The organism is Methylosinus sp. RM1 (assembly GCF_011378635.1).
GTDB classification, from domain to species: Bacteria; Pseudomonadota; Alphaproteobacteria; order Rhizobiales; family Beijerinckiaceae; genus Methylosinus; species Methylosinus sporium.
In genome coordinates, this window is sequence record NZ_WOVC01000023.1 from 1 (window position 1) to 56,415 (window position 56,415).

The following is a 56,415-nucleotide window of genomic DNA, read 5'->3' on the forward strand; positions in this document are numbered from 1 at the left end:
AAGCCCAGGCGCACGAGCATCAAGCTCCGCAGAAAAATCGCCGGATGGAGAGACGATTATCTCGCCACAGCCTTGGGCGCTTCAGCCCGTTAACCCGGATTCGGAGCCCTGGCGCGAAGGGCGCGGTGGGAGCCATAGGCGACGACGCGACGCGGTCGTCTTCTCTGCGAGGGGAAACTTCCGGAGAAGTCTCAATGGCTTTCGTCGGGTGGGCCGGGGATCGGCAGAATCTCTATGCCGTCTTCTAGCAGCGCCTTGGCTTCTTCGAAGCTCGCGCGTCCGCGGATGGCGCGCATTTCGGCCTCGCCGTCCTGAATGCGTCGGGCTTCTTCCGGGAGGCGGTCGCCGACGTCTTCCGTCGAGGCGGCGATCTTTTGGCGTAGCTCCCGAATCATCGTCCGCAGCGCCGCATGGCGCTCGTCGTGCAAAGCCGGGACGCCGGTTCCCTCCTCGCGCGCGCGGGCGGAGCGGCGCGCTACATGCGGCGCCATGATCGCCTTGGCGACTTTGGTCGAATGGCAGAACGGGCAGCTCACCGCGCCTTGCGCAGCCTGCCGGTCATAGGCTTCGCTGTCACGAAACCAGCTTTCGAATTCATGGCCTTCCGAGCAGATCAGCCGGTAGAGGATCACGACGTCGGTTCGCCCGCGGCGAGCAGCGGATCGAGCTCGCCGGCGCCGTCCAGAGCGTAGAGATCGTCGCAGCCGCCGATCGGCCGGCCGTCGATGAAAATCTGCGGCACGGTGGTCCGCCCCTCGGCCAGCCGGCTCATCTCGGCGCGCTTTTGGGGGTCGCCGTCGACGGAAATCTCTTCGTAAGCGGCGCCTTTGACGTCGAGCAGCTGCTTGGCGGCGCGGCAATAGGGGCAGGTTCTCGTGGTATAGATGACGATCTGCGGCATGACGGTTCCGTGACCTCTCGCGCCCTTATAAGCGTTTCCGGCGCATTCTTACAACGGAAGGCCTTCGCTTTCAGCTCTGGCCGACGACGCGGGCGTAGACCAGCACGTCGACGCGCGTCGCGCGACCCCGCAGCAAGACGCGGGCCGCCGCATTCACAGTCGCGCCCGAGGTCAGCACATCGTCGATCAGCACGATATTGCGGCCTTCGATCAGGGGTTTTTGCTCCTCGCGCAGGCGGAAGGCGCCCTGCATATTCGCGGCCCGCTGGTTGCGCGTCAGCCCCACTTGCGGCGGGGTCGGCTTCACGCGCTCGAGCGCCAGCGCCTCGACCGGAACGGCGCTCTCCCGCGCGATCACATGGGCGAGCGCGGCGGATTGATTGAAGCGCCGCGACAGCAGCCGCATTCGGTGGAGCGGGACGGGGACCAGCAGATCGGCGTCCGCCAGAAGCTCTGCGCCGGCGCGCGCCATCCAGCGGCCGAGCGGCTCGGCGAGCTCCAGCCGGTCGTAATATTTCAGCCGATGGGCGAGGCTGCGGGCGCGGTCGCTGTCATAGCGCACGACCGCGCGCGCCCGCGCAAAGGCCGGCGGATCGGCGGCGGCCTCCAGCGAGATCATGCCGGGGCCGAAATCGCGCTCGAAAGGCGTGCCCAAGCGCTCGCAATAGGGCTGCTCGATGAAGCCCATCTCGCCCCAGCAGCGCGGGCAGAGCGCGCCATGGCTCGCCACGGCTCTACGGCAGACGAGGCAGACGGGCGGATAGACGACGTCGAGAAGGCGCGCGCCTATGCTGCCGATGAGGCCCGCGGCGCGCCCGAGCATGGCTCAGACCTCGACCTGACCGCCGAGCTCGACGACGCGGCCGGAGGGGATTTGGAAGAATTCCGTCGCCGGCAGCGCATTGCGGTGCATGAATTGGAAGATGTGGATGCGCAGCCGACGCCAGCGCGAGTGGCCGAGCGGCGTCACCGTGAGCCGGCCGACGAAGAAGGAGGTGGTCATCATATTGAAGGTCAGCGGGCTCGAGATCGATTCCAACATCAATGCGCAGGGGATGTTCGGCTGCTCCATGAAGCCGTAATTCAGCGTCATCGCATAGAAATGATCATCGAGCGTCGTGGTGTCGACGCGCTGCGCGGGGTTCACGCGCGGCGTGTTGGCGGTCGTCACATGCAGCAGCACGATATGCTCGTGCAGAACCTTATTGTGCTTGAGATTATGCAGCAGCGCGACCGGCACGACATCGGTGCGGCTGGTCAGATAGACGGCGACGCCATCGACGCGCGGCTTGCCGTGGAACCTCGCGACGAAATCGGCGAGCGGAAACGTGTCGCGTTCGAGCGCCTTGCGCATCGCCTCGAAGCCCTCGCTCCAGCAGTTCATCAGGAAGAAGAGAATGGCGGCGACGACGAGCGGGATCCAGCCGCCCTCGAAGAATTTGATGAGATTGGCGGCGACGAAGGCGACGTCCACGACGAGAAACACGCCGCCGACCAAAAGGGCCAGCGGCAGGCTCCAGCGCCAGATGGAGCGCATGGCGATGAACATCAGCGCGGTCGTCAGCAGCATGGTCAACGAGACCGCGATGCCGAAGGCGGCGGCGAGGTTTTCCGAGGAGCGAAACGTGATGGTCAGAACGAGTGTCAGCGCCATCAGCGTCCAATTGACGAAGCCGACATAGATCTGGCCATAGCTCTGCGCCGATGTCTGCGTGATGGCGAGGCGCGGCGACAGGCCGAGCTGGATCGCCTGCCGCGCCATGGAGAAAGCGCCGGTGACGATGGCTTGGCTCGCGATGACGGTGGCGAGCGTCGCCAGCGCGACCAACGGCAATTGCAGCGGGGCGGGGCAGAGATCGAAGAAAGGATTCTCCGTCACGGAGCCCTCGACGAGCAGCGCCGTCTGGCCGGCGTAGACGAGGACGAGCGACGGCAGCACCAGCCCGTACCAGGCGAGGCGAATGGGGCGCCGCCCGAAATGGCCCATATCCGCATAGAGCGCCTCGGCGCCGGTGGCGCAGAGAAACACGGCGCCGAGCAGCAGAAATCCCTCGAAGCCGTGGGTGAAGAGATAATGCAGCCCGACGCGTGGATCGACGGCGGCCAGAACGCTCGGATGCGCGATCACGCCGCGCGCGCCGAGGATCGCTATGGAGACGAACCATAGCGCCATCACCGGGCCGGAGAGACGTGAGATGCGCTCCGTGCCCTGCGGCTGCAAGGCGAACAGGCCGATGAGAACGAGGACTGAGAGCGGAACCACATAGGGCGCGAGAGCGGGCAGGGGCGCTTTGAGCCCTTCGAGCGCGCTCAGCACCGAGATCGCCGGCGTGATCGCGCCATCGCCGAACAGCAGAGCCGCGCCCAGCATTCCGATCGCGATGATCGCCGGATGGCGCCCGTGCTTCATGCCGAGCAGCGACATCAGCGCGAGTATGCCGCCTTCGCCGTCATTGTCGGCGCGCATGATGACGGCGACATATTTGACCGAGGTGACGATGATCAAGGTCCAGACGATCAGCGACAACATGCCGAGCGCCGTCTCGGCGTTCACATGCCCGCCGGACCAGTCCATCGCGGTCTTGATCGTGTAGAGCGGGCTGGTGCCGATGTCGCCGAAGACGACGCCGAGGGCGCCGAGCGTCAGGGCCTTCACGCCGTTCTTATCGGCGTGCGCAGACGAATTCGCCATAAAAACTTGCCTCACGCCTCTTCGGCGGCCAGATTTTCGTCTTCGAACAGGCCGGTCGGCAGTCCGTCTATGCTGCGCTGGTTCTTCTCGCGGCGATAGGCGTCGAGCGCGTCCTCGCCCTTGGCTACGGCCCAGCGGTCGAGCCCGTCGCGCTCGCCGACATAGTCGTAGCGAGGCACGGCGAAGCCGCATGAGGTTTGCACCGATTCGACGTCGAGCAGGATCATCTGCCGTGCGCCCGGCGGCTCCGCTCCGTCGAAAGACGAGCGCAGCAGATGCGCATAGGCTTCGCCGCCGCGCGTGAGCGCCTGTCCACGGCCATAGAGCCGCAGGATCAGCGGCGCGCCGTCGAGGGCGCAGAACATGAAGGTGAGACGTCCATCGGCGCGCAGATGCGCGGCCGTCTCATTGCCGCTGCCGGTGCGGTCGATATAGACGGCGGTCCGCTCGTCGATGAGGCGCAGCATGTCGGCGCTCTTGGGCGAGACATTCACGCGCGCGTCGGCCGCGGCGGAGGCGACGAAGAACAGCTTCTGCTTCTCGATGAAGTCGCGATGCTGCGCCTCGATCGATGCGAAGAATTTGCTCATGACTCGCGATTCCAGCGTCCGCCCCGCGTCAGCCTAGCAGGCCGGCGTTTTTGGGGGCAAGCGGATTATCCTGCAGCGCGGCGGCGTCGGGCGCATCCGGCGCGGGAATTCCCGCGACGGCGGCGTAGAGCTTCTCGATGAAAGACGGATCGATATCCTTGACGATGAAGACGAGCCGCGTGCGCCGATCGGCGTCCGGCCAGGAGGCGAGGCGATGCGGCGGATGGAACACATGCTGCACGCCATGCACGGCCACGGGCCGCTCGCGATCGTCGGCGAGGCCGACGATGCCCTTCACGCGCAAGAGATGCGGACCATGCGCTTGTCGCAAGATCTCGACGAACATGTCGAAAGCCTGCGGGCTGAGCGGCGCGTCGCTGGCGACGCAGAAGGCGCGAATATGCGCGTCGTGGCGATTCACGTCCTGATGCGCGTGGCCGTGGTGGTGGTCATGATCGTGATGATGGTGATGCGCCTCATGCGCCGCCGCGACCGCCTCGTCGTTCAGCCATTTGGCGACCTGCGGAATCTTGCCGGAAGCGTCATAGAGCCCGCAATCGAGCAGCGCGGCGGGGTTCGCCTCTCCTGTCGCGGCGATGAGCCGGCGCGCCGCCGGATTGAGCCGCGCCAGGCGAGTGTCGAGCGCCTCGAGCCGGGCGGCGCCCTCGGGGAGGTCGGTCTTGGTGATGACCAGGCGATCGGCGACGGCGGCCTGCTTCACCGCCTCCTCATGCGCGTCCAGCGTCGCGGCGCCATTCACGGCGTCGACCAGCGTGACCACGCCGTCCAGCCGATAGCGCAGCGCGAGATAGGGATGCGACATGATGGTGTGGAGAATGGGCGCCGGATCGGCGAGCCCGGTCGTCTCCAGCATGACGCGGCGGAAAGGGCGAATGCGTCCATTGTCGAGCTTGCGCAGCGCATCCTCGAGCGCGGCGACGAGATCGCCGCGGATCGAGCAGCAGATGCAGCCGGAACTCATGACGATCATGTCGCCTTCGACATTCTCGACCAGCAGATGATCTATGCCGACCTCGCCGAACTCATTGATGAGCACGAGCGTGTCGGTCAGTTCCGGCGAGGCGAGCAGGCGATTGAGCAGCGAGGTTTTGCCGGCGCCGAGAAAGCCGGTGAGGATGGTCAGCGGAATGGGCGGCGGCGGACGACGCGGCTCTGTCATTGTCATTGCGGCTTATTGCTCATTGTCTCGGCGCTGCGGCGCGTGGTCGCCGATCGCGTGCTTGTCATTCTTGGCGGAGGCGTTTTTGGCGGGTTTCGCCGGGGGCGTCTTCGCCGGGGCCTTCGCCGAAGCCTTGGCGGCTTCCGGCGGCTTGGCGGCGGCGACAGTCTTGCCCTGCTTCGGCTTGGCAGCCTTGGCCGGCTTCTCCGTCTTTTCGGGCGCAGGCGTAGAGCCCGCTTCCTGCGGCGGCTTCTTGGCCTTGGCGGTTTTTTCCTTGGCCGGCGCATGGGCGGCTTTGGCCGCCGGCTTGCGGCTGTGGCGCATGGAGAGAGCGTCCGGCGCCGGGCGGCTTATGGGCGAGGCGGCGGCGGCCGGCGGCTCATGCGCATAGGCGGTGACGGTCGAGGGCGAGCCGACCGGCGAGCCGGGATCGCGCACGCCGGCGACGGGGCCCTCATAGCCGGGCGCGCGGCCGAGATACACGGGCGTCGGCTCGAAGCGCGCGCGGGGCAGGGCGGCGATGGTCTTTACATTGACCTGATCGGTCGCGCCGTTCTCGCGCGGAATGGCGACGGTCATATCCTCGACCTCCGCCATATATTCCGCATTGGCCTTGCCGCGATGGCGGCAGACGCTGTCGCGCATGTCCGGCGCCTGGCCGACGCCGAAGGTCGGCAGGGATGTCACCGAACCCGAGGGCGAGCCGGTCATGAAGGCGCGGTCCAGCAGCGAGGCGGCCTTGGCCGTGCGCGCCGCGGCGCTCGGCGCGCCCAGCACCACGGTGATGAGCTTCTGCCCGCCATGGGTGGCGCTGGCCACCAGATTATAGCCGGCGGGGCAGGTGAAGCCGGTCTTCATCCCATCCGCGCCCGGATAGCGGCCGAGCAGGCCATTGTGGGTCGGATGGATTTGCCGGCCGAGCTGCATCGCGCCAATGTTGAAAAAGCCCGCGGATTCGGGAAATTCCGTCAGCAGCGCGCGGCCGAGAATGGCGAGATCGCGCGCCGACGTCACCTGCCGTTCGTCGGGCAGGCCGTTGGGATTGGCCCAATAGGATTCTCGCATCCCGAGCTTGGCCGAGGCGCGGTTCATCTCCTCGGCGAACGCCTCCACCGAGCCGGAGACGCCCTCCGCTATAGTGACCGCTATGTCATTGGCCGATTTGACCATCAGCATGACCAGCGCATTGCGCAGCGTCACTTCCGAGCCGACCGGAAAGCCCATTTTGGACGGCGCCATGGAGAGCGCGCGGGGCGAGACGATCATCGGCGTATCATATTGAATGCGCCCGGAGCGCACCGCGTCGAGCGCCACATAGACGGTCATCAGCTTGGTCAGCGAGGCGGGATACCAGCTTTGCGTCGCCTGCTCCTGCGCCAGAACCTGACCGCTGGAGACGTCGATGACGACAGAAGGGGCCGCCGTCGCCGAAGACGCCGCGACGAGGGCGGCGGCGACGGAGAGGGTCCGTAGGGTCGGTTTCGCGCTCATGTTCATCCGATCGGCCTCGGCCACGGCCATTTGTGGCCCAGCGTTCGATTCGAGACATAGTCTCGATCCAAGGACGGCCCGAATATGGGCCGAATGTGGCGTAAACGCGCTCTGCGCCGTTTCGGGACGCCGAAAAGCGCCGTTATGGACAACGGTTAGTACGCCCGGACGATCAAATTTCGTTCCAACTTCCGGTCGGAGAGGCTTTCGTTCGAGGTTTCGTCGTCCGCCGAGATGCCGATCGAAGCGGTCAATGGAATTTGAAAGTCTGCTCGAGGTCGCGACAGCCGCTGTCCATGTCGTCGGGCGGCGGCGGCAGCTTCAGCGAGGTGATCATGCCGGCCGCGACCAGCGTTCGGGCGTTATTGTCGGAGTTCGCGAAAGTGGCCCTGGTGACATGGCCTCTGAAATCGACATGGAATTTGACGGTGACTATCCCGCGTCCCAGATCGAGCTTCGGCGCGCGTTCGCGGAGCTGCCGTGTGACGGTCTGTATCCAGGCCTTGTTCTCGGGGATCGCCATGCAGGCGGCCAGCGTCGGCCGCTCCGAGGGACCGAAAAGAAATTGCGCGAAGGCCGACTGCGAAGCGGCGACGAGAACGAAGACGATCACTGCTCGAACCATGATGCGAGGCCTCCTGTCCGCCGCGCTCAATGATAATAGAAGCTCTGCGAGAAGCAGTGGCGCTTGCCTCCGGCGGCCGCATGGGCCGAGGCGGGCGGCGGCGACAATTTGAGCGACGATATCGTGCTCAAGGCGAGGAGCGCCCGCTCGTTGTCGACGGCTTTCACGACATTCATATCAGCCACGCGGCCGGCCGAGTCGACGCAGAAATGGACGACCACAGTCCCGCGCCCGAGCCAGAGGCCCGAGCTATGGTCCCGAATCTGCCGGGCGATCGAGCGCTTCCATTGGTCATATTCCGCCGAGGCGGCGTCCTGCGCTGGGTCTCCGGTTCCGCCGAGCGCGTCGAAGATCGATTGGGCCGCCGCCGGCTGGGCGAGCATGAGCAGAAAGGCCAAAAAAACCGCCGCCGCTTTCATAGTATCTGTCCTCGAACGAAAGATAACGCTGGAAAATGCGCCGCCCGCGCGTCGAAGCCTCATGAATATCGGAACGCGTCGCGCCGTCAATATCATGTGGACGCGTCGCGGCTCGCTTTCCCGTCTAGCGTTTCGGCCTTTCCGTTCGGCGCCGAGAGCGCCGTGCGGCGGGGCGACGCGATCGAGCGCGGTGATCGACAGAAAGCCGCCGATCCAGGCGCAGAGCGCGGCGAACAGGACATAGGCCCAGTTGGACGTGTAGCTGACGACCGCGAAAGCGGAGAGCAGATACCAGACGCTGCTCCAGCTCGCGGCGGCGACGGCCGGCGCGCGGAGACCGCGGCGCTGAAGAATATATAGTCGGCGTCGGTCACGGCGGTCTACAGGGCGACGCCTGCGGCGATGGCGGGATCGAAAGGCGGGATGTCCATGTCGGGGGCCTCCGGTCGATGTCGTGCCCGCCCGTGACGAAAGATGGCGCGACGAGCCGTCGAGTGCGAGGAGGCGCGGCTGCGACGGTGGGCGCGCGCTGCGCTTCGCTACGGTCAATAGAAGACGAAGGTGATGGAGAGCCAACAGCAGCCAGCGCCTGCTGATCGGGGAGGCCGATATCCGATCACGCAGTGCGGACGATAAACTGAGGACGGAGCGATGACCCGCGATGTTTGATCTCGTCCTCACGAGTTGGAGGGGCCGGAAATGACGTGTGCGACGTCCGGTCGATCGGAGTTCCGGAATTAGCGGCAAAATTCCTATGTCAACAGCGGCAAGCGCGGTGACGAGCATCAAATTATTGCTGCTCACCGGGCGCTCGGCGCGATCAGCCCGTCGAAGCCGAGGAGAAACAGTTTTGTGGCGGGGGCCGAGAAATCGCAATTCGCATCACGGCAGGCTTTGATTCTCGCGCATATGATGATAGAACCGATCAGTTTCCCAATCGCGCGCTCTCCGTCGCCGAATTTTTCGGAGGGCTCCTCGATCGGGCCAAGTTTAAGGAATGGTGTCGTTGATGAGCACTTTGCCTGAGAACACTTATAGCCTTCAAGTTGCTCGCACGCTACATTCGATCGACGCCTCTCGGTGGTTGAACCCGGGAGACCGCGCTTTTTGGTTAGAATGGAATCATATTTACGAGCAGCCCCGGTCGTGCACATCCATGCTCCATTGGTTGGAAAAGGTCCGATGGCCGGAACTCATCCGGCCCGGTTCGACGGTCATAGACATCGGAGCTCATTCCGGCGACACGGCCATGCCGATGGGCCTCTTCAGCTACGACAGAGCAAATGCGCGCAAGGGCAGGGTCATCGCTGTCGAACCGAATCCAGATCTGCGTGATCTCTTGAATATTTGTCTGACCCTCAATTCCCACGTCGCGGAATTTTCTTTCTGCCCCTACGCGATCACGGCTAGCGACGTCGATGTCGTCGAGATCTCGGATCACGGCAATGCGAATTGCAACGGCGGCATCTCGGGAGGATATTCCGACGAATTGACCAATCGCCTGAAAGGTTCAGCGCAAGTCACATACAAGACGCGCGGAGTGTCTATCCCGTCGCTTCTACGCGAAAATTGCGTGACTCCTTCGGACGTCACCTTCGTCAAGGTCGATTGCGAGGGATACGACAAGGAAATCATTCGGGGGGCGAAAGACTTCTTCTTGGCCGTCAAACCCGCCTTGTTCATCGAGTGGTTTGGATGGTTTTCGCCCGAAGACGACGACGATATGTTCAGAGCGATCGACGAGATCGGATATGCGCCGTTCCATCCTGAAACCCTCGCGCCATTGGACAGAGGCGGGGAGCGACTTTCGGATATAACTTGCCTGCCCAAGAAATAGCGGTGTGATGGTCCCGCGCGTGCACTCGTACATCCCCGTCCCATCGACGGACGTCTCGGAAGCCGACAGACGCGAGCGCTTCATGTGACGTCCGGGCGGGCCGGCGGCCGTTCGCCCGCGCTAATAAGCGCGAGCGATCAAAATCTCCTCCACCGCCGGCCGGCCGGTGAACACGCAAACGCCCTTCGGCGCGCTCTGCTCCAGCGGAATATTGCGCAGCGTCAGCTTCAGCGCCTTCAGCCGCGTCTCCACCTCCTCGAGCTCGGGGCCGGTCGGCCGCGCCCAGGGCGCGCGCACCCAGCCTTTGAAGGCCGCGGCCTCGTCGTCCTCCGCCGCCTTGCCGAAATAATCGGCGATCTCGGCGAAGCTCGTCAGATCGGAGCGAATATTCGCCTTGAGCCGCGCCTTGGCCTCGGCGAACAGCGCTGCCTGGATTTCCGCCAGCAGGGCAGGGACCGCGCCCAGGAATTCCGCGCGGGGCGTCGCCGTCGAGACGATCTTGTCGCCCTCGCGCAGCCGGTCGCGGCGGATCAGCGTCACCACATCATTGGCAGCGTCGCGCGGGCCGATCTCGAGAATGATCGGCGCGCCGCGGCGCACCCAATCCCAGCGCTTATTGGCGGCGCGCGCCGGCTTCTTGTCGACGATCGCGCGCAAAGGCGCGCCCAGCGCGAAGAGCCCGTCCAGCTCGGCTTTCAGCCGGTCGCAGAAGGCCAGAACCTCGGCGTCCTCGGGCTTCTCGCGCAGCATGGGCACGATCACCACTTGGCGCGGGGCGATGGCGGGCGGCAGGCGCAGCCCGTCATCGTCGCCATGGGTCATGATGACGCCGCCGATGAGTCGCGTCGAGACGCCCCAGCTCGTCGTATGGCAATACTCTAGCTCGCCGCTCGCGCTCTGGAAGCGGATATTCTGCGCATGGGCGAAATTGGTTCCGAGATAATGCGACGTGCCGGCCTGCAGCGCCTTGCCGTCCTGCATCATGGCCTCGATCGAATAAGTGTTCACGGCGCCCGGAAAACGCTCATTCTCCGGCTTCTCGCCGGCGATCACCGGAACGGCGAGCACATCCTCGACGATCTGGCGATAGACCTCGAGCATCTTGCGCGTCTCCTCCCGCGCGTCCGCCTCGTCGGCATGGGCGGTGTGGCCCTCCTGCCAGAGGAATTCGCTGGTGCGCAAAAAGAGCCGCGTGCGCATCTCCCAGCGCACGACATTGGCCCATTGATTGATGAGCACGGGCAGGTCGCGATGCGAGGAGACCCAGCGGCGGAAGGCGTCGCCGATGATCGTCTCCGAGGTCGGCCGCACGATCAGCGGCTCCTCGAGCTTGGAGTCGGGATCGACGACGAGCTTGCCGTCGACGGCCTTCAGCCGGTGATGGGTGACGACCGCCATCTCCTTGGCGAAGCCTTCGACATGGCTCGCCTCCTGAGCGATGAAGCTCATGGGGATGAACAGCGGAAAATAGCAATTGTCGTGGCCGGTCTCTTTGATGCGCCGGTCGAGCGCCCCCTGGATCAGCTCCCAGACGCCATAGCCCCAGGGCTTGACGATCATGCAGCCGCGCACGGGGCTCGTCTCGGCCATATCGGCCTCGGCGACGACGGCCTGATACCATTGCGCGAAATTCTCTTCTCTCGTGACCGACAGAGCGCGTTTCATCTTTGCCTTCGGGATGTGATTCTGGGCTGACGGGAGAGATAGCTCGAGCCAGCCGCCATGGCGAGTGACGCCGGCGACGCCGGCGAGGCGCCGCGCGGTCGGCGTAATCACGCTCGGTCGGCGTCGGGCCAGAAATCGGCGGCGATCGCTCGGTCGAAAGGCCAGGGACACGTCGGAGGGAAGGCGTCGTCGCCGAGGCCGGTTTCCCTTTGCGCGACGATCGCGGCAAGCTCGTAGCCTTCGGCCATGGCGACGTCGAGCAACGCCTTCAGGCTCGGATTGTCTTCGAGGTGGCGTCGGATGCGCAGTCGCTGTTCTCGAATGCTCAAGCGCCAGCTGTTGCCGCGCAAGGCCGGCTGGAATCGCCACTTCAGCAGACGCGCCAGTAAAACGGACAGACGGCTGACGAGTTCTCTCTTCTCGCTGCGGCCCATGCTGTCGATCTCCTCGGCGATGTTCTCCAGGTCGGCGGCCGAGAGCCGGCCCGCGCGCAGCAAGGCCGCCTGTTCTTTCGCCCAGGCGTAGAAATCGGTCTCGTAGAGTGGGCTATGGGGCATTCCGCGCCCTCCATTCGCTGCGCCGTCAGGATATCCGAAATCCCCCATTCGTGCGAGGCATTCGCCGAGCTGGGCCATTATGTATATAATTCCTGCCAGCGTCCCATAAGGTCCCGCGAGGGCGCGAGAGGGAGCGCGAGCGCAACTTGATCGACAAGCTGGAATTCTTCATCACCGTCGCCAAAGAGCGCAGCTTTTCCCGCGCCGCCGAGCTGTGCGGCGTCACGCAGCCGACGCTCTCGGCCGGGATCAAGCAGCTCGAGGACAGTCTCGGCGTCCTGCTCGTCAATCGCTCCTCGCGCTTCCACAGCCTCACCGCCGAGGGCGAGCGCGTGCTGGAGTGGGCCAAACGCATCGTCGCCGACGCGCGGGCGATGCGCCAGGAGGTCCGCACGCTGAAGGAGGGGCTCGGCGGCCAGCTCAAGATCGCCGCCATTCCCACGGCGCTGACCATGGTGCCGGCGCTGACGACGCCCTTCCGCGAAAAGCACCCCAATGTGCGCTTCACCATTCTGACCAGCTCTTCGACCGAGATCTTGTCCATGCTGGACAATCTCGAGATCGACGCCGGCCTCACCTATCTCGACAACGAGCCCTTGGGCCGCGTGCGCACAGTGCCGCTGTTCTCCGAGCGCTACCGGCTGCTGACCGCCGCCGACAATCCGCTCGGCAATCGCGACAAGGTGAGCTGGGCCGAGGTCGGCCGCATCCCGCTCTGCCTGCTGACGCCCGACATGCAGAATCGCCGCATCGTCGAGCGGCTGATTCGCGACGCCGGCGGCGAGCCCGAGCCCGCGCTCGAATCGAATTCGGTCATCGTGCTCTTCGCCCATGTGAAGACCGGACGCTGGGCGACCATCCTACCCGAAAAGCTGGTCGACTCGCTGCGCGTCACCGCCCCTTTGCGCTCTATTCCCATCGTCGAGCCCGAGGCGGTCCATGAGATCGGATTGGTCGTCCCGCACCGCGAGCCGACCATTCCGCAGGTCGCCGCACTGGTCGCAGAGGCGAAGAAGCTCGCGCGGAATCCGATAGTTGGCGATCTATAGGATTCGCCTATCGTGTAACTGTTCCAGATTATTGATCCCGCCGGCTTTTTGCGGCACTGTTAGGGCAATTACCTAAAATGGGCGGCTGTCGCTCACAAAGGTCCGCTCTTCAAGAACGGGCCGGCTCGATAAGAACGGGGAAGAAATGTCTGGCGCTGTTCCGTGGAACGAGGCGCGGGCGCAGGAGATCATCGACGCCCATCTCGGGCTCGAAGGTCCTGCCCTGCCTATCTTGCATGCTATCCAGGAAGAATTCGGCTATGTGCCAGAGGCCGTCGTGCCGCAGATGGCGCAATCGCTGAACATCTCCCGGGCCGAGATGCATGGCGTCGTCACTTTCTATCACGACTTCCGCCACGCGCCGGCCGGCCGCCACGTGCTGAAGTTGTGCCGCGCCGAGTCCTGTCAGTCCATGGGATCGGAGAAGATCGCCAAGGACTTTCTCGAGCGTATCAAGCTCGAATGGGGCGGGACCGCCAATGACGGCTCGCTGACGGTCGAGGCGGTCTATTGCCTCGGCCTTTGCGCCCACAGCCCCGGCGCTCTCTACGACGGCGAGCCGATCGGCCGCGTCGATGCGGAGATTCTGGACGAGCTGGCGTCGGAGGCGCAAAAATCATGACCAAGATTTATGTGCCCCGCGACATGGCCGCGCTCGCGGTGGGCGCTAAGCGCGTCCTCGCCGCCATAGAGAAAGAGGCCGCCGCGCGCGGCGAAACCATCCAGATCATCCGCAACGGCTCGCGCGGCCTGCTCTGGCTCGAGCCTCTGGTCGAGGTCGAGACGCCGGAAGGCCGCATCGGCTACGGCAATGTGAAGCCCTCGGACGTTCCCTCGCTGTTCGACTCCGGATTCCTGAAAGGCGGCGCGCATCCGCTCTCCATCGGCAAGGTCGATGAGCATCCCTATTGGGCCAAGCAGACGCGCGTGACTTTCGAGCGCGTCGGAATCATCGATCCGGTGAATCTCGACGATTACGTCGCCCATGGCGGCGGGCAGGGCCTCGCCAAGGCCTTCGAGATCGGGCCGGCCAAGGTCATAGAGGAAGTCACCAAGTCCGGCCTGCGCGGCCGCGGCGGCGCGGGCTTCCCGGCCGGCATCAAATGGAAGACGGTCGCCGACGCTCCGGCCGACCGCCGCTATGTCGTCACCAACGCCGACGAGGGCGATTCGGGCACTTTCGCCGATCGCATGGTGATGGAGGGCGATCCCTTCGTCCTCATCGAGGGCATGACGATCTGCGGCTACGCCATCGGCGCGAGCAAGGGCTTCATTTATCTCCGCGCGGAATATCCGCAATGCGCCGAGGTGCTGACCGAGGCGCTCGAGGCCGCGCGTAAGGCTGGCTGGCTCGGCGAGAATGTGCGCGGCTCCGGCTTCGCCTTCGACATAGAGCTGCGCATCGGCGCCGGCGCCTATGTCTGCGGTGAGGAGACCTCGCTGCTGGAGAGCCTAGAGGGCCATCGCGGCATCGTGCGCGCCAAGCCGCCGCTGCCGGCGCATGTCGGCTTCATGGGCCGTCCGACCGTCGTCAACAATGTGCTGACGCTCGCCACCGCCCCGGCCATTCTGGCCAAGGGCGGCGAATATTACGCCTCCTTCGGCGTCGGCCGCTCGCGCGGCACCATGCCGCTGCAGATCGCCGGCAATGTGAAGTTCGGCGGCCTCTATGAGACGCCCTTCGGTCTGACTTTGGGCGAGATCGTCAACGACATCGGCGGCGGCACGCTGACCGGCCGCCCGGTGCGCGCCGTGCAATGCGGCGGCCCGCTCGGCGCCTATGTGCCCCCGTCGCTGTTCGACACGCCCTTTGATTATGAGGCGTTCCAGAAGCACGACAGCCTCATCGGCCATGGCGGCCTCGTCGTGTTCGACGACACCGTGGACATGGCGCAAATGGCGCGCTTCGGCATGGAGTTCTGCGCGATCGAGAGCTGCGGCAAGTGCACGCCCTGCCGCATCGGCTCCACCCGCGGCGTCGAGACGATCGACAAGATCGTCGAAGGCGTCGATGTGGAGGCGAATATCGAGCTGCTGTCCGACCTCTGCAACACGATGAAATTCGGTTCCCTCTGCGCGCTCGGAGGTTTCGCCCCTTATCCGGTCGAGAGCGCCCTTCGTCATTACCCGGAAGATTTCCGCAAAGCGACGCTTCCCGCCGCCGCCGAGTGAGGAGCAAAGCCATGAGCCTCGTCAAAGAAATCGATTACGGCACGCCCGCATCGAAGTCGGAGAAAGAAGTCACTCTGACGATCGACGGCGTATCGGTCACCGTGCCGGAAGGCACGTCCATCATGCGCGCCGCCATGGAGCTGGGGACGGAAATCCCCAAGCTCTGCGCCACCGACAGCCTGAAGGCCTTCGGCTCCTGCCGTCTCTGCGTCGTCGAGATCGACGGCCGCTTCGGCACGCCCGCCTCCTGCACCACGCCGGTGCTGCCGGGCATGAGCGTGCACACGCAGACGCCGCGCCTCAAGGCGATCCGCCGCGGCGTGATGGAGCTCTATATCTCCGACCATCCGCTCGATTGTCTGACTTGCGCCGCCAATGGCGATTGCGAGCTGCAGACGATGGCGGGCGCCGTGGGCCTGCGCGACGTGCGCTACGGCTATGACGGCTCCAACCATGTGTTCGCCCGCAGCCGCGTCGACGGCAAGGCGAATTTCGATTGGATGCCGAAGGACGAGTCCAATCCCTATTTCACCTATGACCCGTCGAAATGCATCGTCTGCAATCGTTGCGTTCGCGCCTGCGAGGAGACTCAAGGCACTTTCGCGCTGACGATCGACGGCCGCGGCTTCGACAGCCGCGTCTCGCCCGGCATGGCCGAGGCGTTCATGGATTCCGAATGCGTCTCCTGCGGCGCCTGCGTGCAGGCCTGCCCGACCGCGACCTTGACCGAGAAATCGGTGATCGCCGTCGGCCAGCCGGAGCATTCGGAAGTCACCACCTGCGCTTATTGCGGCGTCGGCTGCACCTTCAAGGCGGAAATGCGCGGCGAGGAGATCGTCCGCATGGTTCCCTGGAAGGACGGCAAGGCCAATCACGGCCATAGCTGCATCAAGGGCCGCTTCGCTTATGGCTATGCGCTGCACAAGGAGCGCGTCACCTCGCCGATGATCCGCGACAAGGCGACCGATCCCTGGCGCGTCGTGTCCTGGGACGAGGCCATCGCCTTCGCGGCGGATCGTTTCAAGTCGATCATCGAGAAGCATGGCAAGCGTTCTGTCGGCGTGATCACCTCCTCGCGTTGCACCAATGAGGAGACCTATCTCGTCCAGAAGCTGACCCGCGCCGGCTTCGGCAACAACAACACCGACACTTGCGCGCGCGTCTGCCATTCGCCGACGGGCTATGGCCTCAATCAGGCTTTCGGCACCTCGGCGGGCACGCAGGACTTCGACTCGGTCGACGATTCCGACGTCATTCTGGTGATCGGCGCCAATCCGACCGACGCGCATCCTGTGTTCGGCTCGCGCATGAAGAAGCGCCTGCGCGATGGCGCCAAGCTCATCGTCGTCGATCCGCGCCGCATCGATCTGGTGCGCTCGCCCCACATCTCGGCCGATCATCATCTGGCGCTGAAGCCCGGCACCAATGTCGCGGTCGTCACCGCTCTGGCGCATGTGATCGTCAAGGAAGGCCTCGTCAATGAAGCCTTCGTGCGCGAGCGTTGCGATTGGGACGAGTTCCAGGATTGGGCGGCTTTCGTCTCCGACGATCGCAACAGCCCGGAAGAGGTCGAGAAGCTCTCGGGCGTCCCGGCGGAAGAGATTCGCGCCGCGGCGCGCCTCTACGCCACCGGCGGCCGCGCGGCCATCTATTATGGCCTCGGCGTCACCGAGCACAGCCAGGGCTCGACCACCGTCATGGCCATCGCCAATCTCGCAATGGCGACCGGCAATCTCGGCCGCCGCGGCGTCGGCGTGAACCCGCTGCGTGGACAGAACAATGTGCAGGGCTCCTGCGACATGGGCTCTTTCCCGCATGAGCTGCCCGGCTATCGCCACGTCTCCAACGACGATGTGCGTCACAGCTTCGAGCAGGCCTGGGGCGTCGAACTCGACAATGAGCCGGGCTTGCGCATTCCCAATATGTTCGACGCGGCGATCGCCGGCGAGTTCATGGGCCTCTATTGCCAGGGCGAGGACATTCTGCAGTCCGACCCGGACACCAAGCATGTCTCGGCGGCTCTGTCGGCGATGGAATGCGTCATCGTGCAGGATCTCTTCCTGAACGAGACCGCGCATTACGCCCATGTCTTCCTGCCGGGCGCGAGCTTCCTCGAGAAGGACGGCACTTTCACCAACGCCGAGCGCCGCATCCAGCGCATCCGCAAGGTGATGAGCCCGAAGAACGGCTATGGCGATTGGGAGATCACCCAAATGCTCGCCAAGGCCTTCGGCCTCGACTGGAACTATTCGCATCCGAGCGAGATCATGGATGAGATCGCGCGGCTGACGCCGACCTTCAAGAATGTCTCCTATGAGAAGCTCGAGAAGGACGGCTCGGTTCAGTGGCCATGCAATGACGCCGCGCCGGAAGGCATGCCGATCATGCACATCAGCGGCTTCACGCGCGGCAAGGGCAAGTTCGTCATCACCGAATATGTTCCCACCGACGAGAAGACCGGGCCGCGCTTCCCGCTGCTGCTGACGACGGGCCGCATCCTGTCTCAGTACAATGTCGGCGCGCAGACCCGCCGCACCGAGAACAGCCGTTGGCACGAGGAGGACGTGCTCGAGATCCATCCGCATGACGCCGAGCTGCGCGGCGTGCGCGATGGGGATTGGGTGCGCATCGCGAGCCGCGCCGGCGAGATCACGCTGCACGCCAAGGTCACGGATCGCGTGGCGCCGGGCGTCGTCTACACCACCTTCCATCACCCGCTCTCGCAGGCGAATGTCGTGACCACCGATAATTCGGATTGGGCCACCAATTGCCCCGAATATAAGGTGACGGCGGTGCAGATCTCGCCCTCCAACGGTCCGACCGAGTGGCAGGAGCAATATCGCGAGCTTTCCGAGAACGCCCGTCGCATCGCGACGGCCGCGGAGTAGAGCAGAGCGGTATCGATGGGCGCGATTCCTTCTCCCACTTGTGGGAGAAGGTGGCCCGGCGTAGCCGGGTCGGATGAGGGTGTCTCATCGCGCGCCATCGATTGAATAGGGGCCGGTTTCGAGGACGATGGCCTATCGCACGGTCCCTCATCCGACCCCGCTTTGCGGGGCCACCTTCTCCCGCAAGCGGGAGAAGGAGCGCGTGCTGGAGACACATCGAGGATGAACGAGGACCTCCCCGCCGCCGGCATTCGCGTTCCGTGCATCGCGCGGCGCAATGATGCTCTGTCGGACAGCTCCCGCATCATCCCGGAAGAAACCCCCATCGCCTTCACCTATGGCGGCTCCACGCACGCGGTGATGATGGCGACGCCGGCCGATCTCGAGGATTTCTCGATCGGCTTCGCGCTCACCGAAGGCCTCATCGATTCGATCGACGAGGCCGGCGATTTCGAGATCGTCGCCTCTGAGGCCGGCATAGAGCTGCGCAGCTGGCTCGCCGGCGGACGGCAGGAAGTTTATGCCGCGCGCAAGCGCTCCATGGCCGGACCGACCGGCTGCGGCCTCTGCGGCATAGAGAGCCTCGAGCAGGCCAGCCGACCGCTGCCGGTTCTCGCCAATACGCTGCGCGTCTCGTCGACGGCGCTCATCGCCGCCATGGATCGTCTGCCCGGCGCGCAAACGCTCAACCGCGAGACGCGCGCCGTCCACGCCGCCGCCTTCTGGGCGCCGGAGTCGGATGCGCTGATCGTCCGCGAGGATGTCGGCCGCCACAATGCGCTGGACAAGCTCGCCGGCGCGCTGGCGCGTCAGCGGCTTCCAGCAGCGCAGGGCGTCGTGCTGATGACGAGCCGCATTTCCGTCGAGCTCGTTCAAAAGGCCGCCCGCATCGGCGCGCCTATTATCGCCGCAGTCTCCGCGCCGACGGCTCTGGCCGTGCGCACGGCGGAGAAATGTGGCATGACCTTGGTGGCGGTCGTGCGCGGCCGCGACTTCGAAATCTTCACCCACCCCGAACGCATTCTGGAACAGGTCTCTACCCATGTCGCATAATTCGGCTGACCGGCTCGTCAAAATGGCCAATCAGATCGGCAAATTCTTCGCTGCGCAGAGGCATTCCGACGCGGTGGCCGGCACGGCCGAGCATTTGAAGAAATTCTGGGACCCGCGTATGCGCGCCGGCATCATCGATCATGTCGCCCATGGCGGCGCGGGCCTCGACGAGGTGCCGCTGCAGGCGGTACAGAAGCTCGCTACGAAATAGCGCCGAGCGGCAGCCTTGTCGCGTCTGCTCGGCGACAAGCGCCTCGATTCAGGCGCCGACATCTTCCGTTGTTCCGCGCCAGGCGACGGCCTCGAGCTGCTGCATGTTTGTCTGACAGCGCCGAACGATCAGCCGAACGAGATAGAGCCCGAATTGCGGGTTCTGGAAATAGAGCTGCTCGAATTCTTCGTAAGTGATCGATAGCAGCCGACAATCGTCGCGGGCGCGCGCGGTGGCCGTGCGCAGGCCTTGCGTCGTGAATAGCGCCATTTCCCCGAACAATGTTCCTGGGGGCAGGACGATCCCCATCTCCGAGAGCTCGACCTCGCCTTCGATCAGCATATAGGCGCGGTCGGCCTCCTCGCCTTTGCGAAACAAAAGCGCGCCGGCCTTCACGCTGCATGGATGCATGAACGGCTTCAGCCATTCGACCTTCAGCTCGCCATCCGCCGCGCGCTTCACGCTGGCCACCAGCTTGCGCATCTCGCGCAGCCGCGTGAGGTCGAGCGGAAACAGAATGAGGTGGCGCGCCAGCACGGCCATATTGCCGCTCGCTGCGCCCACCACGACGCCGAGAAAATTCGCGATGGTGGATGCGATCCGCAAGCGGATCATCGTCTTCGAATAGGCCGAAGCGATCGCGGCCAGCGTTTGCATCCATGCGGCCGCGATCACCAGATACAGAATATGATCGCTCACGTAAGTCTCCAGGCGGGCGGAGCTCTCGCGGAGCGGCTCGACGCCTCTTCGGCGTCACAGATAGCTTATTTCTCGCGCTGACGTCAGCAGCTTCGGCGCGACAGGCTCAGCGCGCGAGCCGCTGCAGCACGTCCTTGGTGGCGAAGCCGTCCGCCGGCTGCATACCTTCGCTCAGCTGAAAGGCGTGCACGGCGTTGCGGCTGGTGCGGCCGAGCTTGCCGTCGATGGCGCCGCGATAGAAGCCGCGCGCGGCGAGCAGGCGTTGCAGTTCCTTGCAGTCGGCGGTGGAGAGGGCCGCGATCTTCTTCGGCCAGGGGGCGACGGGCGCGCGCCGCCCGGCGATTCGGTCGGCGAGCAGGCCGATCGACAGCGCATAGGCGTCGGATGTGTTGTATTTGCGAATCACCTCGAAATTATCGGTGATGAGAAAGGCCGGCCCCGCCGCGCCGGCCGGCAGATAGAGGCTCGCCGGGCCGCTCGCCGGCAGCGCTTCGCCATTCGCCGCGGCGAGGCCGAGCGCGCGCCATTGCGCGAAGTCGAGATCGAAGTCGGCATAGTCGAAATTTTTGGGCAGGACGACCTCGAGGCCCCAAGGCAGGCGCGGGTCCCAGCCGGAGAATTTCAGGAAATTGGCGATGGAGGCCAGCGAATCGAGCCGGTTCGTCCAAATGTCGGGCGCGGCGCCGCCCGCATAGCTCGTCGCATATTTCAGATAGGCGCTGGGCAGAAATTGCGGCTGTCCCATGGCGCCGGCCCAAGAGCCGCGCAGCCGCGTGCGGGTGACGTCGCCCCGCTGCAGCATGACGAGCGCCGCGACGAATTCGTCCGCGAAGATCGCGCCCCTATGGCCGGCGAAGGCCAGCGTCGCCAGCACGCGCAGCGTGTCGGCGCCGCCGGTCGCGGAACCGAAATTGCTTTCGACCCCGAGTATGGCGAGAGCGATCTCGGAAGGAACGCCGCTGCGCTCCTCGATCGTCGCCAGCGGCGCGGAGAGCTCGCCCGAGAGCGCGCGTCCCCGTTGGACACGCGCCGCGCTCACGGCGCCGGCGACATAGGAGGGGATGGAAATAGTGAACTCGGTTTGAGCCTGTGGGCGCCGCAGCAATCCAGGCTCCACGGTCAGGCCCGCGACCGCGGAATCGAAAGTCTCGCGCGAGACCCCTGCGTCCTGCGCCGCTGGCCATAATCGCTGCAGGAAATGCGCGAGATCTGAATCGCCGGCGCTTTCCTGCGCGGCGGCGAAGGAACTGAAAATAGCCGTCAGGACAAAGAGTAGGAAAACGGCTGGCAATGTTCTGAACACGTCGCGGCGACTGGCGCGAGCGTGGCCGAAAGTTTGTCGCAGAATTGCCCACGAGCTTGGCCATTCTTTGGAATCTTTACACTTTTGGCCATTTTGTTTGACACTTCGCTGCGCTGCGTTTTCAATCGGCATGTCTCGACTTCCACTAGGAGCCGCGAGCAGGACAGGATCTGAGGCGAAACGGAAATGACGCATCACCCCATGATTACGAATTTTCGTGCGCCGATCCAACTCGGAAAAAAGGCGGTTCCCGCCAAGGAGGAGCATGAGCTGAAGGCCAAGCTGCGGGCGGCGGGCCTTCGTCCCACCTCGCAGCGCATCTCGCTCAGCAAGCTGCTCTATGGCAATGGCGACCGCCATGTGAGCGCCGAAGCGCTCCACGCCGAAGCGCGCGAGGCCGGGCTGCAAATGTCGCTCTCGACCGTCTACAACACGCTCAACCAATTCGCCGACGTCGGCCTGCTGCGGGAGATCGCCGTGCAGGGACCGCGCACCTATTTCCACACACGCACCGCGCCGCATCATCATTTCATGGATGAGGTCAGCAAGCGCATGTTCGACGTGGTGGACGGCTCCATCGAATTCGCCAAGCTGCCTGCTCCGCCCGAGGGCATGGAGATCGTCGGCTGCGACGTCATCATCCGGCTGCGGCCGAAGCGGAAGGCGTAGCTTTCGAGGCTTGGTTAGCGCCCCTCCCTCACCCTCGCGGGAAAGGGTCGGGGAGGGGCCTTTTCCGATCAGCCGAGCAGCTTGGCGATCTCCGCCCTCAGCCCGTCGGCTATGTCCGGGCGCGTCAGGCCGAAGGCGAGATTGGCGGCGAGGAAGCCGAGCTTCGATCCCGTGTCATAGGTCTTGCCGTCGAAGCGCACGCCGTGGAAGGCCTGTGAGCCGCTGAGCGCCACCATGCCGTCGGTGAGCTGAATCTCGCCGCCCGCGCCCTTCTCGCCTTTCGCCAGAATATCGAAAATCTCCGGCTGCAGAATATAGCGCCCCGAGATCATCAGATTGCTCGGCGCGGTTCCGCGCGGCGGCTTCTCCACCATTCCGGTGATCTCGAAAGCGGCGCCGAAATCCTTTCCCACGGAGACGATGCCATATTGATGCGTCTCCTCCGGCGGCACTTCCTCCACCGCGATCACGTTGCCGCCATGGGCCTCATAGGCCTCCACCGCCTGGGCGAGGCAGCGGCTCTGCTTGGGGCCATTGCCGAGCGTCACCATATCGGGCAGCAGCACGGCGAAGGGCTCGTCGCCGACGATCTCGCGCGCGCACCAGACGGCGTGGCCGAGGCCGAGCGGCGCCTGCTGGCGGGTGAAGCTCGTCGCGCCGGCGGCCGGCAGATCGGCGACCAGCGCGTCATATTCCTTGACCTTGCCGCGCCTTTTGAGCGTGTCCTCGAGCTCGTAGGCGATGTCGAAATGATCCTCGATGACGCCCTTGTTGCGTCCGGTCACGAAAATGAAATGTTCGATCCCGGCCTCGCGCGCCTCGTCCACCACATGCTGGAGCACGGGGCGATCGACGACGGTCAGCATTTCCTTCGGCACCGCTTTGGTCGCCGGGAGAAAGCGCGTGCCGAGGCCGGCCACGGGAAAAACAGCCTTGCGAATACGTTTGCTCATGATTAGTCCATTTCGAGCGAGTGTGACCCGAGCGCGAGAGCGCGACGCCCGAGCAGGGTTTCGAAAAGGCGCTAGCGCTTTTCCGAGAATATCCCGCAATGGCGAAAGACCAACGCCTAGTCCGAGCCGGGCCAGGATTCGTCCTTAACCATTGCCCGTTAATTTCCCGTGAGGACGTCTTCAGCAGGAAGGGCGCGGAATGACCATTCTCGTGACCGGCGGCGCCGGCTATATTGGAAGCCATATGACGCTCGAGCTGCTCGACGCCGGCGAGAAGGTCGTCGTGCTCGACGATCTCTCCACGGGGTTTCGCTGGGCGGTTCCGCAAGAGGTTCCGCTCATCGTGGGCGATTTCGGCGACGCGGCGCTGCTGCGCGATATTTTCGCGCGGCACGATATTCAGTCGATCATTCATTTCGCGGCCAAGATCGTGGTCCCCGAGTCCGTCGCCGATCCTCTCGGCTATTATTCGAACAATACGGCAAAAGCGCGGGCTCTGCTGGAGGCGGCGGTGGAGGCCGGCGTGAGGCGTTTCATCTTCTCCTCGACCGCGGCCGTCTATGGCGATCCCGAGCATAATCCGGTGACGGAGAACGAGAGCCTGAAGCCGGTCTCGCCCTATGGCCGCTCCAAGCTGATGGTCGAGTGGATGCTCGAGGATGTCTCGCGCGCGCATGATCTCTCCTATGTAGCGCTGCGCTACTTCAATGTCGCCGGCGCCGATCCTCGAGGCCGCTCCGGCCAATCGACGCCCAAGGCGACGCATCTCATCAAGGTGGCGGTGCAGGCGGCGCTGGGGTTGCGGCCGGGGATGCAGGTTTTCGGGACCGATTATCCGACGCCCGACGGCACCTGCCTGCGCGACTACATTCACGTCACCGATCTCGCCCGCGCCCATCTCGACGCGCTGCGTCATTTGCGTGGGGGCGGCGAGAGCCTCGTCTGCAATTGCGGCTATGCGCACGGCTTCTCGGTGCTCGAGGTGATCGAAACGGTGAAGCGCGTCTCCGGCGTCGATTTCCCGGTCGAATTCGCGGGCCGGCGGCCGGGTGATCCGGCCGCCATCGTCGCCGCCAATGATCGCATCCGCTCGCGCCTCGGCTGGACGCCGCGTCACGACGATCTCGAGACGATCGTGCGCCAGGCGTTGGATTGGGAGCGCAAGCTCGCCGCGCGTAACGAAAGTGGAGCATAGCATATATATTATAGAAATACTCCGACGCTCTTCGGATATGGGAAGAAAACGCCCGATTTTACAAGTATTTCTGTGCAATCTAGCCTCTAGACAGTGGATGTTGGTAAGTTTTGCGTAAGGCGGCGCGCGGACAGTCGCGCACGTCCGCTCTCCTTCCAGGATACGCAGAATGTCCATATCGAGTCTGGCCTCCAGCGCTGTTCAAACCGCCTATCATCATCATTCCCGTCCCACGAAAGACGTCGACGACACGACAGCGGCGGCCGCCGCGAGCGCTTCGGCGACGACCAGCTCCACCTCCACGACGCAGACCAACGCCGTCGATTCCAGCTCGGCGATCGATTTCCGCAGCCCGAGCTCCGGCCAGCTCGCCTCGCTGCTCTTCGCCAGCGATTCCAGCTCGACCAGCTCCAGCGACGATTCCACTTCGTCCTCTGATTCGAGTTTCGCCTCGACAGTCGCCAGTCTGCTGAAGGCGGTCGACTCCGGCGATACAGAGGCGGCCAAGACCGCCGCGTCGAGTCTTCAGAGCCTGTTGCAGCAATCGTCGTCGACCTCGGATTCGTCGAGCTCGTCATCATCCTCGTCGGACGGCCAATCCGGCTTCCTCTCCGATCTGCAGACTTTGGTCTCGGCGGTGCAGTCGGGCGACACGACGACCGCGCAATCGACGGCCAAGACGATCGAGAGTCATTTGAAAGCGCCTCCGCCTCCGCCCCCGCCGTCTTCTTCCGACAGCTCGGATTCGACCGCTTCCTCCTTCGTCTCCGATCTGGCGACGCTGCTGAACGCAGTGCAATCGGGCGATACGACGACGCAGAAGAGTTCCGCCACGAGCCTCGAGAGCGATCTCGCTTCGCTCCTGTCCTCGTCCTCGACGGATTCCTCGTCATCGTCCTCGACGACGACCGATTCTTCCTCTTCTTCTTCGACGATCGTCGACGATCTGAAGACGCTGATCACCGCCGCCAAGAGCGGCGACGCCAGCGCCGCGCAATCGAGCGTCGAGGCGTTGCTGAAGGATCTCGTCGCTCAGCAGGGCTCTCGGTCCTCGAGCGCTTCGCAAAACGCGTAAAAGAGCAGGGGCGGCCTCACCAGACCACTTTGAGGCCGCCTCGTCCCGCATAGGATTGCGTGCGTCCGCCATATTCCCCTTCGAAGGAGGCGAAGAGCGCGACCGAGGCGTTCACATCGAGGCGCAGCCCGCCTTTCACCTGCAGGTAATTCTCGTCAGGACGCGCGCCGGCGATGGTGAAAGCCGCCGAGGGCGCCGAGGCGAAGGATGCGAGAAGCGCGCGCGTCGGCTCGAATTCATGCACATAGGCGAGCGAGAGATCGGGCGTCAGCCGCCAGCCATTGTCGAGCGCGAAGCTGCGCTTGAAGCGTGCGCCGAAATAGAGGGGCAGCGAGTCCGTCTCGCGAGCGGCGAAGGCGAGAGCGCCGAGGCCCGCAAAGCCGGGGAAAGCCGCCGTCGTCTCGGTGAATCCATCCGTCCAAATATGCGCCGTCTCGACAGCCGCGAAGGGCGTCGCGCGCAGGCCGAACAGATCGACGTCGCGCCCGATCTCGACGCGCGCGCGCAACACGCGGCTCCCGAAATTCGCATTCGCCGTCTCGCCCGTCCCGAGGCCGAAGACCGAGCGGCGGGAGTAATTGTCGAAATCGGAGAAGGCGAGCGAGGCGGAGATATAATTGGGATCGAAGGTGAAGACGCCATAGCCGCCGATATGCCAGCCATGCGTGTCCACATGGGTCGAGCGCAGATCGGTCGAGGCGCCGCCGGCGCTATAGCCGCCTGCGAAGCCGAGCAGAAGATTGGGAAGCACGGCCGCATCGAGGCCGATCGCGCCGCCGCCGAGGCTCGTGCGCTGCGTCGCCGAGCCTTGCGCAGCGTCGCCGCCGAAGCGCGCGCTCTGGCCGAATCCGGAAATCCACAGGCGCCAGAGCCGCGCCGGCTCTTGCGTCGGACGCATGGCGATCGGACCCTTTTTCGATTCCAGCGACGCATAGCCGAGGGCGGGCGTCGTCGCGGAAAAAACGGAGAATCCATTGGCGTCGCGCGTCTCGCCCGAGCGCCAGAACTGTCCGGCGTCTGCGAGCGCCCCGCCGAAAAGTCGGTTCGATTCGAGGCCGACGTTCAGCGCGCCGGTGACGCCTTCGCCGGAGAGTCCGTCGAAGGCCGCGCGCGCGCCAGCCGCCGATTTGCCGACGATGGACAGGAAGAGGGGACTCGCCGTCGGTGTCGTGTCGAGCGCCGCGGCGACGGCGCGCTGATTGCGATTGGTCGCGACGCTCTGGAAGAACACGCCATTGCGCGAGAGCGTCAGAAAGGCGTTGTTGGCGTTATAGGAGAGCGTGGGCGTCAAAAAGGCGAGGTCGGTGGAAACAGAAGCAAAGGAGCCGCTGACGCCGCCCGTCGCCTGCACGATCGAATAGGTCGTGGCGGGGGCGTAATTGCCGGAGGCGGCGCTCACTTGCACGGAGCCGGCGAGCGTCGCCGTTCCGCCGACGACGATCTTATCCGCCGCGCCGGCGGCGTTGGCGTCGATCTGATAGACCGAGCCCGAACGGAAAGTTGCGTCGCCGGTGATGGAGAGCGTGGAGATCGCGCCGGCGCCCGAGCCCGGCGAGACGACGCCGGAAAGATCGAGCGCGCCCAGCGCGCCGGAGCCCGACAGGCGCCCGCCCGCGGCGACGGTGACGAGATTGCCGATCGCGCCGGCGGCGACGAGCTCCGCGCTGCTGGCGACAGTGACGCCGCTCGAATAGCTCTGCGTTCCGGTGAGCGTCCACACGCCGTCGTCGACGCTCAGCGTTTCGAAATTGATCGCGCCGGCGAAAGTCCCCGTTCCCGAGAGCGAGATGCGGTCGTTTCCGGCGCCGCCGTCCACCGTGCCGTTGATGACGGAGCCGGTGCGAATATTCAGCGTGTCGTCTCCGGAGCCGAAGACGATCGCCTGTCCGCCGCCGCCGGTAATGGTTCCGGAATTGGTGAGCGTATTGTTCAGCGTGCTGTTGATATAGACGCCGTAGCGCGTCGTGCCTTCGATCGTTCCGGCGTTGGTGATCGTCACCGCGCCGAAGGCCGGCCCTTCCGAGCTATTGTCGACGAGAATGCCATCCGCCTGACCGATGATCGTCGCGCCGGCCTTATTGTCGATGACGCCGCCGCCGATGGCGACGCCCTGGCTGGTGTTGGTCTTTCCATCGGAGCCGACGCCCTTCGCGCCCGTCCCTTCGATCGTGCCGTAATTGGTGATGTTGCCGATATAGTCGATATCGACGCCATCGCCGTCGCCATTGGCGACGCCGGCTATGCTGTCGATGCGGCCGGAGATGAGGCCGTAATTGATCACGGTTCCGCCGACGTCGGAGCCGAAGCCCGAGCCGTTGCGGCCGATGATCTGCCCGCCGGCGTAATTGGTGATGGTGATGGAGGAACTGGTCGTATTCGCCGTGGAATCATAGCTGATGTTGATTCCGTGGCGCCCGCCCGAGATGATTCCGCCAGCGTAATTATTGACCGTTCCGCCCGTGCTGGTCTGGAAGTCGATTCCATCCGCGCCGGTGTTGGTCAGGAAATTGTTGGAGATGATCTGGCCGTAATTATTGATCGTGGCGTTGTTGCCGGGGCGAATGCCGTCGGCGTCAGCGGTCTGCAGCACGCCGGTCGAAAAATTATTGATGGTGATCGACGCCGTGCCGGCGACGACATTGCCGAAGTCGATCGCCTGGCCATTGTTCGAGCCCGTGCCCGTCGCCTGGATCAGCCCGTAATTATTGACGGTGATGGTCCCGGATTTGACGGCGGTTCCGATCTGCAGCGCGTCATTCTGCGACTGGATCGTCGCGCCCGCCTCATTGGTCAGCGTGAAGCTCATCGCGGTTCCGCTGTTGAAGCGAATCGCGCGCGTTCCTGTCCCGGTCGATTCGATCGTGCCGAAATTATCGATGAGCACGCCGGTGGAGGCGGACGTCTGATTGAGCGTCGGATTGGAGGAGGAGGTGAGCTTTCCGCCGGCGCCGATGGTGATCTTGTCGGTCCCGCCGAAGGTCATCTGGCCGGAGACGGTCGTTCCGGCGGGAACGGTCAAATCGGCGGCGATAGCCGGCGCGGCGGCCAGGGAGAGGGATGCTGCGAGCGCGAGCGACGCGGTCGAAACGGACGAGGCGACGAGATTGGCTCCGGCCAGGATGAGACTGTCGAACGCTTTTTGAGTCGAACTGATCGTCCCAGCGGGGCTGATCGAATAAGGGAGGAGGGTCTGCACGGCGGCCGACGGGAGGGAGCCGGCGGGGTCGACGAGCGACAGGGCAAGGGCCGGATCGGGCAAAGGATCGAGATTGCCAGCATAGACCAAATTCTGGACAGAGCCGACCGTAATCGCGCCGGCCGGGAGGATTTGGGCGCCGGCGATGGTCAGGGTGGCGCCCGTGGGGACGGGACCGGCCGGCAAAGAAACAATCCCGCCGCTGCTCGCGATCGTAGCGGCGCCGAAGGAGGCGTTCCGGCCCGCTACGAGTACGGCCGGCAGGCTCAACTCTGTGGCGACTGCCGAGGCGTCGGACAGGGAGAGAGAGGCGAGGAGCGCGAGCGGGCTGACGTGCGAGAGAAGAGGCGACATAGCGGTTCCGTTCCAGCTGGATCGGAACCCCTAATGGCGGCGGCGCATGACGCTTTGACGACAGCGCCGCAATGTCGCCCTTTTCTGTTCACCCCGTGTTGCGCAGGCCGGCGGCGACGCCATTGATGGACATCAATATCCCCTGGCGAATGTCGTCGCCGGTCTGGCCGCCGCGCCAGCGGCGGATGAGCTCCACCTGCAGATAGTTGAGCGGCGCGATGTAGGGGAAGCGATGATGCAGCGAGCGCGCCAGAGCCGGATTGTCGGCGAGGCGCTCGCTCGATCCGGTGAGATCGGCGAGCGCGGCGTTGGCTCTGCTCCACTCCGCTTCTATCTCCCCATAGATGCGGTCGGCGAGCGCGTGATCCTGCACCAGGCCCGCATAGTGACGCGCGATCGAGAGATCGGTTTTCGACAGGATCATGTCGATGTTCGACAGAAGCGTGCGGAAGAAGGGCCATTCGCGATACATGCGCTTCAGCAGCTCGAGCTTGGTCCCGTCATCGCCCTCGCGGAAGCGCGCGATCGCCGAGCCGAAGCCGTACCAGCCGGGCAGGGCGAGGCGTGCCTGACCCCAGGAGAAGCTCCACGGAATGGCGCGCAAATCCTCGATTCTGCGCGACGGCTTGCGCGAGGCCGGCCGCGAGCCGATGTTGAGCGAGGCGATCTCGGAGATCGGCGTCGAGGCGAAGAAATAATCGACGAAGTCGGGCGTCTCGTAGACGAGGCCGCGATAGGCGTCCATGCCCCATTGCGCCAGCTGTTCCGCCACATCGAGGAATTCCGGCGGCGGCGCCTTGCTGTGCGAGAGCAGCGTCGCCTCGAGGGTCGCGGCGACGAGCAGCTCGAGATTGATGCGGCCGATCTGCGGATTGGCGTATTTCGCAGCGATCACCTCGCCTTGCTCGGTGAGGCGGATTTGCCCGTTCACCGTGCCCGGCGGCTGCGCGAGAATGGCGTCATAGCTCGGACCGCCGCCGCGCCCCACCGTGCCGCCGCGCCCATGGAAGAGGCGCATGGCGATGGACGGCCGGCCCGAGAAGAAATCCGCGAGCGCGGTGGAGGCGCGATAGAGCTCCCAAATGCTGGCGAGAATGCCGCCGTCCTTGTTGCTGTCGGAATAGCCCAGCATGATGTCCTGCTGCGCGCCGGAATTGGTGACGAGCTTGACGATTCCGGGCAGCGCATAGAATTCGCGCATGATGACGGCGGCGTTGCGCAGATCGCCGATCGTCTCGAACAAAGGCACGATGATGAGATCGGCGGCGACGATATTGGCGTCGCGCGGATCGAGCGTGCCGCGCATCATGCCGCATTCCTTCTGCAGCAGCAGCACCTCGAGCAGATCGCTCACCGTCTCCGTATGGCTGACGATGTAATGTCGGATCGACTCGTGACCATAGGTCTTGCGCATCTCCGCCGCGCGCTCGAAGATCGCCAGCTCGCTCGCCACATCTTCCGAATAGGCGGCGTCGACCAGCCGCACCGGCCGCGGATCGCCGAGCAGCTTCAGCAATAGGGCGCGCTTCTCCTCTTCCGTGAGGGCGGCGTAGTCGGGCGCGACGCGCGCCTCGCGCAGCAGAGCGGCGATGGTCTCCTCGTGACGGTCGGAACTCTGGCGCAGATCGACCGTGGCGAGATGAAAGCCGAAGACTTCCGCCGCGCGGATCAGCGGCTCGAGCCGCTGCGTCGCGATCACTTCGCTGTGATGGCAGCGCAGGGAATCGTCGACGATTTCGAGATCGGCGAGAAAGGCGCGCGCATTGGGGTAGGGGTTGGCCGGCGCGACGGCATGGCGTTGCGCCTCCTGGCCCGTCAGCTCCTCGAGCGTCGCGGCGAGGCGGGCGTAGACGCCGATCAGCGCGCGGCGATAGGGCTCGTCGTCGCGATGCGGATTATCGTCGCCGGAACGCGCGGCGAGCGCTTCCAACGCCTGGCTGCAACCGGCGTAGCGGCGCGAGATGGAGAGCTCTGCGCCGAGCTCATGCACCTCGCTGAGATAGAAGCGCAGCGTCGTCTCGCTCTGCATTCGCAGCGCATTGGCGAGCGAGTCGGCGCGCACATTGGGATTGCCGTCGCGATCGCCGCCGACCCAAGTGCCCATGCGCAGAAATGGCGGAATGCGCAAGCCGCCGAGACGCTCTTCGATGTCGGCGTAGAGCAGCGGAATCTGGCGCAGGAAGGTGCTGCGATAATAGCTCAGCGTGTTGGCGATCTCGTCGCGCACGGTGAGCCGCGCCTGCCGCAAGAGCTCCGTCTGCCACAGCTGCGAGACGCGGGCGCGCAATTGCAGCTCATTATGGGCGAGTTCCGCTTTGCTGCGCGCGTGCTGGCGCGCCTGCAGCAGGGCGGAGATCGCGTGCTCGGCGTCGAGCAGGCTTTTTCGCCGCACCTCGGTCGGATGCGCGGTGAGGACGGGCGAGACCCAGCCATTGGAGAGCACTTGCGCCACTTTGCCCGGGCCGATGGACGCCTTGCGCAAATGGGCGAAAGTATTGGCGAGGCTCGGCGCGCCGGAGGCCTCGTCGCCCTGCAGCGGATGCAGATCCTCGGCGATATTGGCGAGATGCGAGAAATAGCTGAAGGCGCGGATGACGGTGACCGCCTCGCTCGCCGAGAGCGAGCGCAGCAGCGCCTCGAGCTTGTGATCGGCCTCCATATCGCCATTGCGGCTGACGGCCACGGAGAGGCGGCGGATAGTCTCGATACGCTCGAAGGCGGCGACGCCCTCCTGCTCGCGCACAGTATCGCCGAGCAGGCGGCCGAGGAGGCGAATATCGGCGAGCAAGGACTGATCGTCGAGAATGGCGGAGGAGCTGGAATTGGCGGCGTCTGTTTCGACTTGCATATGGGGCGTCGATCCTCGAGCGGGGGCGCCGTCGGGCGCGGTAGGTGAGGGCAGCTATAGCAGATTTTGGCGAAATTACGATGCGAGGCGGGGGAGGCGAGCCGTCGGCGCCCGCTGCGGCCCTCCCGCGTCCCCTCCCTTGTCCCCTCCTCCGGTCCGACTTATAGACCTCGCTGCGGCCGTAACCCTACGAGTTCGACAATGGAACACGCGTCCTCGATTCTGATTCCCGCCGCCGTCGGCGCGCTCGTCGGCGCGGCCTTCGTGTTCTTCGCGCGCTGGTCGGAGCGTTATCCGCAGGCGGGCTCGCGCCGCGCGCTGGCTTATGGGCTCATCGCCACCGCCGCGCTCTATGTCGGCCTCGCTTTCGCCTCGGACAATCCCAAGGCCTGGTTCGGCATAGAAATGACCGGCTTCGCCATTTTCGGCTCTTTCGCTCTGCTCGGCCTCGTCGGCTCGCCCTGGTGGCTCGCCGTGGGCTTCGCGCTGCATCCGTTCTGGCATTTGCAGTTCCATTATCTCGGCACGGGCTCGGAGTTCACGCCGGCGTGGTTCACGCTCGGGCTCACCGGTTTCGATCTGGCCGTCGCCGCTTATGTCGTCTATGCCATTCTGCGCGGAGCCGATCCGCAGCTCCAGCGCAGGCGGCCCTCCGCGGCCCTCGGCGAGAGCCTGGACGAACCGGGGCGCCCGCTCACGCGCAACGAACGCCGCATCGCCAAAAAATCGCGCTGAAACGCAACGCCGCAGAGAGGCCCGCTCGATGAACGCTCCCGCCGATTTCACTCTCCGTCACGACTGGACGCTGGAGGAGATCGTCGCCATCCACGACACGCCTCTGCTCGAGCTGATCGCGCGGGCGAGCGTGCTGCACGTCCGCTTCTTCGATCCCAATGACGTGCAGAAGGCGGCGCTGCTCAGCATCAAGACCGGCGGCTGCCCGGAGAATTGCTCTTATTGCTCGCAATCGGCGCATCACCGCGAGGTCAAGCTCGACCGCGTCGAGCTGCTGCGGGTGGACGAGGTTCTGGACGCGGCCAAGCGCGCGCGGGAGGCCGGAGCGGATCGCTTCTGCATGGGCGCGGCCTGGCGCCAGGCGCCCAAGGGCGAGCGTTTCGAATCCGTGCTGGACATGGTGCGCGGCGTGCGCGCGCTCGGTATGGAGGCCTGCGTCACGCTCGGAATGCTCGATGACGGCCAAGCCGAGCGCCTCGTGGAGGCGGGCCTCACCGCCTATAACCACAATCTCGACACGGGGCCGGAGTTCTACGGCGAGATCGTCACCACGCGCACTTACGAGGATCGTCTGCAGACGCTCGCCGCCGTGCGCCGGGCCGGCATAGAAATGTGTTGCGGCGGCATTATCGGCATGGGCGAGAGCGTGCGCGACCGCGCCCATATGCTGCAGGTGCTGGCCTCCTTCGATCCGCATCCCGAGAGCGTGCCGATCAATGCGCTGGCCGCGATCGAGGGCACGCCGCTCGAGGGCCGCCCGCCGGTCGATTCGCTGGAGCTGGTGCGCATGATCGCGACGACGCGCATCCTCATGCCGAAGTCGCGCGTGCGCCTGTCGGCCGGCCGCTCCGGCCTCTCGCGCGAGGCGCAGATATTGTGCCTCGTCGCCGGGGCCAATTCTATTTTCTATGGCGAGAAGCTGCTCACGGCCGGCAATCCCGGCCTCGACGCCGACGCCGCGCTCTTTTCGGCGCTCTCCGCGCAAGGGCAGGGGGGCTGCGCGGCGAAGCAATAGGCGCCGCTGGCGCAAGAACGAGCGGGGAGAAGCAGATGCATGGGCAGGACCGCTTTCTCCTCGCCGGCGTGATGGGCTGGCCGATCTCGCATTCGCGCTCGCCCAAAATCCACAATTACTGGCTCGCGCGCTACGGCCTCGCCGGCGCGTATGTCCCGCTCGCCATAGAGCCGGGACGTCTCGAGGCGGCGCTGCGCGCGCTGCCGTCGTTGAATTTTTCGGGCTGCAATCTCACCATCCCCCATAAGGAAGCAGCGCTTTCCGTCGTCGACTCTCTGGACGCCGGTGCCGAGCGAATCGGCGCGGTGAACTGCGTCGTGGTGGAAGAGGACGGAACGCTCGTCGGCCGCAATTACGATGGTTTCGGCTTCACCGCATCGCTGCGCGCGGCGGCGCCCATGTGGCGGGCGGACGCCGGGCCGGCGGTCGTCATCGGCGCGGGCGGGGCGGCGCGGGCCGTCATCGCCGGGCTCATCGACGCCGGCGCCGCGGAGGTGCGGCTGTTCAACCGCACGCTCGAGCGGGCGCAGAAGATCGCCGCAGATTTCGGCGCGCCGGTTTCGGCGTTCCGCTGGGAGGAGCGCGCCGAGGGCCTCACCGGCGCCGGACTCCTGGTCAATACGACGAATCAGGGCATGGTCGGCGAGCCGCCGCTCGATCTGACTTTGTATCGCCTGCCCGCGGCGGCGCTCGTCTCCGATATCGTCTATGCGCCTTTGGAGACGCCGCTGCTGGCCGCGGCCCGAGCGCGCGGCAACGTCGCCGTGGATGGGCTCGGAATGCTGATCCATCAGGCGCGGCCGGCCTTCCGCGACTGGTTCGGCGTCATGCCCGAGGCGACGCCGGAACTGCGCGCGCTGATCGAGGCCACGCTCTAGAGCGTTTCCAGCCGAAGTGGACGCCGGTTCGGCGTTGGAAACGCGTCAAAACAAAAGACTCCAGGGGCCTGCGCCAGATGAATTGACGTGAGAACCGAGCCTTTAGGCTCGCTTTTCGCAACCCTTCGACTCCGGCTTCGCATTCGGCCGAGCGCTGTCGCCTCACGCAACAAAAGCGGAGACGGCGAAGCGAAAGGGCGACCAGCGGCTCGACAGCTCGACGAATTCATTGGCGCGCTTCACGAAGGTCGAATAGCGCTCGCTGGCGAAACGCGATTGCGCCTCCAGCGCGTCGCCGACCGTTCGGGCCTGGCCGAGCGCGAGCGCCAGATCGAAGACGGCGGCGGCGTTCTCATTGACGAGGTCGATCGTCTTCAGCGGCCAGAGACTCGGATCGAGCGCGATCGCTTCGGGTTTCGGCGCAGGGGTCTCGATCGTCGTGGCGATCACTGCGAGGGCGATCGGCGCTTCGGCGATGGGCTCGGAGACGATCTCCAGCGCCGGCTCGGATGTTTCGATGACGGGCTCGGCCGTCGTCACGCCCAATTCGACAGGCTCCAACGCGGCAGTGACGGTCTCTATCTCCACGGCCTCCAGCGCCGCGGCGACGGCCTCGATCTCAGCGGCCGGGGCGGAGGAGGCGGGCGGCGGCGCCTCGGGCTCGTCGTCGTCCAGCGCGTCTTTCAGAGTGATCGGCGGCTCCTTCGGCGGCGCCGGGCGTTTGGAAGAACCTCTCGTATGGGTGGCCATCGCTTCGGGCTCCTGGTTTCTGGTGTCGCGCGCGCCCGAATCGTCTTCGGCTCGGTCGCCTTACTCACCCGCCAACGCACGCCATATCGTCTCGTCGAAGCGCCGCGCGTCAGCGGCGCGGCGCCGTCGCAATCTCACTGTGCCGGCTCACTTGCCGGTCGTCGCCTTTTGCAACGCGGCGCCGAGCTCCTTGGCCTGACTCTGAATGGTCTCGACCTGGCTCTTCACATATTCCGCCTGCAGCTGGAGAACCTCCTGCGGGTCCTTGGCGCGGAGCAGTTTCTGGGCGAGGTCGAAAGCGGCGTTCACATTGGCTTCGGCGTAGCCGAGCGCCTTGGCGCTCACATCCTTGGCCCCGACCTGGAAGGTGGCGGTCGTCGTCTCGACGGAGCCGATCGCCTTATGCGCGGCTCCGGCGAATCCCTCGAACGCCTTGCGCGCCTGCTCGACGCTCTTCTCGGCGAAGTCGCGGACCTCGTTCGGTATCTGATAGATCGGATCGTTCACGAATGCTTCCTTCTGGTCGGGTCGGCCCGAGGCCGCCCGTCGGCCGAAGAAGGGGCGCCGGCCGACCGCCTGCGGCCGTTCTCGCGCATCGCGACAGGAACGGTACCGCCGATTCGAATATGGCTCAACTCATGCTGCATTGCAACATATTTATGGCCTCGAGGCGGCGCATCCGTTCATGATGAATCGTCGAAGCTTGTTAAAATGTCCGACGCCGCATAGACCAAGCCGCGCCGAACCTTTAAGTTTCTTTTAACCGATCCTTCACCTTCGATCGGCCGCGACGCGCGTTCCGCGCCGCTTTGTTCCGCGCCGTTCCGGCGCTTGTCGCGTCCGAAGAGGCGCTGTCGATATGAGCGAGCACGACAGGCTGGGGATCGAGAGCGAGGCGGTCGCCGCGCGGATCAGCGCCGATCCGGCCTTCGCCGCGCTCGAAGCGTCCGGGGCGCCGATCATCGCGGCCGCCGGCGCGCCGCTTTCGGTCGTCTACGCCAATGAATCCGCCATCGCGATATTCGGCGGGGATATCGCCGCGCTGAGCGAACGTCTGTTCGGCGGCGAGGAGCCCGGCGCGCGCCGGCTCCGCGAGCTCGCCGGAGCGCAGAGCCATGCGGCGGCTCCGCGGCTCGAGCGGCTGCGCTTTTCTTTCGGTCCGATCGCGCAGACGGCGACCGTGTTGTGCCGTGTCCTCGCCGGCGACGATGGATCGCCTCTTTTCCTCGTCGCAATGCTCGGAATGCGCGCCGCGGGGCAAGAGAGCGCGGCTCCCGGCGTCGCCGCGGAAGCTGCCGCCTCTTCCGCGCCGGAGCCGGCCGCCGCGCCGGAGCCCGAGGCTCCGCAACCGGCGCGTGTGGCGCGGCCGGAGCGCTTTCTCTGGCGTTCCGACGCCGATGGCCGGATTCTCGACGTCACTTCCGCCCTCGCCGAAATCGTCGGGCGGGAGAATGGTGCCATCGCCGGTCGCCGGTTTCTCGATCTGGCCAGCGGGCTGCGGCTCGCCCCGGACGGCCGTCTCGCCGAGGCCTTCGCCTCGCATCGCTCCTGGAGCGGGGTCGAGCTCGACTGGCCGCTCGACGATCATTCGGCGCGCGTGCCGGTGACATTGGGCGCTCTGCCCGTCTTCGACGACGGGCGCTGTTTCGGCGGCTATCAGGGCTATGGCGTGCTGCATGTCGACAGGCTGCGCAAAGAGCCGGATCGGGAGCCGGAGAAAGAATCGCCGCCGGCCGCGCTCGAGCCGCCGACCCTGGCGGTGGTCCAGGCCGAGCCGGCGCAGATCGCCGGCGGCGCCAAGGTCGTCGCGCTGCGCCCGTCGCCGCGGCTCGAGGAGGCGACCGCCTCCATCGGCGAGGCGCTGTCGGCGAGCGAGCGCACGGCCTTCGACGAGATCGCCCGCGCGCTCGCCGCCGCGCAAAAACCCGCCAAAGGCTCGGTGCGCGACTTGTTCGAGACGATCGAGCAGGCGACGACCGGACAAGCCGCCGCGGCTCCGGCGGAGCCCGAGCCGGTCCACGAGCCCGAATCCGTCTGCGAGCCGTCGCCGTCGAATGAGAATAACGTCCTTCCGCGCGATCTTTCGCGCGCCGAGGCGCTGCTCGACCGCCTGCCCATAGGCGTGATGGTCGCGCGCGGGGCAGAGGTCCTCTACGCCAATCGCACGCTGCTCGATTATCTCGGCTATGGCGACGCTGCGGCGCTCGCCGGCGATGGCGGCGCCACTCGGCTCTTCGCCGGCCGCCGCCCGCCGACCGCGCCCGACGGAAGCGCGGGCGGCGTCCTCGAAGTGATCGATAGCGATGGCGAGCCGCTGGAGGCCGACGCGTGGCTGGAGCCGATCGAATGGGACGGCCTCGCCGCCACGCTCGTCACCTTGCGCAGCGCGCGCCCGGCTTCGGCCGCGCCCGTGTCGGCGCGAGCCGGCGCCTTGCGCAAGGAGCTGGAGGCGCGTCGCCTGGAGGCGGAGGAGTTGCGCGCCACGCTGGACGCGGTGAGCGACGCCGTGGTGGTGGTGGACGCCGATGGACGTCTGCGCAGCGTCAACGCCGCTTTCGGCCGGCTCGTCGGCGGCGAGGCGCGCGTGCTGCTCGGCTCCGGCCTCGCCTCATTGTTCTGCGACGCCGATCAGGGCGCGGTCGCCGATTTCCTCCGCCGGCCCCCGCCGCAAGAGGAGGGGCTTCAGCTCCCGCTCCAGGCGCATATGCGCATCGGCCAATTGCTCCCGGTACAGCTGACCCTCGCGCCGCTCGGCCCGCCACCCGAGCAGAGGCGGTGCGTCATTCTTCATGTCGTTCGTCGCCGCGGCTCGGACGACGAGCTCGAGGCCGCCCGCCGCGAGGCCGAGCGCGCCAGCGCCGCCAAGACCGATTTTCTGGCCAAGGTCAGCCATGAGATCCGCACGCCGCTCAACGCCATCATCGGCTTCGCGGAGGTGATGATGGAGGAGCGCTTCGGCGCCCTCGGCAATGAGCGCTACAAGGAATATCTCAAGGACATCCACACCTCCGGCGAGCATGTGCTGAGCCTCGTCAATGATCTGCTCGACCTTTCGAAGATAGAGGCGGGCAAGTTCGAGCTCGACGTCGAGCGCATCGACGCCAACGCCGTGATCTCCGAATGTGTGTCGATCATGCAGCCGCAGGCGAACCGCAGCCGCGTGGTGATCCGCCTGTCGCTTTGGCCGCGTTTGCCGCGCATCCTTGCCGACGGCAGGTCGCTGCGGCAGATATTGCTCAACCTTCTGTCCAATGCGGTGAAGTTCAACGAGGCGGGCGGGCAGGTGATCGTGTCGAGCGCCTTGACCGACGCCGGCTATGCGGTGATCCGCGTGAAGGATACAGGGATCGGCATGTCGGAGAATGAGATAGAGACGGCGCTCGAGCCGTTCCGACAGGTGGGCGCGTCGCGCGGCGGCACCGGCCTCGGCCTGCCGGTGACGAAAGCGCTGATCGAGGCCAATCGCGCCTCCTTCTCGATCAAGAGCCGCAAGAATCAGGGCACTTTGATCGAGGTCGCCTTTCCGCCGCCGCAGGTCCTCGCAGCGGAGTAGAAGCGGCCGCGAGCGCCGCCGTCCTGAATTGATGAGGAGCATTTCGAAGCGCATCTCCGATCGGAGCAGATATCGCCGAGGTCGTGGCGCGCGGGAGCCCGGTGACAGTGACAATCGATCTCAACGCCGATCTCGGAGAAGGATTCGGAGCCTGGCGCATGGGCGACGACGAGGCCATGCTCGATCTCGTCACCTCCGCCAATGTCGCCTGCGGCTATCACGCCGGCGATCCCGACATAATGGCGCGTTGCTTCACTCTGGCGAAGGCGCGCGGCGTCGCCATTGGCGCGCATGTGTCCTTTCCCGATCTCGCCGGCTTCGGCCGGCGCCGCATTCCCTATTCCGCCGCCGAGGTGGAGCGTCTCGTCGCCTATCAGATCGGCGCGGCGCAGGCGCTCGCGCTCTATAGCGGCCATCGCCTCACTTATGTGAAATGCCATGGCGCGCTCGCCAATGTCGCGGAGGTCGAGCCGGAGATCGCGCTCGCCGTGGCGCGGGCGATGCGCGCCGTCGACGCCGGCCTCACTCTGCTCGCCATCGCGCGCAGCGAGCAGGTGGCGGCGGCCGAACATGCGGGCGTTGCGATCGCCCATGAAGTCTTCGCCGATCGCGCCTATCTCGACGATGGACGGCTGAAGTCGCGCAGCCAGAAGGGCGCGGTGATCGAGGACCCCGATTGGGCCGCGGCGCGCGCGGTCAACATGCTGAGCGAGCAGGCGATCGTGACCGAGAGCGGCAAGCGGCTGCCGACGCCGATCGACTCCATCTGCGTGCATGGCGACACCGCCCACGCCGTCGAAATGACGCGGCGCCTGCGCGCGGCGCTGGAGCGCGCGGGCTATCAGTTGCTGCCCTTCGCGCCATCGCAGGCGTGAGCCGATGCGCTACGCCGCGCCGCGCTGTCTCGACGCCGGCGAGGCGGCGCTGGTGGTCGAGTTCGGCGACAGCGTCGATCCTGCGATCAACGCCGAGGCGCTGGCGCTGGACGCGGCTCTGCGCGCCGCGCCGCTCGCTGGAATCGTCGAGACGGTTCCGACCTATCGCTCGCTGATGATTCACTACGATCCGCTGGCGCTCACGCGCGCCGCGCTCGTCGCTCATGTCGAGGCGCTGGAGAGAGCGGCGCCGGCGCGCGCCGCTGCGAGCGTCCGCTGGATCATTCCCTGCTGCTACGCGCCGCCGCATGGCGAGGATATCGCGGCGGCGGGCGAGGCGCTTTCGCTTTCGCCCAGCCAAGTCGCGGCGCTTCATGCGGGCGCCGACTATCGCGCCTATATGTATGGATTCGCGCCGGGCTGGTGCTATCTCGGCGGCCTGCCTTCGGCGCTGGCCGTTCCGCGCCGCGCCTCTCCACGCGGGCCGACGCCGCGCGGCGCCGTGCTCATCGGCGGCGGCCTCTCGCTCATCGGCGCCGATCCCATGCCGACCGGCTGGTATGTCCTCGGCCGCACGCCAGAGCGGATGTTCGCGCCGGAGCGCGATCCGTCCTTTTTCGTCGAGGTCGGCGACGCGCTGCGCTTCGAGCCGATCGACGAAGCGACATTTCGCGCGCTCGAGCAGAAAAGCGCGCGCGGCGAGATGATCGCGCGACGTGAGACGATGGCATGAGCGCGCGGCTGATTGCGCGCGCGGCGGGGCCGGGCGTCACTGTGCAGGACGCCGGGCGACGCGGCAGCCTGCGCTTCGGCGTGACGCCGGCCGGGCCGATGGACGCCCGCGCCTTCGCCGCCGCCAATCTCGCGGCGGGCGCCGCTATGGGCGCTGCGGCGATCGAGGTCTCGCTCGGCGGATTGGAGCTGACGGCGGAAGGCGAGACGATCGGCCTCGCCATCGCCGGCGGCGAATTCGACATTCGCCTGGACGGCGCGCCGCTTCCCTCCGCTTGCGCTCTCGCGCTGGAGCCGGGCGCCCGGCTCTCCATTCGCGCGGGGCGGAGCGGGGCCTGGTGCTATGTCGCAATCGCGGGCCGCATCGATCTGCCGCCGACGCTGGGCTCGCTCGCCACGCATACGCGCTCTTCCATGGGCGGGCTCGAGGGGCGGGGACTGCGCGCCGGCGATAGTCTGCCGCTCGCCGATCTCGCCGCGCCGCCGCGGGCGTTGCTGGCGCTCGAGGCGCCTTGGCTCGCCGCCTCGGAGGAGCCGATCCGCGCCGTGCTCGGGCCGCAGGCGGATTATTTCACGCCAGAGGCGATCGGCGAATTTCTGTCGACGCGCTGGCGGGTCGGGCAGAGGAGCGATCGCATGGCCTTTCGGCTGGAGGGCGCGCGCCTCGCTCACGCCAAAGGCCATGACATCGTCTCGGATGGGGTGGCGCTCGGCGCGATACAGGTTCCGGGCGATGGCGCGCCGCTCGTGCTGATGGCGGATCGCCAGCCGACCGGCGGCTATCCGAAGATCGCCAATGTCATCGGCGCCGATATCGGCCGCTTCGCGCAGCGGCGGCCGGGCGAGGCCTTTTCCTTTGCCGCTGTGTCGATCGAGGAGGCCGTCGCGGCGCGGCGCGCGCAGAGCGAGGCGGTCGACGCGGGCGTGCGGCTCCGTCCCATGGGCGGGGAGATTTCGACGGAATTGCTGCTGTCCGCCAATTTGATCGGCGGCGTCGCCGACGCAAATCTGCCGTTGGAGAAAGAGTAGGGTTCGCCCCGCCCGCGATAGCGCGACCGGATTCGCACATCATCGAGCGCTGCGGCCGTCCTGGCCGGGGCAGGATGTCGCGAGGGCCCTCGAGGCCGAGATAGAAGCGCCGCTTCCGACGCGCGCCTCATTCGTTCGGTCGGAGCGCCGGGCCTTTATCGCGCGCGCCGTTGCGCGTAAATTCCAGACCTGCGCCGCCGCGGCGGCGAGAACGATAAAAAAGCGGGCCGCGAGCGCGCGCAAAGGGAGAGCCAATTGTCCTATCTGCAGACGATCTGGGGCTATTTGTCGTGGAGCGACAAATGGGTCCTCGCCATCAATGTCTTTCTCGCCGTCATCTTCTTCGCCTCCTGGCGCAACAAGAAGCGCCGCCAGAAACAGGGCGAGTGAACGCGCTCAGCCGCCGCGCAGGCTCGCCGCCGTCTGGCCGAAGAGGATTTTGCGCTCCTCCTCGGTGAAGCCGTCGCGCGGGCGCGAAACGGCCTCGCCCTTCGCATAGGCGCGCTCGACCGCCGGCCGCGCGCGCATCGTCTCGAACCAGCGTTTCACATTGGGAAAATCGTCGAGATTTTGTCCCTGCCGCTCATAGGGGACGATCCAAGGATAGGCGGCCATATCGGCGATGGAATAATCGTCGGCGATGTAGTCCCGTCCCGCGAGGCGCTTGTCCAGCACGCCATAGAGGCGATTGGTCTCGTTCACATAGCGATCGATCGCGTAAGGAATCTTCTCCGGCGCGTAATTGCGGAAATGATGGTTCTGCCCGGCCATGGGGCCGAGCCCGCCGACCTGCCAGAACAGCCATTCCAGAACGCGTGCGCGGCCGCGCAGATCGCTCGGCAGAAAGCGGCCCGTCTTCTCGGCGAGATAGACGAGCACGGCGCCGGATTCGAACAGCGACACGGCCGCGCCGCCATCGGCCGGCGCATGATCGACGATCGCCGGCATTCGATTGTTCGGCGAGATGGCGAGAAAGGCGGGAGCAAATTGCTCGCCTTTGGAAATGTCCACCGGAACGATTTTATAGGCGAGCCCCGCCTCTTCGAGAAAGATCGTGATCTTATGGCCATTGGGCGTCGGCCAGTAGTGGAGGTCGATCATGTCGCGGCTCCGTGTCGCGTGAGGGGAGCGAGTAGCGAGTAGCGAGTAGCGAATAATTGCGCCGTCGATCGCTCCGCCGTTATTTTCTACTCGCTACTCGCTACTCGTTACTCGCTCTTCCCAACGGAATCGCGACATAGAATATCGATCCGAGCCCGGGCTGCGACGTCACCGACAGCCGCCAGCCATGGCGATCGGCGATCGATTTGCAGATCGCCAGGCCGATGCCGGTGCCGGGATATTTGCCTTTGGGATGCAGGCGCTTGAACGGCTCGAAGACGAGATGCTCGTATTTGCTCTCGAAGCCTATGCCATTATCGGCGAAGGAAACGACGATCTCGCGCTCGCTCTGCGTCGCCCGGATGACGACGTCCGGCGCGCAATCGGGCTTGCGATATTTGAGCGCATTGGAGACGATGTTATGCGTCAGCCGCGCGAATTGCGAGCGGTCGGCGCGAATGGGGACATGCGGCGCCTCGATGCGCAGGCGCGCGTTGGTTTCCGCGATCGTCTCGGAGAGATCGTTCACGGCGAGCTCTATCTCCTCGCGCAGATCGAGCTCCTGCACATTCTGCGCGTCATTGATCGCGCGCGAATAGGTGAGAAGATCGTCGACGAGCTCGCGCGCGCGCAGAGCGGAGGAGCGCATGACGCTATTGGCGTAGCTCATGTCGGTCGCATTGGCGCTGGAGATCGCATGCTCGAGAATATCGGAGAAGGCGGCGATCTTGCGCAGCGGCTCCTGCAGATCATGCGAGGCGACATAGGCGAATTGCGCGAGCCGCTCATTGGCGCGCTCGAGCTCCGCCGCGCGTTGCGACAGCGCATTCTCGGCCTCTCGTCGCGCCGTGATGTCGAGCACGGTCGCCAGCACGATGGGGCCGCTCTCGCTCTCGATCGGCGTCAGCCCGATCTCGACCGGAAACTCGCTGCCGTCGCGGCGCGTCGCCTTGAGATCGCGGCCCACTCCCATCGGTCGCTTGCTCGGATGGGCGAAGAAGCTCCGCCGCAAGCTGGCGTGTGTCGCCCGCATATGCGCGGGGACGAGAATATCGATGGACTTGCCGACCAGTTCGTCGCTACGATAACCGAACATTCGCTCGGTCTCCGCGTTGACGAATTGGATGAGGCCGTCGGCGCTGCTGACGATCATGGCGGCGGGCGCCGATTCCACCGCCAGGCGAAAGTGGTCGTCGCCTATGCTGTCGAAACTCATCCTCGCACCCCTTTCGTGCGCATTCGCGACGCTCGTCGGCTGCGCGCGGGGCGGCCGCATCCTATCTTAGAGGAAACAGCGTCGGAGAAACGAGCGCAATCGAGAAGATGGGGATTGTGATGTCGGCTGTCGAGACGAAGAACCGGGCCTGCCGCGTTTTAATCATCGAGGACGATCAGGACGACGTCTTCTTGTTCAAGCGAGCGCTCGAATCCGTGCGTTCCATGCTGGAGCGCGACATAGAATGCGAGCAGGTGGACAATGGCCTCGATGCGATCTTTCTCGTCTCGCGCGAGGAGATCACGGACAAGCTTCCGGATGTGCTGGTGCTGGACCTCAACATGCCGCGGCTCGACGGGGTGAAGTTTCTCAAGTCGCTGCGCCGCTCGCTGCTGCTGAAGGACTTGCCGGTCTATGTGCTGACGACCTCGACCGCGCCGTCGATCCATGAGGAGGCGATGCGCGCCGGCGCCGACAAGGTCTTCGTCAAGCCCAACGATGCTGAGGCGCTGCTGGCGATCGCGCTGGAGATCGTGACCTCGGCGCTGGAGCGCCGCTCCGGCGGCGAGAACGCGACGCCGACGCTTCAGTAATACCAGAGGCCATTGTGCAGCCCGCGCGGCGACTGCGGCGGCGCCGGGCGCGGCGGCGGGGCGACGTCGTCGCCATAGCCATAGCCGCCATACGGGGCGCCATAGGCGTAGGGCGCTTGTCCCGGGTAACCGCTCCCCGGATAATCGCCCGCATTCCGGTGACGGCTGCGCTGGCGCTCACGCTGCTCGGCGAGACGCTCGCGCGCCTCCCAGAGATCATGGCGGCGCTGTTCCTCGGCGGCCCGGGACTGTTGCGGGGCTGCGCTCTCCCGGGCGCGCGGGGCGCCGAAAGGCTCGGCCTCGGCGGCGGTCGCGAGCGCGACGCCGGCGACGATCGATGCGACGAGCAGGACTTTCGACATGGAGCGGCTCCGATCATGAATCGAAGCGCAGTCTAGACCATGGCGCCGCCGATCGTCCGCGCCGCGCGCGGATGTGGTTAAGCGCGCCTCTCGCTCGCCGGCGCGCCGCAAGATTTTTTTCAATTTTTGTGCAAGATTTTTTCATTTTGTGGATGGTCGCCGAGCTCAGCCCTTCGGCCGATGATCGATCCGCAGCGCCTGGCCGGCGCGATCGGCCAGCGCGGATTGGATGCGGCCGGTCAGCGCGGCCAGAATCCACGGCATCCAAACCTCTATACGCAGCGAATCGGCGAGCACGTCGATGCGCGCCTGCATATTGTGGCCGAAGGCGCCGATTTTCAGATCGGCGGCGTTTTCGGTCCAGGCGACTTCGGAATGGGCGAGCTTGTCCACATAGTCCCGCCGCAGCTGATCGAGCCCGGCCGCGACGCGCGCCCGCGCGGTTTCGACGCCGAGATCATGGCTCACGGTGACGACGATGGATTTTTGCATAGCGAGGCTCCCGTGCCGCCAATCTAGGCGCCGAGAGACGGATTTCACAGGGGCCGCTCCCCTATCGGAATAATTTCAAGCAAATCCACCGAAATTCACGCAGGGTCTGCGGTTTGCCCGAGGGGTTCGAAGGGCCGATCTGCAAGGAGCGAAGGGCGGCTTCGACCGCCCTTCGTCCGATTGTTCAGCGATTATTGCTGCCGTTGTTGTTACCGTAATTATTGCTGCCGTTGTTGCTGCCGTAATTATTGCTGCCGTTAAAGCTTCCGGCATTCGAGTTGCCGTTGTTGCTGCCGACGTTTCCGCTTCCGTTTCCGCTTCCGCGATTATAATTGCCATTGTTGCTGCCGACGTTTCCGTTTCCGTTTCCGTTGCTTTGAGCGAAAGCGGGAACTCCGAGCGCGGAGGAGCAAACGAGGCCGATAGCAAAAGCCAACACGATTCCCTTCAGCATTGTGATTCTCCGAGTCTATTAAGATATAAAACAACTATATGATAGTCTTAATAGCGATTATGTCAATCCACGGTGGATTAGATATTTCACGTATTTAGATATATTAATAACTGTAATCAGTTTTATCACATATATATTATCAACGCGTAGCTATTACGTATCGGAAAACAGCTAATGGCAGGGATGTTGCTAGAGCGCGACGATCGTCGGAGCGAGAGCGGAGCGCTTTTCCTGGCCAGCATCATCTTTTGCGGATGATGGTTTTCGATTTGATGAATGAGGTGAGCCGGCGCTACACGGGATCGTGGACAGAAGCGCGCGGGCTCGGGTCTCGGCCGTAGCGACGCGCTGGCGAATATCGCGGGTCTGAAGGGAAGTGCGGCCTTTGCCGGACGCTGGCGGAAAAAGGCAACTGGCTCCCCGAGCAGGACTCGAACCTGCGACCCAGCGATTAACAGTCGCTTGCTCTACCGGCTGAGCTATCGGGGAACGGTGGCGGGCATATAGCAAGCTCTAAGCACTCTTGCCAAGCCCTGTTCGCAGCCTTTCTCGATTTCCTTCACATTCGCCCACAAGCCTTTCAATCGGCAGGGGGAAAAAGCGCGAGTGTCGCCACTATGTCGTTTTGCGAGGGCAGACCGGCCTCATTGCCGAGGTGCTGAATCTTGTAGCCGGAGGCCACGCGCGCGAAGCGGAAGTGCTCGCGCCAGGGCGCTTCCGGCCGCTGGAGATAGGACGCCATATAGGCGCCGTGGAAGACATCGCCCGCGCCGGAAGTATCGACGATGCGCTCCGCCGGCACAGGGAGGGAAGGCAGGCGCTGCACCTCGCCATTCTCGTCGTACCAGAGCATTCCGCGCTCGCCATTGGTGACGCCGCCGATGCGGCAGCCCTTGCTCTTCAAAAAGGCCAGCATGTCGGCCTCCGATAGATTCATCTGCTCGCAGAGCCGCTCGGCCACGATGGCGACGTCGATGAACTCCAGCAGATCGGTGATTCCCGGCCGCAGCGCGCCGCCGTCCAGCGAGGTCAGCGCGCCCGATTCGCGGCAGGCGCGTGCGTAATGCAGGGCGGCGTCGGCGATATGCCCGTCGCTGTGCAGGGCGCGCACTCCGGTCAGATCGAGACGCGGGAAATCTTCGAGGAATTTATTGTCGCGGGCGCGCAATATGGCGCGCTTGCCGTCCTTGGGCAGGACGAAGGAGAGCGAGGAGCGCCGCACCCGGCGCGGATGCACGCGCAGCCCATAGGTCGCGGCCATGTCCATGAACATATGGCCGAGCCAGTCGGGCGCGAGCTGCGTCAGCAGATCGACGCCGTCGCCGATCAGCTTGGCGCAGGCGAAGGCGGCGGTCACGGCGTTGCCGCCGAAGGAGACGGCGTAATCCTCCGCCACATCCTTTTCGTCGCCCTTGGGCATGACCTGCGTGCGCATGGTCACGTCGATATAGGAATGGCCAATGAATAGTGACTGCAAGCGAGGACTCTTCGATAGGAGGAGAGGAGGAGGAGGGCGTCGTCAGACCGAGAAGCTGGAGCCGCAGCTGCAGGAGGCCGTGGCGTTCGGATTCTCGACGCGGAAGGATTGGCCCATCAGATCCTCGACATAATCGACGCGTGCGCCGGCGATATAGGCGGCGGAAATCGAATCGACGACGAGCCGCGCCCCGTCGCGCTCGACGATGATATCGTCTGCCTTGGGCTCGGTCTCGATCGTATAGGCGTATTGCAGGCCGGAGCAGCCGCCGCCATCGACGGAGAGACGCAGCGCCTTCGCTTCGGCCTCGCCGGCGAGAATGGCGTTGATGCGCTCGGCCGCGCGCTCGCTCATCTCGATCTTCGCAATCGTCGCCGTATCGGTCATTTGGGCGCGCCTTCCTCTTTTTTGGCTTTTGTCTCGCCGGCCTCGTCGCTTGCGCTTCACGGGGCGGGCGGGATATGCGAAGCGAAAATATGGCCGCCCGCGTGACCTTGCAATGACAGGAGCAGACGATTGGCGATCGAAGATCCCGCCGTCCGCGGCCGCGCCCCTTGCGCCAGCGACCCTTCGGCCTCGCGCGGGCGCCTTTTTCCCGAACCGGCCTCGCCGACGCGCAGCGAGTTCCAGCGCGACCGCGACCGCATCATCCATTCGACGGCCTTTCGCCGCCTCGCGCACAAGACTCAGGTCTTCGTGCCGCTGGACGGCGACCATTTCCGCACGCGGCTGACCCATACGATAGAGGTGGGGCAGATCGCCCGCGCTCTCGCCCGGGCGCTGGCGCTGGACGAGGACCTCGCCGAGGCGGTGGCGCTCGCCCATGATCTCGGCCATACGCCTTTCGGCCATGCCGGCGAGCATGCGCTGCAGCGCTGCATGGAGGCCTATGGCGGCTTCGACCACAACGCCCAGGCGCTGCGCGTCGTCACCCTGCTGGAGCGCCGCTACGCCCGCTATGACGGGCTGGACCTCACTTTCGAGACGCTGGAGGGCCTCGTCAAGCACAATGGCCCTTTGCGCGGCTCGCGCGCAAATCGCGCGCTCGACCCCTATGTGGCGGAGTTCGACGCGCTGTTTCCGCTCGAGCTGGACACATTCGCCGGGCCGGAGGCGCAGGCGGCCGCGCTCGCCGACGACATCGCCTATGACGCCCATGACATAGACGACGGGCTGCGCGCAGGCCTGTTCTCGCTCGAGGATATCGCCGCGGTCCCCTTCATCGGCGTGATGCTGGACGAGATTCGCGCCGTCTATGGCGCGCTGGAGCGCACGCGCGTCATTCACGAGCTGGGCCGGCGGGTCATCACCCGCTTCGTCGAGGACGCCATCATCCAATCTCAGAAGCGCCTGCGCCTCGTCGGGGCGAAAAGCGTCGAGGATGTGCGCCGCGCCGGCGTGGCGACGATCGCCTTCTCGCCGCCCATGGCCGAGGCGGACCGCTCGATCAAGGCCTTTCTATTCCCCAAAATGTATCGGCACGAGAAAGTCGTGGGCGTCTGGGACCGCGCCGAGCAGGTCATCTCGCGGCTTTTCCCCGTCTATTTCGACGATCCGGCGCAAATGCCGCCGGAATGGGCCGAGCTCGCCCGCGCCGAGGAGGGCGCCGCCCGTGCCCGCCATGTCGCCGATTACATCGCTGGAATGACCGACCGCTATGCGCTCGGCGAATATCGCAAGCTGTTCGGGGAGAAAATGTCGCTGGGCTGAGGGCCGACCGCAGCGCGCCTTGACGGAACCCTTCGCGCGCCCGACCTCCTGGTTCTGACCCGGGAGGCTCCCATGCTCGTCATCGAATTCGTCGGCGTCGCTCCAGAGGGAATGACCGCGCAGGTCATCGATCGGATGAACACCGACATCAGCGACGTGCGCAAGGCGGTCACTCACGCCAAGTCGCTGTTCTCGAATGTGATCATCCAGCGCAAGCACAAGCCGCTGCCGCATGGCTTCCGCATTTTGGACGGCGATGGGCGGGAGGTGGCGAGCTGGAGCATAGACGAGTGAGCGGCGTCATGGGTTGAACGATTCGGCGTGGTCTCCGTCTCCCTGCTCGCGCTGTCATGGCCGGGCTTGTCCCGGCCATCCACGCCAAGCAACTGAAAAACCGTTTAAAAGCTCCAGTCGTCGACGGATTCTTCCCGCGGCGGGCGCCGCCGTAACGTCGGCGTCACGCCATATGTCTGAGACGCCTCGGCGTCCCGGCGTGGATGGCCGGGACGAGCCCGGCCATGACGTCGCGGAGGCGAGGAGTATGCGTGCATTCGATTGCGCTCGCGGGGAGAAGGAATGCGGCGAGCCACGCGAACCAATCAGCCAGAAATCGTATGAGTCGCGCGACGCCGATATCCGCTCGGTCGCTTCCTGCGGGGAAATCATATAGAGAAAGATCGAACGGCCCTCGCAGCGCAAGACGAGCATGACACGCCCAGTCTATTATGAAATGATTCCCGGCGACTGGGATGGCGAACATTGCGGTCTCGTGGTCGAGCCGACATCGGAAGCGCGCTCGGATTTATGGTGCGGTCGTGGCGTCGGCCCCCAGTCTTGGCCGGACGGATTCCATAAATTGCCGAGACATCCCTATCAGTTCACCGAGGCCTATGAGACCCCGCGCCTGCTGATCTTGCCGCGCAAGAGAGGCAAGCCGCCGATCGACTGTTATTTTTACAGCGGCCTCTGGTTCGTCTCGCGGCGTTTCAAGGAGGCTATCGAGGCCATCGACCCCGGCGCTTACGACATTCGGCCGGCCGAGACGATCATGCCGGACGGCGCGCCGGGACCGGAATATTTCATTTGCAGTGTCACCCGGATGCTGGATGCCAAATGTATCGTCGACATGGAAAGAAGCGAAGGATTACAGATCGTTCAGCATCCATCGGGATCGCTCGACTATCGAATTCCGTCATTCGGCGATATCGAATTCAAAGAGCTGCCGAGTACTACTTGTTTTTTTCGGATGACCGGTTTCGGACAAAGAGTGGTCTGCAACGCCGACGCAAAAAAACGCCTGCAAGCCGAGAAATTCAAGGGCGTCCATTACTCGAGATTGGGTAAGCGCTGATGCTATATAATAGAGAGGACGATCGAGAATGAGCCGTCCGGTCTATTACGAAATGACACCCGGCGATTGGGGAGGCGGCGAGCATTGCGGTCTCGTGGTCGAGCCGGCATCAAAAGCGCGCTCGTATTTATGGTGCGGTCGCGGCGTCGGCCCCGAGTCCTGGCCGGACGGCTATGGAAAATTGCCGAGACATCCCTATCAGTTCGGCGACGCCTATGAGACGCCGCGCCTGCTGATCCTGCCGCGCAAGAGCGGCAAGGCGCCGAACGACTGTTTTTTTTTACGGCGGCCTCTGGTTCATCTCGCGACGTTTCAAGGAGACGATCGAGAAGATCGACCCCGGCGCTTGCGACATTCGGCCGGCCGAGACGATCATGCCCGACGGCGCGCCGGGACCCGAATATTATATTTGCAGCGTCACGCGGATGCTGGAGGCCAAAAATGTCGTCGATGTGGAAAGAAGCGAAGGCTTGCAGATCGTTCAGTGTCCAACGGGATCGCTCGACTATCGAATGCCGTCGTTCAGCGATATCGAGTTCAAAGCGCTGCCGAACGCCATTCGATTTTTTCGAGTAGCCGAATTCGGACAAAGAGAATTTTGCGATTTCGACACGAAAAAGCGCCTGCAAGCCGAGAAGTTCAAGGGCGTCCATTATTCGAGAATGGGCAAGCGCTGAAGAGCGGCCGATTGTCGCGCGGCCGAGCCGCTGCGCCGGGGATCGCGCGATTGCGACGGTTCCGCTGAGCGCCCGCCGCTCCGGGATGCGTTCGCCGCGCCAGTCTGCTAAACCGCCGGCCACGAACCCCTTCGGCCCGGACATTCGATGAACATCTTCTCCGACTTCCACGTCGCCATCGCTGCCATTCTCGATTCGATCAAGGCCTCCGGCCGCCTGCCGGAGACGCTGGATTATTCGCGTTTCGTCGTGGAGCCGCCCAAGGACGCCGCCCATGGCGATCTCGCCACCAACGCCGCCATGGTCTTCGCCAAGGAGGCCAAGGCCAATTTCGCCAATCCGCGCCAGCTCGCGGTGGAAATCGCCGCGGCGCTCGCCGACCTGCCCAATGTGGCCGAGGCCGAGGTCGCCGGGCCGGGCTTCATCAACATTCGCCTGAAGCCGAGCCTCTACGCCGATGTGCTGCGCGCCGTGCTGAACGACTGCGAAGCCTATGGAAGGCCGCAGGGCAGGGGGGCGCTCACGGGCAAGATCAATGTCGAATATGTCTCGGCCAATCCGACCGGGCCGATGCATGTCGGCCACGGCCGCGGCGCGGTGTTCGGCGATGCGCTGGCCAATCTCCTGGCCTTCGCGGGCGCGGAGGTGACGCGCGAATATTACATCAATGACGCCGGCGCTCAGGTCGACGTTCTCGCCCGCTCCGCCTTCCTGCGCTATCGCGAGGCGCTCGGCGAGACGATCACGATCCCCGAAGGCCTCTATCCCGGCGACTATTTGAAAGCCGCCGGCGAAGCCTTAGCGAAACAATATGGCCGCGAGCTTCTCGATAAATCCGAGAGCGAATGGCTGGAGCCGGTCAAGCGCGCGGCGATCGACGCGATGATGGCGATGATCCGCGACGATCTCGCCGCGCTCGACATCACTCATGAGGTCTTCTTCTCCGAGCGCACGCTGCATGAGAAGATCAATGGGCTGTCGGAGATCGACAAGGAGATAAACGAGCTGCGCGCGCGCGGCCTCGTCTATGACGGCCGCCTGCCGCCGCCCAAGGGCCAATTGCCGGATGATTGGGAGGATCGCGAGCAGACCTTGTTCCGCTCCACCGATTTCGGCGACGACGTCGATCGTCCGCTGAAGAAATCCGACGGCTCCAACACTTATTTTGCGGCCGATATCGCCTATCATAAATCCAAGATCGACCGCGGCTTCACCGCGCTCGTCGATGTGTGGGGCGCGGATCATGGCGGCTATGTGAAGCGCATGACCGCGGCGGTCGCCGCGCTCTCGGACAATAAGGTCACGCTCGATGTGAAGCTCTGCCAGCTCGTCAAATTGATGCGCAATGGCGAGCCGGTGAAAATGTCCAAGCGCGCCGGCGATTTCGTCACTCTGCGCGAGGTGGTGGACGAAGTGGGCGTCGACGCCGTGCGCTTTATGATGCTCTATCGCAAGAATGACGCGCCGCTGGAATTCGATCTCGCCAAGGTCATCGAGCAGTCGAAGGACAATGCCGTCTTCTATGTGCAATACGCCCATGCGCGCGCCAAATCTGCCGTGCGTCAGGCGCTCGGCGCTTTTCCCGATCTCGATCTGACGCCCAAGGCGCTCGCCGCCGCGCCGCTCGATCTGTTGCAGGACGAAGGCGAGATCGCGCTCGCCAAAGCCATTGCGCAATATCCGAGGTTGATCGAATCGGCCGCCGCGGCGCATGAGCCGCACAGAATCGCCTTCTATCTCTACGATCTCGCCAGCGTCTTTCATTCGCATTGGAACAAAGGCAAAGATCGGCCACAATTACGCTTTGTTAATGCAGATGATAGAAATTCGACCTATGCGCGGATGGCGTTGGTCGTTTCTTTGACTTGCGTCCTGGCGTCGGGTTCGAGACTCCTAGGCGTGAGCGCCCCCGACGAGATGCGGTGATCGCGGCCGGCGCTTTGCAAGAGCGCGGCGCGCGCTCGCATCCGGGAATGGCGACGTCGCGTCCGTCGGGTAGTGAGCAGGAAGGTGCATCATGCGCGAGGCGACGGCCCGAGGGCCTTCCATCGACATCAGCGAGTTCGAGCGGCGCCTGCGTGGCGGCGAGCCGCAGGGAAATCAGCCGGGCCAGCCGAATCCGCCCGGCAAAGGCGAGGGGAAGAGCGATCCGCTCGCCGAGCTGGCGCGGTTGCTGCACGGCGACGAGGCGGCCGCCGCGGCGGACCCTTACGGAAAAGTCTTCGCCGATCGGCAGCGGCGGGAGCCGACCATCGGCCAGAGAGACAGGGATATTTTCGACGCCGCCGAGCTGCGCGGCGCGCTGCCGCCGTCGCCGTCTGTCGCACCGCCGCCTATGTCGCAATCGCAGCCGCAATCGAACGATTATTACGCGGCGCCCGCGCCCGGCGAGACGCAATGGGAGCATCACGAGCCGCAGGATTATCTCGACTATGGCGTCGAGGACGAGCCCTATGACGAGCCGCCCGCGCGTCGCGGCTTTTTCGGCGCGCTGCGCGATCGGCTGCGTCCCTGGCACGCGGTCGTCGCGCTCGCCGGCGTCGGCGCGCTGAGCGTCGGACTGGCCTTGGGCCATCGCGGCGGCGTCGTCGCGCCGAAAGAGCTCGCCACCATCAAAGCGCCGGAGGGGCCGGCCAAGGTGCAGCCTTCCTCCGTGGCGGAAGCCGCTGCGCCCCAGCGCGGCGCCGCCGTGCTCGATCGCAATCAGAACGCCCCGGTCAAGAAGGTCGTCTCCAAGCAGGAGCAGCCTGTCGATCCGGCGGCGGCGGTGCGCGTCGTCAAGCTCGGCGGCGATGGGCCGGTCGATGCGCCGCATGAGCCGGCTCCCGTCGGCGGGCCCAATAATCCCTATGGCGCCGAGCCGCGACGGGTGAAGACTGTCTCGGTGCGGCCCGATGGCACTGTGATCGACAATGACGCGCCGACGCCGGCCATTGCGCGTCCGGCGACCAATGTCGCGCCGCCGGCGCGGCCGCCGTCTCTCGCCGCCCGGCCGAGCGCCGTCGAGGCGCCGATCGAGCCGCCGACCGCGACGCCCAAGAGCCCGGCCAAGCCAGCGACGACGCCGAAGGTCGCGCAGCCGCCGCGTCCCAAGCCAGCCGCCCCGCCCGAACAGACCGCCGCCATAGAACCGGCGCAGCCGGAGGCCGCGACTGGCGGCAATGGCGGCTTCGCCGTGCAATTCGGCGCCGCCGGCTCCGAGGACGAAGCGCGCCGGCTGATCCAGACGGTGAACTCCAAATTCAGCGCCCAGCTCGGCGGCAAGCGGCTCGGTTTCCGCCTCGCCAAGGTCGGCGAGAAGAGCGTCTATCGCGTTCGCGCCGCCGGCATGAGCCGTGAGGCCGCGGTCGGCGTCTGCGAGAAGGTGAAGGCCTCCGGCGGCTCTTGCTTCGTCGCGGCCAATTGATGGAGACAGCGGCTCCGTGACGCGCGCTTTCATCTGCGGCTGCGCCGGCCTCTCCCTCTCGCAGGAGGAAATATCCTTTCTGCGCGAGGCGCGGCCCTGGGGCACGATCCTGTTCAAGCGCAATGTCGCCTCGCGCGCGCAGCTTTCCGCCCTCACTGCGGACATTCGCGGAGCGCTGGGAACAGACGCACCGATTCTCGTCGATCAGGAGGGCGGGCGCGTCCAGCGCCTCGGCCCGCCGGTCTGGCGCGCCTATCCCGCCGCCGCCGCCTTCGAGAGACTGGGGCTTCCGCCAGAGGAGACGGCGGCGCTGGCGCGTCTCAGCGCGCGGCTGATCGCCCATGATCTGCGCGAGGTCGGGATCGACGTCGATTGCCTGCCGGTTCTCGACACGCCGGTGGACGGCTCCCACAATATCATCGGCGACCGCGCCTATAGCCGTGTTCCCACCGAGATCGCGCGGCTCGGCCGCGCGGCGGCAGAGGGGCTGCTCGATGGCGGCGTGCTGCCGGTCATCAAGCATATCCCCGGCCATGGACGGGCGCGGGCGGACAGCCATCTCGAGCTGCCGGTCGTCGAGGCCTCCCGCGCCGAGCTGGAGGCGCAGGATTTCATTCCCTTCCGCGCCGACGCCGATCTGCCGCTCGGCATGACCGCCCATGTCGTCTATCGGGCCATCGATCCCGAGCTTCCGGGCACGCTCTCCAAAGCCGTGATCGAAGAGATCATTCGCGGCCTCATCGGCTTCGACGGCCTGCTGATGACCGACGATCTCTCGATGAAGGCGCTCTCGGGCGGCTTTCGCGCGCGCGCCGAGGGCGCGATCGCCGCCGGCTGCGATGTGGTCCTGCATTGCAACGGCGATCTGGCCGAGGCCCGCGCCGTGGCGGAAGGGGCGGGCGATCTCGTCGGCCGGGCGCTGGAGCGGGCGCGCGCGGCCAAGGCGAAAATCGCCGCGCCGAAGGAATTCGATCCTGTGGACGGCGCCCGCCAGCTCGACGCGGCTCTTGCGGCCGGCGTCTGATCGGGCCAATCTCTCGCCTTCCCGATTGGCGGAGGCGTGAGACGACGCCGTGAGGCGAGATGGCGCAGGATTTGGCTTTCGACATCGCCGGAGAACATGAGCGCGCGGAGGCGGAGCCCGCCTTCCTCGTCGATGTCGACGGTTTCGAAGGTCCGCTCGACCTGCTGCTGGAGCTCGCCCGCCGCCAGAAGGTCGATCTCGCCCGCATTTCGATTCTGGCGCTGGCCGAGCAATATCTGGCCTTCGTCGAGGAGGCGCGGCGCGTCCGGCTGGAGCTCGCCGCCGATTATCTGGTGATGGCCGCCTGGCTCGCCTATCTGAAATCGCGCCTGCTGCTGCCGGAGCAGCCCAAGACGGGCGAGGAGCCCTCGGCGGCAGAGCTGGCGGCGGCGCTCGCAGATCGGCTGCGCCGGCTGGAGGCGATCCGCGCGGCGTCGGACAAGCTTCAGGAGCGCGCGCGGCTCGGCCGCGACATGTTTCTGCGCGGCGGCCCGGAGGGCATAGAGACCAAGACGGCTTCGACCTTCACCGCCAGCCTCTATGATCTTCTGTCGGCCTACGCCCGCCAACGGCAAAAGCAGGCGATCTCCAAGGTCACGCTGCGCCAGCGCAATGTCTGGTCGCTGGCGGAGGCGCGCGAGACCCTGGAGCGGCTCGCCGGAATCGCCGCCCAATGGACCGCGCTCGACGATTATCTGTTGGAATATTGTGTGGATATTCAAACCGCGCGCACCGTCCGCGCCTCGTCTTTTTCCGCTTCTCTGGAAATGGTGCGGGAAGGGCGGTTCGACATTCGCCAGGACCGCGCCTTCGCGCCGATCTGGCTGCGGCGGCGGGAGACGGAACTGGATCGCGAGCCTTCGGGCTCATTGAGCGAAGCCTCGGAGCCGTGAGCCATAGGGCTCATGATCCAAAGGCGAGGGAGAGAAATTTGGCGCGAGCCTTGCGACCCGTCGAATTGTTCGAAGACGATGCGGCCCTCGAAGGTGAGGAGGCGGCGCTGCGCGAGGCCGCCCGCATCGCCGAGGCGCTTCTGTTCGCGGCCGGCGAGCCCCTGGAGCAGAGCGAGATCGCCCGCCGTCTTCCCGACGGAACCAATGTCGAGGCGGTGCTGGCGCGGCTGAAGCAGGATTACGCCGACCGTGGCGTCACGCTGACGAGGGCCGGCCACAAATGGTTCTTCCGCACGGCGGCCGATCTCGGCTGGGTGCTGGCGCGCCAGCAGGTGGAGCAGAAAAAGCTCTCCCGCGCAGCGCTCGAGACGCTCGCCATCGTCGCCTATCATCAGCCGGTCACGCGCGCCGAGATCGAGGACATAAGAGGCGTCGCCGTGGCCAAGGGCACGCTGGACGTGCTGCTGGAA

General features: G+C 65.3%; 52 protein-coding genes, 1 tRNA gene and 2 pseudogenes (1 of these 55 only partly in view). 28 read left to right on the forward strand and 27 right to left on the reverse strand.

Annotated elements, in window-relative coordinates:
• Window positions 1-191: 191 nt before the first annotated feature.
• The 10 genes and pseudogenes from FMZ75_RS14900 to FMZ75_RS21615 all read right to left on the reverse strand — a co-directional run.
• Window positions 192-632: a DUF1178 family protein gene (locus FMZ75_RS14900; protein WP_142862115.1), complete on the reverse strand. Its 441-nt coding sequence runs from the start codon at window positions 630-632 to the stop codon at window positions 192-194.
• Window positions 629-901: a glutaredoxin 3 gene (gene grxC / locus FMZ75_RS14905; RefSeq protein ID WP_108918609.1), complete on the reverse strand. Its 273-nt coding sequence runs from the start codon at window positions 899-901 to the stop codon at window positions 629-631. The genes FMZ75_RS14900 and grxC overlap by 4 nt, the downstream gene beginning before the upstream one ends.
• A gap of 70 nt (window positions 902-971) precedes the next feature.
• Window positions 972-1,724, reverse strand: a complete 753-nt coding sequence (locus tag FMZ75_RS14910) for a ComF family protein (protein ID WP_166143883.1) — start codon at window positions 1,722-1,724, stop codon at window positions 972-974.
• A 3-nt stretch (window positions 1,725-1,727) separates the two neighbouring features.
• Entirely contained in the window at window positions 1,728-3,593 is a 1,866-nt protein-coding gene (locus tag FMZ75_RS14915) for a potassium transporter Kup (RefSeq protein ID WP_166143885.1), read from the reverse strand.
• A gap of 11 nt (window positions 3,594-3,604) precedes the next feature.
• Window positions 3,605-4,183 carry a pyridoxamine 5'-phosphate oxidase family protein gene (locus FMZ75_RS14920; RefSeq protein ID WP_166143888.1) on the reverse strand — a complete coding sequence of 193 codons (579 nt, stop codon included), beginning with the start codon at window positions 4,181-4,183 and terminating at the stop codon, window positions 3,605-3,607.
• A 28-nt stretch (window positions 4,184-4,211) separates the two neighbouring features.
• On the reverse strand, window positions 4,212-5,369 hold the full coding sequence (locus FMZ75_RS14925) for a GTP-binding protein (RefSeq protein ID WP_166143890.1): 1,158 nt from the start codon (window positions 5,367-5,369) through the stop codon (window positions 4,212-4,214).
• A 6-nt stretch (window positions 5,370-5,375) separates the two neighbouring features.
• Window positions 5,376-6,854 carry a D-alanyl-D-alanine carboxypeptidase family protein gene (locus FMZ75_RS14930; protein WP_166143893.1) on the reverse strand — a complete coding sequence of 493 codons (1,479 nt, stop codon included), beginning with the start codon at window positions 6,852-6,854 and terminating at the stop codon, window positions 5,376-5,378.
• Between the two features lie 250 nt (window positions 6,855-7,104).
• Entirely contained in the window at window positions 7,105-7,479 is a 375-nt protein-coding gene (locus FMZ75_RS14935) for a hypothetical protein (protein ID WP_142862110.1), read from the reverse strand.
• A 26-nt stretch (window positions 7,480-7,505) separates the two neighbouring features.
• Window positions 7,506-7,898: an energy transducer TonB gene (locus tag FMZ75_RS14940; protein ID WP_166143880.1), complete on the reverse strand. Its 393-nt coding sequence runs from the start codon at window positions 7,896-7,898 to the stop codon at window positions 7,506-7,508.
• A 165-nt stretch (window positions 7,899-8,063) separates the two neighbouring features.
• A pseudogene (locus FMZ75_RS21615) lies at window positions 8,064-8,272 on the reverse strand (hypothetical protein); the annotation flags it as partial.
• 635 nt (window positions 8,273-8,907) lie between these two features.
• Between FMZ75_RS21615 and FMZ75_RS14950 the strand changes: the two are divergent.
• Window positions 8,908-9,735 (forward strand): FkbM family methyltransferase, encoded by an 828-nt coding sequence (locus FMZ75_RS14950; protein WP_166143896.1) that lies wholly within the window; start codon window positions 8,908-8,910, stop codon window positions 9,733-9,735.
• Between the two features lie 120 nt (window positions 9,736-9,855).
• On the opposite strand, the gene proS is transcribed toward FMZ75_RS14950, so the two are convergent.
• Both proS and FMZ75_RS14960 read right to left on the reverse strand, forming a co-directional pair.
• Window positions 9,856-11,400, reverse strand: coding sequence for a proline--tRNA ligase (proS, locus tag FMZ75_RS14955; protein WP_166143899.1), 1,545 nt, complete (start codon window positions 11,398-11,400; stop codon window positions 9,856-9,858).
• 107 nt (window positions 11,401-11,507) lie between these two features.
• A complete protein-coding gene (locus FMZ75_RS14960; protein ID WP_370464727.1) occupies window positions 11,508-12,005 on the reverse strand; it encodes a DUF29 domain-containing protein in 498 nt (165 codons plus the stop codon).
• Window positions 12,006-12,103: 98 nt separating this feature from the next.
• On the opposite strand from FMZ75_RS14960, the gene FMZ75_RS14965 reads away from it, so the two are divergent.
• From FMZ75_RS14965 to FMZ75_RS14990, 6 genes are all read left to right on the forward strand, one after another.
• Window positions 12,104-13,006, forward strand: coding sequence for a LysR family transcriptional regulator (locus FMZ75_RS14965; RefSeq protein ID WP_108917628.1), 903 nt, complete (start codon window positions 12,104-12,106; stop codon window positions 13,004-13,006).
• Window positions 13,007-13,151: 145 nt separating this feature from the next.
• A complete protein-coding gene (locus tag FMZ75_RS14970) occupies window positions 13,152-13,628 on the forward strand; it encodes a formate dehydrogenase subunit gamma (RefSeq protein ID WP_161913598.1) in 477 nt (158 codons plus the stop codon).
• The gene (locus FMZ75_RS14975) at window positions 13,625-15,178 is read left to right on the forward strand and encodes an NADH-quinone oxidoreductase subunit NuoF (RefSeq protein ID WP_166143903.1); all 1,554 of its coding nucleotides are present in this window, start codon (window positions 13,625-13,627) and stop codon (window positions 15,176-15,178) included. The genes FMZ75_RS14970 and FMZ75_RS14975 overlap by 4 nt, the downstream gene beginning before the upstream one ends.
• An 11-nt stretch (window positions 15,179-15,189) precedes the next feature.
• Window positions 15,190-18,066, forward strand: a complete 2,877-nt coding sequence (fdhF, locus tag FMZ75_RS14980; RefSeq protein ID WP_166143905.1) for a formate dehydrogenase subunit alpha — start codon at window positions 15,190-15,192, stop codon at window positions 18,064-18,066.
• A 222-nt stretch (window positions 18,067-18,288) separates the two neighbouring features.
• Complete coding sequence (gene fdhD, locus FMZ75_RS14985) at window positions 18,289-19,119, forward strand: formate dehydrogenase accessory sulfurtransferase FdhD (RefSeq protein ID WP_166143907.1); 831 nt, start codon at window positions 18,289-18,291, stop codon at window positions 19,117-19,119.
• The gene (locus FMZ75_RS14990) at window positions 19,109-19,330 is read left to right on the forward strand and encodes a formate dehydrogenase subunit delta (protein ID WP_108917633.1); all 222 of its coding nucleotides are present in this window, start codon (window positions 19,109-19,111) and stop codon (window positions 19,328-19,330) included. Before fdhD ends, FMZ75_RS14990 begins: the two co-directional genes overlap by 11 nt.
• Before the next feature lie 48 nt (window positions 19,331-19,378).
• On the opposite strand, the gene FMZ75_RS14995 is transcribed toward FMZ75_RS14990, so the two are convergent.
• Window positions 19,379-20,029, reverse strand: coding sequence for a Crp/Fnr family transcriptional regulator (locus FMZ75_RS14995; RefSeq protein ID WP_370464723.1), 651 nt, complete (start codon window positions 20,027-20,029; stop codon window positions 19,379-19,381).
• A 106-nt stretch (window positions 20,030-20,135) separates the two neighbouring features.
• Window positions 20,136-21,332 carry a lytic murein transglycosylase gene (locus tag FMZ75_RS15000; RefSeq protein ID WP_370464724.1) on the reverse strand — a complete coding sequence of 399 codons (1,197 nt, stop codon included), beginning with the start codon at window positions 21,330-21,332 and terminating at the stop codon, window positions 20,136-20,138.
• Between the two features lie 201 nt (window positions 21,333-21,533).
• On the opposite strand from FMZ75_RS15000, the gene irrA reads away from it, so the two are divergent.
• Window positions 21,534-22,001, forward strand: a complete 468-nt coding sequence (gene irrA / locus FMZ75_RS15005; protein ID WP_370464725.1) for an iron response transcriptional regulator IrrA — start codon at window positions 21,534-21,536, stop codon at window positions 21,999-22,001.
• Window positions 22,002-22,069: 68 nt separating this feature from the next.
• Here irrA and FMZ75_RS15010 read toward each other — a convergent pair whose 3' ends face one another.
• On the reverse strand, window positions 22,070-22,954 hold the full coding sequence (locus FMZ75_RS15010; RefSeq protein WP_166143911.1) for a UTP--glucose-1-phosphate uridylyltransferase: 885 nt from the start codon (window positions 22,952-22,954) through the stop codon (window positions 22,070-22,072).
• Window positions 22,955-23,153: 199 nt separating this feature from the next.
• Between FMZ75_RS15010 and galE the strand changes: the two genes are divergently transcribed.
• Both galE and FMZ75_RS15020 read left to right on the forward strand, forming a co-directional pair.
• Window positions 23,154-24,149 carry a UDP-glucose 4-epimerase GalE gene (galE, locus tag FMZ75_RS15015; protein WP_166143913.1) on the forward strand — a complete coding sequence of 332 codons (996 nt, stop codon included), beginning with the start codon at window positions 23,154-23,156 and terminating at the stop codon, window positions 24,147-24,149.
• Between the two features lie 169 nt (window positions 24,150-24,318).
• Window positions 24,319-25,224, forward strand: a complete 906-nt coding sequence (locus FMZ75_RS15020; protein WP_166143915.1) for a hypothetical protein — start codon at window positions 24,319-24,321, stop codon at window positions 25,222-25,224.
• 16 nt (window positions 25,225-25,240) lie between these two features.
• On the opposite strand, the gene FMZ75_RS15025 is transcribed toward FMZ75_RS15020, so the two are convergent.
• Together FMZ75_RS15025 and ppc are read right to left on the reverse strand one after the other, a co-directional pair.
• On the reverse strand, window positions 25,241-28,774 hold the full coding sequence (locus tag FMZ75_RS15025; RefSeq protein WP_166143917.1) for an autotransporter domain-containing protein: 3,534 nt from the start codon (window positions 28,772-28,774) through the stop codon (window positions 25,241-25,243).
• Window positions 28,775-28,862: 88 nt separating this feature from the next.
• Window positions 28,863-31,622, reverse strand: a complete 2,760-nt coding sequence (ppc, locus tag FMZ75_RS15030) for a phosphoenolpyruvate carboxylase (protein WP_166143919.1) — start codon at window positions 31,620-31,622, stop codon at window positions 28,863-28,865.
• Between the two features lie 201 nt (window positions 31,623-31,823).
• Here ppc and FMZ75_RS15035 point away from each other — a divergent pair, with 201 nt between their 5' ends.
• Genes FMZ75_RS15035 through FMZ75_RS15045 form a run of 3 tightly spaced genes read left to right on the forward strand, consistent with a single transcriptional unit; the run spans window position 31,824 to window position 34,250 of the window.
• Complete coding sequence (locus FMZ75_RS15035; protein ID WP_166143921.1) at window positions 31,824-32,357, forward strand: hypothetical protein; 534 nt, start codon at window positions 31,824-31,826, stop codon at window positions 32,355-32,357.
• A gap of 28 nt (window positions 32,358-32,385) precedes the next feature.
• Window positions 32,386-33,372: a biotin synthase BioB gene (gene bioB / locus FMZ75_RS15040; protein WP_166143923.1), complete on the forward strand. Its 987-nt coding sequence runs from the start codon at window positions 32,386-32,388 to the stop codon at window positions 33,370-33,372.
• 35 nt (window positions 33,373-33,407) lie between these two features.
• Entirely contained in the window at window positions 33,408-34,250 is an 843-nt protein-coding gene (locus FMZ75_RS15045) for a shikimate dehydrogenase (protein ID WP_166143925.1), read from the forward strand.
• Window positions 34,251-34,412: 162 nt separating this feature from the next.
• Here the strand turns inward: FMZ75_RS15045 and FMZ75_RS15050 are convergent, their stop codons facing one another.
• Both FMZ75_RS15050 and FMZ75_RS15055 read right to left on the reverse strand, forming a co-directional pair.
• Window positions 34,413-35,000, reverse strand: a complete 588-nt coding sequence (locus FMZ75_RS15050) for a phasin family protein (protein WP_166143927.1) — start codon at window positions 34,998-35,000, stop codon at window positions 34,413-34,415.
• 147 nt (window positions 35,001-35,147) lie between these two features.
• Window positions 35,148-35,507, reverse strand: a complete 360-nt coding sequence (locus tag FMZ75_RS15055; protein ID WP_108917646.1) for a phasin — start codon at window positions 35,505-35,507, stop codon at window positions 35,148-35,150.
• A 352-nt stretch (window positions 35,508-35,859) separates the two neighbouring features.
• Between FMZ75_RS15055 and FMZ75_RS15060 the strand changes: the two genes are divergently transcribed.
• From FMZ75_RS15060 to FMZ75_RS21940, 5 genes are all read left to right on the forward strand, one after another.
• The gene (locus FMZ75_RS15060; RefSeq protein WP_166143929.1) at window positions 35,860-38,553 is read left to right on the forward strand and encodes a HAMP domain-containing sensor histidine kinase; all 2,694 of its coding nucleotides are present in this window, start codon (window positions 35,860-35,862) and stop codon (window positions 38,551-38,553) included.
• A 107-nt stretch (window positions 38,554-38,660) separates the two neighbouring features.
• On the forward strand, window positions 38,661-39,428 hold the full coding sequence (locus tag FMZ75_RS15065; RefSeq protein WP_108917648.1) for a LamB/YcsF family protein: 768 nt from the start codon (window positions 38,661-38,663) through the stop codon (window positions 39,426-39,428).
• A gap of 4 nt (window positions 39,429-39,432) precedes the next feature.
• Window positions 39,433-40,161, forward strand: coding sequence for an allophanate hydrolase subunit 1 (locus FMZ75_RS15070; RefSeq protein ID WP_166143931.1), 729 nt, complete (start codon window positions 39,433-39,435; stop codon window positions 40,159-40,161).
• Window positions 40,158-41,189: a biotin-dependent carboxyltransferase family protein gene (locus tag FMZ75_RS15075; protein ID WP_166143932.1), complete on the forward strand. Its 1,032-nt coding sequence runs from the start codon at window positions 40,158-40,160 to the stop codon at window positions 41,187-41,189. Before FMZ75_RS15070 ends, FMZ75_RS15075 begins: the two co-directional genes overlap by 4 nt.
• A gap of 255 nt (window positions 41,190-41,444) precedes the next feature.
• Window positions 41,445-41,579: a hypothetical protein gene (locus tag FMZ75_RS21940; protein WP_255461818.1), complete on the forward strand. Its 135-nt coding sequence runs from the start codon at window positions 41,445-41,447 to the stop codon at window positions 41,577-41,579.
• A gap of 6 nt (window positions 41,580-41,585) precedes the next feature.
• On the opposite strand, the gene FMZ75_RS15080 is transcribed toward FMZ75_RS21940, so the two are convergent.
• Entirely contained in the window at window positions 41,586-42,290 is a 705-nt protein-coding gene (locus FMZ75_RS15080; protein ID WP_142864626.1) for a glutathione binding-like protein, read from the reverse strand.
• 100 nt (window positions 42,291-42,390) lie between these two features.
• Entirely contained in the window at window positions 42,391-43,506 is a 1,116-nt protein-coding gene (locus tag FMZ75_RS15085; protein ID WP_142864625.1) for a PAS domain S-box protein, read from the reverse strand.
• Window positions 43,507-43,625: 119 nt separating this feature from the next.
• Here FMZ75_RS15085 and FMZ75_RS15090 point away from each other — a divergent pair, with 119 nt between their 5' ends.
• A complete protein-coding gene (locus tag FMZ75_RS15090) occupies window positions 43,626-44,099 on the forward strand; it encodes a response regulator (RefSeq protein WP_108917653.1) in 474 nt (157 codons plus the stop codon).
• Here FMZ75_RS15090 and FMZ75_RS15095 read toward each other — a convergent pair.
• The 6 genes from FMZ75_RS15095 to erpA form a co-directional block, all read right to left on the reverse strand.
• Entirely contained in the window at window positions 44,093-44,461 is a 369-nt protein-coding gene (locus FMZ75_RS15095) for a hypothetical protein (RefSeq protein WP_166143934.1), read from the reverse strand. The genes FMZ75_RS15090 and FMZ75_RS15095 overlap by 7 nt on opposite strands.
• 165 nt (window positions 44,462-44,626) lie before the next feature.
• Entirely contained in the window at window positions 44,627-44,953 is a 327-nt protein-coding gene (locus FMZ75_RS15100; RefSeq protein WP_166143936.1) for a polyhydroxyalkanoic acid system family protein, read from the reverse strand.
• Window positions 44,954-45,137: 184 nt separating this feature from the next.
• Window positions 45,138-45,407 carry a hypothetical protein gene (locus FMZ75_RS15105; RefSeq protein WP_166143938.1) on the reverse strand — a complete coding sequence of 90 codons (270 nt, stop codon included), beginning with the start codon at window positions 45,405-45,407 and terminating at the stop codon, window positions 45,138-45,140.
• A 413-nt stretch (window positions 45,408-45,820) separates the two neighbouring features.
• A tRNA-Asn gene (locus FMZ75_RS15110) sits at window positions 45,821-45,896 on the reverse strand.
• Between the two features lie 91 nt (window positions 45,897-45,987).
• Complete coding sequence (locus FMZ75_RS15115; RefSeq protein WP_142862356.1) at window positions 45,988-46,884, reverse strand: sugar kinase; 897 nt, start codon at window positions 46,882-46,884, stop codon at window positions 45,988-45,990.
• A 42-nt stretch (window positions 46,885-46,926) separates the two neighbouring features.
• Window positions 46,927-47,271 carry an iron-sulfur cluster insertion protein ErpA gene (gene erpA, locus FMZ75_RS15120; RefSeq protein ID WP_166143940.1) on the reverse strand — a complete coding sequence of 115 codons (345 nt, stop codon included), beginning with the start codon at window positions 47,269-47,271 and terminating at the stop codon, window positions 46,927-46,929.
• A gap of 129 nt (window positions 47,272-47,400) precedes the next feature.
• Here erpA and FMZ75_RS15125 point away from each other — a divergent pair, with 129 nt between their 5' ends.
• The 9 genes and pseudogenes from FMZ75_RS15125 to scpB form a co-directional block, all read left to right on the forward strand.
• Window positions 47,401-48,594, forward strand: a complete 1,194-nt coding sequence (locus FMZ75_RS15125; RefSeq protein ID WP_166143942.1) for a deoxyguanosinetriphosphate triphosphohydrolase — start codon at window positions 47,401-47,403, stop codon at window positions 48,592-48,594.
• A gap of 72 nt (window positions 48,595-48,666) precedes the next feature.
• Complete coding sequence (locus FMZ75_RS15130) at window positions 48,667-48,888, forward strand: hypothetical protein (protein ID WP_166143944.1); 222 nt, start codon at window positions 48,667-48,669, stop codon at window positions 48,886-48,888.
• A gap of 436 nt (window positions 48,889-49,324) precedes the next feature.
• Window positions 49,325-49,945: an imm11 family protein gene (locus FMZ75_RS15135; RefSeq protein WP_166143946.1), complete on the forward strand. Its 621-nt coding sequence runs from the start codon at window positions 49,325-49,327 to the stop codon at window positions 49,943-49,945.
• 293 nt (window positions 49,946-50,238) lie between these two features.
• A pseudogene (locus FMZ75_RS15140) lies at window positions 50,239-50,622 on the forward strand (imm11 family protein); the annotation flags it as partial.
• A gap of 147 nt (window positions 50,623-50,769) precedes the next feature.
• A complete protein-coding gene (gene argS, locus FMZ75_RS15145) occupies window positions 50,770-52,548 on the forward strand; it encodes an arginine--tRNA ligase (RefSeq protein ID WP_166143948.1) in 1,779 nt (592 codons plus the stop codon).
• Between the two features lie 91 nt (window positions 52,549-52,639).
• Complete coding sequence (locus FMZ75_RS15150; protein ID WP_166143950.1) at window positions 52,640-54,028, forward strand: SPOR domain-containing protein; 1,389 nt, start codon at window positions 52,640-52,642, stop codon at window positions 54,026-54,028.
• A gap of 16 nt (window positions 54,029-54,044) precedes the next feature.
• Window positions 54,045-55,052, forward strand: coding sequence for a beta-N-acetylhexosaminidase (nagZ, locus tag FMZ75_RS15155; RefSeq protein ID WP_166143952.1), 1,008 nt, complete (start codon window positions 54,045-54,047; stop codon window positions 55,050-55,052).
• A 59-nt stretch (window positions 55,053-55,111) separates the two neighbouring features.
• Complete coding sequence (locus FMZ75_RS15160; protein ID WP_108917665.1) at window positions 55,112-55,945, forward strand: ScpA family protein; 834 nt, start codon at window positions 55,112-55,114, stop codon at window positions 55,943-55,945.
• Between the two features lie 38 nt (window positions 55,946-55,983).
• Window positions 55,984-56,415: the 5' portion of an SMC-Scp complex subunit ScpB gene (scpB, locus tag FMZ75_RS15165; RefSeq protein WP_166143954.1), read on the forward strand. Its footprint extends 309 nt past the window's final position; 432 of the gene's 741 nt are visible here — the first part of the coding sequence; its start codon is at window positions 55,984-55,986; the stop codon falls past the right edge of the window.

Coding starts and splice junctions, on each gene's coding strand:
- grxC (WP_108918609.1), bottom strand. CDS start 901: ATGCCGCAGATCGTCATCTATACCACGAGAACCTGCCCCTATTGCCGC.
- FMZ75_RS14910 (WP_166143883.1), bottom strand. CDS start 1,724: ATGCTCGGGCGCGCCGCGGGCCTCATCGGCAGCATAGGCGCGCGCCTT.
- FMZ75_RS14915 (WP_166143885.1), bottom strand. CDS start 3,593: ATGGCGAATTCGTCTGCGCACGCCGATAAGAACGGCGTGAAGGCCCTG.
- FMZ75_RS14920 (WP_166143888.1), bottom strand. CDS start 4,183: ATGAGCAAATTCTTCGCATCGATCGAGGCGCAGCATCGCGACTTCATC.
- FMZ75_RS14925 (WP_166143890.1), bottom strand. CDS start 5,369: ATGACAATGACAGAGCCGCGTCGTCCGCCGCCGCCCATTCCGCTGACC.
- FMZ75_RS14930 (WP_166143893.1), bottom strand. CDS start 6,854: ATGAGCGCGAAACCGACCCTACGGACCCTCTCCGTCGCCGCCGCCCTC.
- FMZ75_RS14935 (WP_142862110.1), bottom strand. CDS start 7,479: ATGGTTCGAGCAGTGATCGTCTTCGTTCTCGTCGCCGCTTCGCAGTCG.
- FMZ75_RS14940 (WP_166143880.1), bottom strand. CDS start 7,898: ATGAAAGCGGCGGCGGTTTTTTTGGCCTTTCTGCTCATGCTCGCCCAG.
- FMZ75_RS14950 (WP_166143896.1), top strand. CDS start 8,908: ATGAGCACTTTGCCTGAGAACACTTATAGCCTTCAAGTTGCTCGCACG.
- proS (WP_166143899.1), bottom strand. CDS start 11,400: ATGAAACGCGCTCTGTCGGTCACGAGAGAAGAGAATTTCGCGCAATGG.
- FMZ75_RS14960 (WP_370464727.1), bottom strand. CDS start 12,005: ATGGGGGATTTCGGATATCCTGACGGCGCAGCGAATGGAGGGCGCGGA.
- FMZ75_RS14970 (WP_161913598.1), top strand. CDS start 13,152: ATGTCTGGCGCTGTTCCGTGGAACGAGGCGCGGGCGCAGGAGATCATC.
- FMZ75_RS14975 (WP_166143903.1), top strand. CDS start 13,625: ATGACCAAGATTTATGTGCCCCGCGACATGGCCGCGCTCGCGGTGGGC.
- fdhF (WP_166143905.1), top strand. CDS start 15,190: ATGAGCCTCGTCAAAGAAATCGATTACGGCACGCCCGCATCGAAGTCG.
- fdhD (WP_166143907.1), top strand. CDS start 18,289: ATGAACGAGGACCTCCCCGCCGCCGGCATTCGCGTTCCGTGCATCGCG.
- FMZ75_RS14990 (WP_108917633.1), top strand. CDS start 19,109: ATGTCGCATAATTCGGCTGACCGGCTCGTCAAAATGGCCAATCAGATC.
- irrA (WP_370464725.1), top strand. CDS start 21,534: ATGATTACGAATTTTCGTGCGCCGATCCAACTCGGAAAAAAGGCGGTT.
- FMZ75_RS15010 (WP_166143911.1), bottom strand. CDS start 22,954: ATGAGCAAACGTATTCGCAAGGCTGTTTTTCCCGTGGCCGGCCTCGGC.
- galE (WP_166143913.1), top strand. CDS start 23,154: ATGACCATTCTCGTGACCGGCGGCGCCGGCTATATTGGAAGCCATATG.
- FMZ75_RS15020 (WP_166143915.1), top strand. CDS start 24,319: ATGTCCATATCGAGTCTGGCCTCCAGCGCTGTTCAAACCGCCTATCAT.
- FMZ75_RS15025 (WP_166143917.1), bottom strand. CDS start 28,774: ATGTCGCCTCTTCTCTCGCACGTCAGCCCGCTCGCGCTCCTCGCCTCT.
- ppc (WP_166143919.1), bottom strand. CDS start 31,622: ATGCAAGTCGAAACAGACGCCGCCAATTCCAGCTCCTCCGCCATTCTC.
- FMZ75_RS15035 (WP_166143921.1), top strand. CDS start 31,824: ATGGAACACGCGTCCTCGATTCTGATTCCCGCCGCCGTCGGCGCGCTC.
- bioB (WP_166143923.1), top strand. CDS start 32,386: ATGAACGCTCCCGCCGATTTCACTCTCCGTCACGACTGGACGCTGGAG.
- FMZ75_RS15045 (WP_166143925.1), top strand. CDS start 33,408: ATGCATGGGCAGGACCGCTTTCTCCTCGCCGGCGTGATGGGCTGGCCG.
- FMZ75_RS15050 (WP_166143927.1), bottom strand. CDS start 35,000: ATGGCCACCCATACGAGAGGTTCTTCCAAACGCCCGGCGCCGCCGAAG.
- FMZ75_RS15060 (WP_166143929.1), top strand. CDS start 35,860: ATGAGCGAGCACGACAGGCTGGGGATCGAGAGCGAGGCGGTCGCCGCG.
- FMZ75_RS15070 (WP_166143931.1), top strand. CDS start 39,433: ATGCGCTACGCCGCGCCGCGCTGTCTCGACGCCGGCGAGGCGGCGCTG.
- FMZ75_RS15075 (WP_166143932.1), top strand. CDS start 40,158: ATGAGCGCGCGGCTGATTGCGCGCGCGGCGGGGCCGGGCGTCACTGTG.
- FMZ75_RS15080 (WP_142864626.1), bottom strand. CDS start 42,290: ATGATCGACCTCCACTACTGGCCGACGCCCAATGGCCATAAGATCACG.
- FMZ75_RS15085 (WP_142864625.1), bottom strand. CDS start 43,506: ATGAGTTTCGACAGCATAGGCGACGACCACTTTCGCCTGGCGGTGGAA.
- FMZ75_RS15090 (WP_108917653.1), top strand. CDS start 43,626: ATGTCGGCTGTCGAGACGAAGAACCGGGCCTGCCGCGTTTTAATCATC.
- FMZ75_RS15095 (WP_166143934.1), bottom strand. CDS start 44,461: ATGTCGAAAGTCCTGCTCGTCGCATCGATCGTCGCCGGCGTCGCGCTC.
- FMZ75_RS15100 (WP_166143936.1), bottom strand. CDS start 44,953: ATGCAAAAATCCATCGTCGTCACCGTGAGCCATGATCTCGGCGTCGAA.
- FMZ75_RS15105 (WP_166143938.1), bottom strand. CDS start 45,407: ATGCTGAAGGGAATCGTGTTGGCTTTTGCTATCGGCCTCGTTTGCTCC.
- erpA (WP_166143940.1), bottom strand. CDS start 47,271: ATGACCGATACGGCGACGATTGCGAAGATCGAGATGAGCGAGCGCGCG.
- FMZ75_RS15130 (WP_166143944.1), top strand. CDS start 48,667: ATGCTCGTCATCGAATTCGTCGGCGTCGCTCCAGAGGGAATGACCGCG.
- FMZ75_RS15135 (WP_166143946.1), top strand. CDS start 49,325: ATGATTCCCGGCGACTGGGATGGCGAACATTGCGGTCTCGTGGTCGAG.
- argS (WP_166143948.1), top strand. CDS start 50,770: ATGAACATCTTCTCCGACTTCCACGTCGCCATCGCTGCCATTCTCGAT.
- FMZ75_RS15150 (WP_166143950.1), top strand. CDS start 52,640: ATGCGCGAGGCGACGGCCCGAGGGCCTTCCATCGACATCAGCGAGTTC.
- FMZ75_RS15160 (WP_108917665.1), top strand. CDS start 55,112: ATGGCGCAGGATTTGGCTTTCGACATCGCCGGAGAACATGAGCGCGCG.